The sequence below is a fragment of the Natrinema longum genome, assembly GCF_017352095.1.
Lineage (GTDB): Archaea > Halobacteriota > Halobacteria > Halobacteriales > Natrialbaceae > Natrinema > Natrinema longum.
Genome location: NZ_CP071463.1, coordinates 1,186,786 through 1,241,681, shown reverse-complemented (window position 1 = coordinate 1,241,681; position 54,896 = coordinate 1,186,786). Strand labels below are relative to the sequence as shown.

61 protein-coding genes (1 of these 61 running past the window's edge) are annotated in these 54,896 nt (G+C 63.8%); 30 read left to right on the top strand and 31 right to left on the bottom strand.

Going from position 1 to position 54,896, the window contains the following annotated elements; genetic code table 11:
* The 6 genes in view from J0X27_RS06170 to J0X27_RS06145 are tightly spaced (at most 43 nt apart) and all read right to left on the bottom strand, a layout consistent with a single transcriptional unit that may run on beyond the window.
* On the bottom strand, positions 1–563 hold the beginning of the coding sequence (locus tag J0X27_RS06170) for a hypothetical protein (RefSeq protein ID WP_207271520.1). 613 nt of this gene lie to the left of the window's left edge; the window shows 563 of its 1,176 coding nt (coding positions 1–563); its start codon is at positions 561–563; the stop codon falls past the left edge of the window.
* Positions 556–1,383: a hypothetical protein gene (locus J0X27_RS06165; protein WP_207271519.1), complete on the bottom strand. Its 828-nt coding sequence runs from the start codon at positions 1,381–1,383 to the stop codon at positions 556–558. Before J0X27_RS06165 ends, J0X27_RS06170 begins: the two co-directional genes overlap by 8 nt.
* On the bottom strand, positions 1,380–1,943 hold the full coding sequence (locus tag J0X27_RS06160; RefSeq protein ID WP_224214632.1) for a DUF8063 family protein: 564 nt from the start codon (positions 1,941–1,943) through the stop codon (positions 1,380–1,382). The genes J0X27_RS06165 and J0X27_RS06160 overlap by 4 nt, the downstream gene beginning before the upstream one ends.
* A 2-nt stretch (positions 1,944–1,945) precedes the next feature.
* Positions 1,946–3,568 (bottom strand): Env/VP5 family phage fusion protein, encoded by a 1,623-nt coding sequence (locus tag J0X27_RS06155; protein WP_207271518.1) that lies wholly within the window; start codon positions 3,566–3,568, stop codon positions 1,946–1,948.
* Between the two features lie 43 nt (positions 3,569–3,611).
* Positions 3,612–3,755 carry a hypothetical protein gene (locus tag J0X27_RS06150; RefSeq protein WP_207271517.1) on the bottom strand — a complete coding sequence of 48 codons (144 nt, stop codon included), beginning with the start codon at positions 3,753–3,755 and terminating at the stop codon, positions 3,612–3,614.
* A 5-nt stretch (positions 3,756–3,760) separates the two neighbouring features.
* Positions 3,761–4,153 carry a DUF8023 family protein gene (locus J0X27_RS06145; RefSeq protein ID WP_207271516.1) on the bottom strand — a complete coding sequence of 131 codons (393 nt, stop codon included), beginning with the start codon at positions 4,151–4,153 and terminating at the stop codon, positions 3,761–3,763.
* A 95-nt stretch (positions 4,154–4,248) separates the two neighbouring features.
* On the opposite strand from J0X27_RS06145, the gene J0X27_RS06140 reads away from it, so the two are divergent.
* Entirely contained in the window at positions 4,249–4,434 is a 186-nt protein-coding gene (locus J0X27_RS06140) for a DUF8053 family protein (protein WP_207271515.1), read from the top strand.
* Positions 4,435–4,531: 97 nt separating this feature from the next.
* On the opposite strand, the gene J0X27_RS06135 is transcribed toward J0X27_RS06140, so the two are convergent.
* Entirely contained in the window at positions 4,532–5,050 is a 519-nt protein-coding gene (locus J0X27_RS06135; RefSeq protein ID WP_207271514.1) for a type IV pilin domain-containing protein, read from the bottom strand.
* A 19-nt stretch (positions 5,051–5,069) separates the two neighbouring features.
* Positions 5,070–5,513 carry a type IV pilin domain-containing protein gene (locus J0X27_RS06130; RefSeq protein WP_207271513.1) on the bottom strand — a complete coding sequence of 148 codons (444 nt, stop codon included), beginning with the start codon at positions 5,511–5,513 and terminating at the stop codon, positions 5,070–5,072.
* 323 nt (positions 5,514–5,836) lie between these two features.
* Here J0X27_RS06130 and J0X27_RS06125 point away from each other — a divergent pair, with 323 nt between their 5' ends.
* The 3 genes from J0X27_RS06125 (at position 5,837) to J0X27_RS06115 (ending at position 8,173) form a co-directional block, all read left to right on the top strand.
* On the top strand, positions 5,837–6,625 hold the full coding sequence (locus tag J0X27_RS06125) for a hypothetical protein (RefSeq protein ID WP_207271512.1): 789 nt from the start codon (positions 5,837–5,839) through the stop codon (positions 6,623–6,625).
* A gap of 114 nt (positions 6,626–6,739) precedes the next feature.
* A complete protein-coding gene (locus tag J0X27_RS06120) occupies positions 6,740–7,750 on the top strand; it encodes a Cdc6/Cdc18 family protein (protein WP_207271511.1) in 1,011 nt (336 codons plus the stop codon).
* 141 nt (positions 7,751–7,891) lie between these two features.
* The gene (locus tag J0X27_RS06115) at positions 7,892–8,173 is read left to right on the top strand and encodes a hypothetical protein (protein ID WP_224214633.1); all 282 of its coding nucleotides are present in this window, start codon (positions 7,892–7,894) and stop codon (positions 8,171–8,173) included.
* Between the two features lie 2 nt (positions 8,174–8,175).
* Here the strand turns inward: J0X27_RS06115 and J0X27_RS06110 are convergent, their stop codons facing one another.
* The 3 genes from J0X27_RS06110 to J0X27_RS06100 all read right to left on the bottom strand — a co-directional run bounded on the left by J0X27_RS06110 (position 8,176) and on the right by J0X27_RS06100 (position 9,018).
* Complete coding sequence (locus J0X27_RS06110; RefSeq protein ID WP_207271510.1) at positions 8,176–8,427, bottom strand: type II toxin-antitoxin system HicA family toxin; 252 nt, start codon at positions 8,425–8,427, stop codon at positions 8,176–8,178.
* Positions 8,428–8,685, bottom strand: a complete 258-nt coding sequence (locus J0X27_RS06105; RefSeq protein WP_207271509.1) for a type II toxin-antitoxin system HicB family antitoxin — start codon at positions 8,683–8,685, stop codon at positions 8,428–8,430.
* Between the two features lie 66 nt (positions 8,686–8,751).
* Entirely contained in the window at positions 8,752–9,018 is a 267-nt protein-coding gene (locus tag J0X27_RS06100) for a winged helix-turn-helix domain-containing protein (protein WP_207271508.1), read from the bottom strand.
* Between the two features lie 234 nt (positions 9,019–9,252).
* Here J0X27_RS06100 and J0X27_RS06095 point away from each other — a divergent pair, with 234 nt between their 5' ends.
* From J0X27_RS06095 to J0X27_RS06065, 7 genes are all read left to right on the top strand, one after another.
* Positions 9,253–9,681, top strand: coding sequence for a PadR family transcriptional regulator (locus tag J0X27_RS06095; protein WP_207271507.1), 429 nt, complete (start codon positions 9,253–9,255; stop codon positions 9,679–9,681).
* Positions 9,647–10,009: a hypothetical protein gene (locus J0X27_RS06090; RefSeq protein ID WP_242634237.1), complete on the top strand. Its 363-nt coding sequence runs from the start codon at positions 9,647–9,649 to the stop codon at positions 10,007–10,009. The genes J0X27_RS06095 and J0X27_RS06090 overlap by 35 nt, the downstream gene beginning before the upstream one ends.
* Positions 10,002–11,039, top strand: a complete 1,038-nt coding sequence (locus J0X27_RS06085) for a tyrosine-type recombinase/integrase (RefSeq protein WP_207271506.1) — start codon at positions 10,002–10,004, stop codon at positions 11,037–11,039. Before J0X27_RS06090 ends, J0X27_RS06085 begins: the two co-directional genes overlap by 8 nt.
* A 778-nt stretch (positions 11,040–11,817) precedes the next feature.
* Positions 11,818–12,693, top strand: a complete 876-nt coding sequence (locus J0X27_RS06080) for a DUF6544 family protein (protein ID WP_224214634.1) — start codon at positions 11,818–11,820, stop codon at positions 12,691–12,693.
* A 472-nt stretch (positions 12,694–13,165) separates the two neighbouring features.
* A complete protein-coding gene (locus J0X27_RS06075) occupies positions 13,166–15,100 on the top strand; it encodes a NosD domain-containing protein (protein WP_224214635.1) in 1,935 nt (644 codons plus the stop codon).
* The gene (locus J0X27_RS06070; RefSeq protein WP_207271504.1) at positions 15,093–15,830 is read left to right on the top strand and encodes an ABC transporter ATP-binding protein; all 738 of its coding nucleotides are present in this window, start codon (positions 15,093–15,095) and stop codon (positions 15,828–15,830) included. The genes J0X27_RS06075 and J0X27_RS06070 overlap by 8 nt, the downstream gene beginning before the upstream one ends.
* Positions 15,827–16,723, top strand: a complete 897-nt coding sequence (locus J0X27_RS06065) for an ABC transporter permease (protein WP_207271503.1) — start codon at positions 15,827–15,829, stop codon at positions 16,721–16,723. Before J0X27_RS06070 ends, J0X27_RS06065 begins: the two co-directional genes overlap by 4 nt.
* A gap of 101 nt (positions 16,724–16,824) precedes the next feature.
* Here J0X27_RS06065 and J0X27_RS06060 read toward each other — a convergent pair whose 3' ends face one another.
* Positions 16,825–17,415 (bottom strand): nitrous oxide reductase accessory protein NosL, encoded by a 591-nt coding sequence (locus J0X27_RS06060; protein WP_207271502.1) that lies wholly within the window; start codon positions 17,413–17,415, stop codon positions 16,825–16,827.
* Positions 17,416–17,679: 264 nt separating this feature from the next.
* Positions 17,680–18,117, bottom strand: a complete 438-nt coding sequence (locus tag J0X27_RS06055) for a hypothetical protein (RefSeq protein WP_207271501.1) — start codon at positions 18,115–18,117, stop codon at positions 17,680–17,682.
* Between the two features lie 222 nt (positions 18,118–18,339).
* Between J0X27_RS06055 and J0X27_RS06050 the strand changes: the two genes are divergently transcribed.
* The 3 genes from J0X27_RS06050 to J0X27_RS06040 all read left to right on the top strand — a co-directional run bounded on the left by J0X27_RS06050 (position 18,340) and on the right by J0X27_RS06040 (position 21,885).
* Entirely contained in the window at positions 18,340–19,518 is a 1,179-nt protein-coding gene (locus J0X27_RS06050) for an aspartate kinase (protein ID WP_207271500.1), read from the top strand.
* A 185-nt stretch (positions 19,519–19,703) separates the two neighbouring features.
* Positions 19,704–20,333 (top strand): hypothetical protein, encoded by a 630-nt coding sequence (locus tag J0X27_RS06045; RefSeq protein ID WP_207271499.1) that lies wholly within the window; start codon positions 19,704–19,706, stop codon positions 20,331–20,333.
* Between the two features lie 172 nt (positions 20,334–20,505).
* Positions 20,506–21,885 (top strand): tryptophanase, encoded by a 1,380-nt coding sequence (locus J0X27_RS06040; protein ID WP_207271498.1) that lies wholly within the window; start codon positions 20,506–20,508, stop codon positions 21,883–21,885.
* A 23-nt stretch (positions 21,886–21,908) separates the two neighbouring features.
* Here the strand turns inward: J0X27_RS06040 and J0X27_RS06035 are convergent, their stop codons facing one another.
* From J0X27_RS06035 to J0X27_RS06020, 4 genes are all read right to left on the bottom strand, one after another.
* The gene (locus J0X27_RS06035) at positions 21,909–22,271 is read right to left on the bottom strand and encodes a hypothetical protein (RefSeq protein ID WP_207271497.1); all 363 of its coding nucleotides are present in this window, start codon (positions 22,269–22,271) and stop codon (positions 21,909–21,911) included.
* 72 nt (positions 22,272–22,343) lie between these two features.
* Positions 22,344–22,769 carry a GNAT family N-acetyltransferase gene (locus J0X27_RS06030; protein ID WP_207271496.1) on the bottom strand — a complete coding sequence of 142 codons (426 nt, stop codon included), beginning with the start codon at positions 22,767–22,769 and terminating at the stop codon, positions 22,344–22,346.
* A 99-nt stretch (positions 22,770–22,868) separates the two neighbouring features.
* Positions 22,869–23,120, bottom strand: a complete 252-nt coding sequence (samp2, locus tag J0X27_RS06025) for a ubiquitin-like small modifier protein SAMP2 (protein WP_207271495.1) — start codon at positions 23,118–23,120, stop codon at positions 22,869–22,871.
* Positions 23,121–23,248: 128 nt separating this feature from the next.
* Positions 23,249–24,349 (bottom strand): bactofilin family protein, encoded by a 1,101-nt coding sequence (locus tag J0X27_RS06020; RefSeq protein WP_207271494.1) that lies wholly within the window; start codon positions 24,347–24,349, stop codon positions 23,249–23,251.
* A gap of 163 nt (positions 24,350–24,512) precedes the next feature.
* On the opposite strand from J0X27_RS06020, the gene J0X27_RS06015 reads away from it, so the two are divergent.
* Entirely contained in the window at positions 24,513–25,505 is a 993-nt protein-coding gene (locus J0X27_RS06015; RefSeq protein WP_207271493.1) for a replication factor C small subunit, read from the top strand.
* A gap of 107 nt (positions 25,506–25,612) precedes the next feature.
* On the opposite strand, the gene J0X27_RS06010 is transcribed toward J0X27_RS06015, so the two are convergent.
* Entirely contained in the window at positions 25,613–27,757 is a 2,145-nt protein-coding gene (locus J0X27_RS06010) for a GAF domain-containing protein (RefSeq protein WP_207271492.1), read from the bottom strand.
* A 203-nt stretch (positions 27,758–27,960) separates the two neighbouring features.
* Between J0X27_RS06010 and alaS the strand changes: the two genes are divergently transcribed.
* Complete coding sequence (gene alaS, locus J0X27_RS06005; protein WP_207271491.1) at positions 27,961–30,738, top strand: alanine--tRNA ligase; 2,778 nt, start codon at positions 27,961–27,963, stop codon at positions 30,736–30,738.
* A gap of 72 nt (positions 30,739–30,810) precedes the next feature.
* Here the strand turns inward: alaS and J0X27_RS06000 are convergent, their stop codons facing one another.
* Positions 30,811–32,004, bottom strand: a complete 1,194-nt coding sequence (locus J0X27_RS06000) for an MFS transporter (RefSeq protein WP_207272038.1) — start codon at positions 32,002–32,004, stop codon at positions 30,811–30,813.
* 339 nt (positions 32,005–32,343) lie between these two features.
* On the opposite strand from J0X27_RS06000, the gene J0X27_RS05995 reads away from it, so the two are divergent.
* The 5 genes from J0X27_RS05995 (at position 32,344) to J0X27_RS05975 (ending at position 36,393) form a co-directional block, all read left to right on the top strand.
* Positions 32,344–33,150, top strand: coding sequence for an alpha/beta fold hydrolase (locus tag J0X27_RS05995; protein ID WP_207271490.1), 807 nt, complete (start codon positions 32,344–32,346; stop codon positions 33,148–33,150).
* Between the two features lie 267 nt (positions 33,151–33,417).
* Positions 33,418–34,671 carry a class I adenylate-forming enzyme family protein gene (locus tag J0X27_RS05990; RefSeq protein WP_207271489.1) on the top strand — a complete coding sequence of 418 codons (1,254 nt, stop codon included), beginning with the start codon at positions 33,418–33,420 and terminating at the stop codon, positions 34,669–34,671.
* A gap of 132 nt (positions 34,672–34,803) precedes the next feature.
* On the top strand, positions 34,804–35,541 hold the full coding sequence (locus J0X27_RS05985) for a type 1 glutamine amidotransferase (protein ID WP_207271488.1): 738 nt from the start codon (positions 34,804–34,806) through the stop codon (positions 35,539–35,541).
* A gap of 136 nt (positions 35,542–35,677) precedes the next feature.
* Entirely contained in the window at positions 35,678–35,956 is a 279-nt protein-coding gene (locus J0X27_RS05980) for a hypothetical protein (protein WP_207271487.1), read from the top strand.
* A complete protein-coding gene (locus J0X27_RS05975) occupies positions 35,953–36,393 on the top strand; it encodes a type II toxin-antitoxin system VapC family toxin (protein ID WP_207271486.1) in 441 nt (146 codons plus the stop codon). The genes J0X27_RS05980 and J0X27_RS05975 overlap by 4 nt, the downstream gene beginning before the upstream one ends.
* A 25-nt stretch (positions 36,394–36,418) precedes the next feature.
* Here the strand turns inward: J0X27_RS05975 and J0X27_RS05970 are convergent, their stop codons facing one another.
* Positions 36,419–38,623, bottom strand: coding sequence for a (Fe-S)-binding protein (locus J0X27_RS05970; RefSeq protein WP_207271485.1), 2,205 nt, complete (start codon positions 38,621–38,623; stop codon positions 36,419–36,421).
* Positions 38,624–38,803: 180 nt separating this feature from the next.
* Here J0X27_RS05970 and J0X27_RS05965 point away from each other — a divergent pair, with 180 nt between their 5' ends.
* Positions 38,804–39,394 carry a conditioned medium-induced protein 4 gene (locus tag J0X27_RS05965; protein ID WP_207271484.1) on the top strand — a complete coding sequence of 197 codons (591 nt, stop codon included), beginning with the start codon at positions 38,804–38,806 and terminating at the stop codon, positions 39,392–39,394.
* A gap of 149 nt (positions 39,395–39,543) precedes the next feature.
* Complete coding sequence (locus J0X27_RS05960) at positions 39,544–40,227, top strand: CRISPR-associated protein Cas4 (RefSeq protein WP_207271483.1); 684 nt, start codon at positions 39,544–39,546, stop codon at positions 40,225–40,227.
* Between the two features lie 54 nt (positions 40,228–40,281).
* Here the strand turns inward: J0X27_RS05960 and J0X27_RS05955 are convergent, their stop codons facing one another.
* The 3 genes from J0X27_RS05955 to J0X27_RS05945 are packed head-to-tail and all read right to left on the bottom strand — an operon-like array spanning position 40,282 to position 41,789.
* Positions 40,282–40,914, bottom strand: coding sequence for an L-threonylcarbamoyladenylate synthase (locus J0X27_RS05955; protein WP_207271482.1), 633 nt, complete (start codon positions 40,912–40,914; stop codon positions 40,282–40,284).
* Positions 40,915–40,968: 54 nt separating this feature from the next.
* Positions 40,969–41,484: a redoxin domain-containing protein gene (locus J0X27_RS05950; RefSeq protein WP_207271481.1), complete on the bottom strand. Its 516-nt coding sequence runs from the start codon at positions 41,482–41,484 to the stop codon at positions 40,969–40,971.
* The gene (locus J0X27_RS05945) at positions 41,484–41,789 is read right to left on the bottom strand and encodes a glutaredoxin family protein (RefSeq protein WP_207271480.1); all 306 of its coding nucleotides are present in this window, start codon (positions 41,787–41,789) and stop codon (positions 41,484–41,486) included. Before J0X27_RS05945 ends, J0X27_RS05950 begins: the two co-directional genes overlap by 1 nt.
* Positions 41,790–41,901: 112 nt before the next feature.
* Here J0X27_RS05945 and J0X27_RS05940 point away from each other — a divergent pair, with 112 nt between their 5' ends.
* Entirely contained in the window at positions 41,902–43,302 is a 1,401-nt protein-coding gene (locus J0X27_RS05940) for a hemolysin family protein (RefSeq protein WP_207271479.1), read from the top strand.
* Between the two features lie 87 nt (positions 43,303–43,389).
* On the opposite strand, the gene J0X27_RS05935 is transcribed toward J0X27_RS05940, so the two are convergent.
* The 4 genes from J0X27_RS05935 to J0X27_RS05920 all read right to left on the bottom strand — a co-directional run bounded on the left by J0X27_RS05935 (position 43,390) and on the right by J0X27_RS05920 (position 46,867).
* The gene (locus J0X27_RS05935) at positions 43,390–44,139 is read right to left on the bottom strand and encodes an LptF/LptG permease family protein (protein WP_207271478.1); all 750 of its coding nucleotides are present in this window, start codon (positions 44,137–44,139) and stop codon (positions 43,390–43,392) included.
* 117 nt (positions 44,140–44,256) lie between these two features.
* A complete protein-coding gene (locus tag J0X27_RS05930; RefSeq protein WP_207271477.1) occupies positions 44,257–45,450 on the bottom strand; it encodes an inorganic phosphate transporter in 1,194 nt (397 codons plus the stop codon).
* A 111-nt stretch (positions 45,451–45,561) separates the two neighbouring features.
* The gene (locus tag J0X27_RS05925; RefSeq protein WP_207271476.1) at positions 45,562–45,987 is read right to left on the bottom strand and encodes a hypothetical protein; all 426 of its coding nucleotides are present in this window, start codon (positions 45,985–45,987) and stop codon (positions 45,562–45,564) included.
* A gap of 157 nt (positions 45,988–46,144) precedes the next feature.
* On the bottom strand, positions 46,145–46,867 hold the full coding sequence (locus tag J0X27_RS05920; RefSeq protein WP_207271475.1) for a DUF5828 family protein: 723 nt from the start codon (positions 46,865–46,867) through the stop codon (positions 46,145–46,147).
* Positions 46,868–47,422: 555 nt separating this feature from the next.
* Between J0X27_RS05920 and upp the strand changes: the two genes are divergently transcribed.
* A complete protein-coding gene (upp, locus tag J0X27_RS05915; RefSeq protein ID WP_097378055.1) occupies positions 47,423–48,100 on the top strand; it encodes a uracil phosphoribosyltransferase in 678 nt (225 codons plus the stop codon).
* A 235-nt stretch (positions 48,101–48,335) separates the two neighbouring features.
* Here upp and J0X27_RS05910 read toward each other — a convergent pair whose 3' ends face one another.
* Positions 48,336–48,530: a YgaP family membrane protein gene (locus J0X27_RS05910; protein ID WP_207271474.1), complete on the bottom strand. Its 195-nt coding sequence runs from the start codon at positions 48,528–48,530 to the stop codon at positions 48,336–48,338.
* A gap of 196 nt (positions 48,531–48,726) precedes the next feature.
* Between J0X27_RS05910 and J0X27_RS05905 the strand changes: the two genes are divergently transcribed.
* The gene (locus tag J0X27_RS05905) at positions 48,727–49,608 is read left to right on the top strand and encodes a hypothetical protein (protein ID WP_207271473.1); all 882 of its coding nucleotides are present in this window, start codon (positions 48,727–48,729) and stop codon (positions 49,606–49,608) included.
* Positions 49,609–49,651: 43 nt separating this feature from the next.
* Here the strand turns inward: J0X27_RS05905 and J0X27_RS05900 are convergent, their stop codons facing one another.
* The gene (locus J0X27_RS05900; protein WP_207271472.1) at positions 49,652–50,269 is read right to left on the bottom strand and encodes an IMPACT family protein; all 618 of its coding nucleotides are present in this window, start codon (positions 50,267–50,269) and stop codon (positions 49,652–49,654) included.
* 186 nt (positions 50,270–50,455) lie between these two features.
* Between J0X27_RS05900 and J0X27_RS05895 the strand changes: the two genes are divergently transcribed.
* Positions 50,456–50,869 (top strand): DUF7522 family protein, encoded by a 414-nt coding sequence (locus J0X27_RS05895; RefSeq protein ID WP_207271471.1) that lies wholly within the window; start codon positions 50,456–50,458, stop codon positions 50,867–50,869.
* An 89-nt stretch (positions 50,870–50,958) separates the two neighbouring features.
* Here J0X27_RS05895 and trpY read toward each other — a convergent pair whose 3' ends face one another.
* A complete protein-coding gene (gene trpY / locus J0X27_RS05890) occupies positions 50,959–51,462 on the bottom strand; it encodes a TrpY family transcription regulator (RefSeq protein ID WP_097378059.1) in 504 nt (167 codons plus the stop codon).
* Positions 51,463–51,611: 149 nt separating this feature from the next.
* On the opposite strand from trpY, the gene J0X27_RS05885 reads away from it, so the two are divergent.
* Positions 51,612–52,451: a hypothetical protein gene (locus J0X27_RS05885; RefSeq protein WP_207271470.1), complete on the top strand. Its 840-nt coding sequence runs from the start codon at positions 51,612–51,614 to the stop codon at positions 52,449–52,451.
* A gap of 51 nt (positions 52,452–52,502) precedes the next feature.
* Here J0X27_RS05885 and hisB read toward each other — a convergent pair whose 3' ends face one another.
* Complete coding sequence (gene hisB, locus J0X27_RS05880) at positions 52,503–53,090, bottom strand: imidazoleglycerol-phosphate dehydratase HisB (RefSeq protein WP_207271469.1); 588 nt, start codon at positions 53,088–53,090, stop codon at positions 52,503–52,505.
* A gap of 277 nt (positions 53,091–53,367) precedes the next feature.
* Here hisB and J0X27_RS05875 point away from each other — a divergent pair, with 277 nt between their 5' ends.
* Positions 53,368–53,634 (top strand): DUF8028 family protein, encoded by a 267-nt coding sequence (locus J0X27_RS05875; protein WP_207271468.1) that lies wholly within the window; start codon positions 53,368–53,370, stop codon positions 53,632–53,634.
* A 179-nt stretch (positions 53,635–53,813) separates the two neighbouring features.
* Entirely contained in the window at positions 53,814–54,884 is a 1,071-nt protein-coding gene (locus J0X27_RS05870; RefSeq protein WP_207271467.1) for a quinone-dependent dihydroorotate dehydrogenase, read from the top strand.
* The last annotated feature ends 12 nt before the right edge of the window (positions 54,885–54,896 follow it).

Sequence of the window (54,896 nt, the reverse complement as noted above, 5' to 3'; positions counted from 1 at the left end):
AGGGGATAGTTCGGGATCCAGCCGTCCTCGACGGAACCATCGTCGCGAGTCCAGTCGTCGTTGCGATCCAGCGTTCGGATGTTACTCGCGACGCGGAGATCGCCGTCGACCCAGCGATCCCGCAGCTGTGTGACGAGACACGCGAGGTTCGTTTTGCCAGCTCCCATTTCGCCGAGGATCACGATCACCGGCGCGGGTCCCGCGACGATCTGCCGGAGCCGAGAGATCGCTTTGATACCGGAGAGATCGGCCTCTTGGCTCGGGTCGCCGATGTAGTGTTTCAGCGTCAGCGTGTCGCCGTTGTCGAGCGCTTGGCGGGCCGTCGCGCTTCCCTCTGCTTGCAGGATGTCTCGATTCTTGCCGACCGAGAGATAGTCCGCGGCGGCCTTCCCGTCCCAGCGGTCCGGGTCGTGATGAATCGCCCGCATGGCCATTTGACGGTCGATTTGCTCGTCTCTCACGAACCCGGCGTGGGGAAGCACCTCGTCGGGATCGCGCTTGAGGTTGTTGCCCTGGTACTCGCGAAAGCCGCCGACCGTGTAGTTGTCCTGTTCGTCACTCATCGCGACCACCGTCCGCTCGAGCGGGTGAGTGGATCCCGTCGACGGTATCGTACAGCCGATTCGGACGTGGTCGGGGTGCATGCTCGCCGTGCCTACGGATGTACTCGTCCTCGTAGCCGTCGATGTCTTCGATGTCCTCGGGAGGCTTGTCCTCAACATCGGATTTGGCCGCGTCGAAGCGATCTTTGACCGACGTTTTCGGGTTCATCAATCCCCTCTCGTCGGCTTCCGCTTCTTGATTGATCACGTCGCTCTGGATCTCGAGCCCCATTTTCGAGATACGTCCACGGAGTCGATTCAACTCAAGGAACGCGTCGACGAGGTCGCCGTGAACGTCCTCGAGCATGGCCTTACTCGTGACGAGTTTCGAATCGGCCATCTGACTCATGTAACAGCCGGTCACCCGGAGTTCGTCCATGTCCTCGAGGTGTTCGAACTCACGGACTTCGTAGGCATCGCCGTCGTTGGCGACGTACGGGCTCGGTCCGTCGACGGTCTTCTGTTCCCACAACTCCGGCGCGACGTAGTACTTTTCGCGGGTGTCGGTCACGCCGTTGATGTGGTACACCGTCTCTCTGTGCCGGTTGCGGAGCTTTTCGGCACCGACCGCGAACAGGCCGAACAGCGGCGGCCCGAGTAGCATCAACGCAACGGCGATCCCGACCGCGACCGGCGGCACACCAGGGACCGACGGACGGACCAACAGCAACAGGATGCCGACCGAGATCGCGATCCCGATCACGAGCAACTGTGCCTCTGCAACGATGTACGTGAGTCGGTCTTTCCAACTGCCGAACGTCGTGCTCAGGTTCTCACTCATGCTTTTTCAACCCCCTTCGATTCGGTTTTCACCACATAGAACGCAGCAAGCGCGGCGAGTCCGACCGTCATGAGTACGCCCGTGAACAGTCCGCTCGCACCACCGAACGACTCAAACGGATCGTCGCTTCCCGACATGCCGCTCGAGAGTCGGACGGTGCCGCCGCGAGTCGAGACCGAAACGGCAGAGTCGCCGTTGATCGACGCGACGGACAGCGAGATCTCGTTGCGTCCCTCGCTCAGTTGGTATTCTTTCTCGGGGACTTTCGTCGCCCCGGCCTGTTCGATCCCCGCGAGCGCGTCGCTCACGATCATCGGCTGGGGTTCCTCGCTTTCGATCACTATCTGAGCATCGCCGTTGCCGACATCGAACTCGACAACTCGGGTTTGATCGTCGATCGCGATCTGCTCGAGGGCGGTTTGGTTGCTCTCGTTGCCCGGAGCGCTCTGGTTCTCCCCGTCTTGTGCGCTCACAGGCCCAACGCCCATGCCCATCGCCGCGATCGCGATGACTGCGAACGCCAGCACTACCCGCGTCTTTGAAAACTCAACACGAGACATGGTTAGGGCCCCAGTTCTCCGGCAAGGTTGGTCACTGCCGCTGCAACGATCGCGATGATCGCGATGAGGAATGCAGCCCCGAGCCACATGTCGCCGCTCCCGTTCTCGGGAAGCCAGCCGCCGGCCCCGCCGAGAATACCGTCCCCGCCGTCGCTGGTCTTGCTAACGATCTGTCCACGCCCATCACTCGCGTTCTCGAGCCCGGCGATGTATCCGTCTGCATCATATGTGCCGTACTCTGGACCGCTGTATTCCATCGTGTTGACCTCGCTGCCTGCCGAGTCAGTCATGTTCTGGATGGTGAACTGACCCTCCCAGAATATCACCTCAGTGGTGGTGTTGGACTCACCAGAACTGAGGACCATCGACGGCTGTTTCTCGAAGTCAGAGACGTTGTACGCCACTCCCGTCTTGGCCGATCCATTCGGGAAGCCTCCTGCGTACAGCATGCCCTCGTATGTCTCATTCACGGTGCTGTACTCGTACGAGACGGCTCCGGTCGAACTGTTCACGCTTCGCTGGCGATCCGTCTTCCCGTCGAAGTGGACCGTCATCGTGGACTCGAGATCATCCGGCTGTGGGAGATCGAGCGTGCTTCGAAGCGCGTATTCGAGAGCGTCCCCGGAGGTTTCGTTTCCGGCCATGTACCGGACCATGCCCTCGGCTCCGCGCACTTCGGATGGACTCAATTCGCCCGCATCCATCTTGGCATACAGGTCCTCAGCTACCGTACTGGGATAGTTTGACTGCACGGTCTGAGCCTGCTGTTCGATCCGGTGACTCTGCTTCGCGGTCAGTCGGTAATCGTAGACCGTCGCCGAGTCGAGCGACGCAGCCGGCGCGTTCATCACTTGGATACCACCCGGCCAACTCCAGTCGTTATCAACTCCTGCCGAGACGTTGAAATTGTCCGTTTCAGCGTGGTAGTCGTCGAACAGACTGTCATTATAGATCCCGCCGCCAGTGCTGCCGCCGGATGTTGACCACGATGTTTCGATCTCAAGTTGTTCATGCTGGTATTCACTGCCGTTAACCAGCGTCATCGTCTGTGTGGACGTGTTACCGGTGAATGCGAACGACTCGCTAGATGTCGATCCATCATGATTGGCAGTCCACGCATGAATGAACTCATCTGAGATGTCCGGATCTTGGTGGGTGACGTTCATCAGATACGCTAATTCAGCGGAGTCAGCGCTCACGCGCTCGGCCAGCTGAATTTGGTGGTGTGCATAATAGTCGTTGATTGCTTGCTGCCCAGCCGCTTGCGCCTCGACCGCAGTCTTGTTATTCTCGTAGGCCGTCGCGATCGCGTGCCGCGCCTCGAGCGAGGCCAGTGTCTCGGTGTCTTCGAGGTAATTCTGATAGACCGAGGTGGACTGTTGAGTCCCTTCATAGACACCAACAGCCGAGGTATGTGTGTCAACTTCGATTGCCGAGGACTCCTGTGAGGTATCAATATCTCCGAAAGTCGCCTCGGCAGCATGGCAGGACCGCGGGAAAGCGAACTTCGCGATCGTTCCGCAGTCCTCGTTGATCTCGATCGAGTCGCCACTGGTCTGAGCCGCGACCGTCCCCGTCGCCGCGATCGGAGCGAGCAGCGAGCCGACCAGGAGCACTGCGAGCATGACCGCAAACACGCGGTGGGCTATGGGCCGATGGGCCGACATCTTAGAGTCCCCCCGTCGCGACCAGGAGCGCGACCATCGCCAGCTCGTACAGCGCGATCGCGACGATCGCCGCGACCGCGATGGTCAGGGTTGCCGACGCGATTCGATTCACCACCGAGGTACCGGTTTTGATTAATTCCGTCATCTGAATCACTCCGTGTAGGAAATCCAGCCGGCAGCGAACGTGACTAGGACCGTGCCGCCGATCAGGAACCAGTCGTTGCTCGAGAGCAACTGATTGAACGCGGGGACGAACTCGAAGACGACCGGGAACAGCAGCGTCCCGACGATCGTCCATTTCTCCATGTCCGAGTAGTTCGAGCCGTCGAACTCGTTGGTCCAGAGAATCCACAGGACGGATGTGGTCGCCCCGATCAGGGGCACCGAGAAGTCCACACCCCCGGCGCTGTAGAACGCCGAACTGAAGTTGTAGCCACCCAGGACCTCGAGGTTCCACGACCAGACCCCGAAGACCATCGATGCAAATGTGGGGTAGACCCACAGCGCCGCGTAATCGATCTTGTCGATAACGTCTCTTGCCATTGTGCAACGGAAAAGCGGATTACCGCCCTCGCCGAAAACGTCAGCTAAACCTAGGTTCAGCAACCTTTATGCCAAGGCGGGTTGCCGCCCGCTGCATGGCGTTGAACAAACTCAGAAAGTTAGACCAGAACTCGGCGGGCGTCACCCTGCCGAAAGACGACCTCCGCCTTGAGGGATTACTCGACGAAGACGGGGAGATCGACGGTGAACATCACGTCCATATCCGTCACGTCGACGACGGCCAGTGGTCGCTCGAACTCGTCGAGGAGATCGACGCGTAACAGAGTCACGATACCCTCCTTCCTTGCTGATTTAGGTTGATTTGTATCTATTTGAGTGGTGATCGCTACCGAAAAATTTGAAAACCAAATTACAGCGTTAGCTGTAGTCGAAGTCGAATTCTTCGCTTGCAACTTGGGTCTGTGTATCGTCCTCCGAGATGACAGCAATAGCGGTTACGGTTCCGCTAATTTCTGTGTCCGTAGCACCCGACTCAGCAGCAGCGAAGTGGACATCAGCACCATCATCACCATCACCAATAGTGACAGAATCCCCAACTGTTAGCTCTTTCATCTCGTCTACTTGATCACCTTTCGATGTACCGTCTGGGTGTGTTTCTAGGTTGCTTTCAACTGCAGCACCAGATAGATTTACATGGTCTGCGTTCCCAAGCGACGTAATTTCCACTTGGATCTCCTGGGTACTATCATCGACTTCCATCGTCACACCCGCCTGTGCTTCCTGGCCCACACTTCCACCAAGGTCAAGCACGAAGGCAGCAATCACAGCTGCGAGAATGACCGTGATAGCAACCATTAGTATCACTCCGATCACAGGTGATACTGCCCGTTCTTGGTCACCCCCAATCAAACGACTTCTATATTTTTTAAGATCCATATATTACTTCGAGATTATATTAGCTGAAGTCCCACTCTTCGCTGCCAACCTGCGTTTCCGTCTCGCTCTCGTTGATTACGGCAACAGCGGACATTTGTCCGGTTTCATCGATATCGCCACTACCGCCATCGTACGCATAGGTGACAGCATCGCCGACCTTCATATATTCTGCAGAACTTGGCGCAGAACTACCAGACCAGTCACTCGACGTGAGGTTCACGTGGTCTGAATTCCCGAGTGACGTGACTTCGACCTGCACTTCATTAGCAGAACTGTCAACCTCCATCGACACACCTGCCTGAGCTTCTTGCCCGACACTCCCACCAAGGTCGAGCACGAAGGCGGCGATGACTGCAGCAAGAATAACCGTAATCGCCACCATTAGAATAACCCCAATAACAGGTGAGACTGCACGTTCGTCGTCCGATCCGATCAACTTCGGTTTGAGCGCTTTCAAATCCATAGTGTTCTCACGCATCGTGCAAACGGTAAGAAAGCTTATTCGCCTCCTCACCAAACGGCGAGGTGCGGATTTGGGGATTTGGGAACCAACCTTGCGTCCCCGCTTTCTTGGACGTTGCCACCGATGCTAATTCGTGAGAGGTAACCGGATACATATATATTTACCTGATAGTCAGGATTGTTCTAGGAACAATGACTTTCAAAACTGAGAATCAGCCACAACTGGAAAGCACGCAGTGATGGCTTGAAGTGACGTTGTCTGGCGATTTCGATATCATATAACAAATCGGCATGAATTTTTCAGTTCGGCCATATGAACAACTCATGACTGATTCAGATACGCTTGTCACTGAACGAGCCTTTGCGCGCACCTACGACGGTGGCGAATACGACAATACGTGGAGTGCGGTCAAACAGTATCGTCGCGCGGTCACGTTCAGCGTTGATAACCCAGAGACGAGTATTGGCGATATTGCCTCTGCGGCGGATGCACCGACCGAGCGAATCCGGCCATGGATTGACGAGGGGGCAGTACCGCCTGTCATTCAAGGACTGTACAGTTCACATGCCCGTGACTGGATCGGTGTCACGTACGATAATTTGACGCCGCTGAACGTGCTCGTCGCGAACGTCTATTCAGGTGGAACAATTCATACCAATCACACACCGAAGTTTACTCTTAATGACGACGGACACGACGCAACCGTTATTAAAGCCCTTGAACTGGCCGGTACTGGCTACCGGACGGAAGAATCAGGAACGAGTCAGGCAGTTGTCCCCGGCGAGGATGCGATCGCGCTTGGCCGTGTGCTGACTGTTCTCGGCGCACCGATGGGAAGAAAAACAGAGATCGAAGGGCTATCGCTGCCATGGTATCTCGACGACGCTCCGGAATCGGTCCGCAAGCGGTTCGTCGACTCCTATCTCGAAAATCGGGCACTGACTGACCCGACGACCGATTCGATCCAAATCATGGAAGATCGGTCACAGTCTTATCGCGAGGAACTGGCCGAATTGATCGAATCTGTCACCGGAGAAAGGGTGACGGTTGGCGATGAGTCTGTGACGCTGTCCGCCGAAGCGTCGCGGGCGCTTGGCTACGAACGCGCGTAGATTGCTTGATGGATTAGATAAGGAAACAACCAAATCAGATTCTACTGTTTTGATCATCTTTCAAGGTAGATCTCACTCGTCAGAAATTAATAGGTAGTACAGTAACTACCGATCATGATTTCGGACGCTCGAGCCCTCCGCCCTTCTCATATTCCGAGTGACCTCTACCATCGGGATGCGAAAATCGAACAGTTGGCCGACGCACTCCGGCCCATTGCGGACGGAGACACCGGAGAGAACGTGCTCATCTTCGGTCCGAGCGGGACGGGGAAGACGACTCTCGCGAGGTTCGTCGTTCGCGAGCTCGAGCACGAGACGCTCGATTTCCGCTGGGGCTATCATAACTGTATCTCCGGTTCATCAAAAGCCGAAGTTCTCTATGGAGTCATGCGCGACGCGGATTTAGGGGCGGATCTCAAAAAGATCGGATCACCGACGAGCGCATTTATAGATCGACTCCGTGAGAGCGACAAGCGAATCGTCGCGATCGTCGACGAGGTCGACGTAATCGAGGACGATACGACGCTACAGGCACTCATCGATATTCCGAATGTGACGATCGTTGCGATCACGATTGACGAGGACGATCTCTTTGCGCACCTCGACTCTCGCGTTCGCAGTCGACTCCGGAGCGCAGAGACGATCACGTTGGACCGATTCACGCACGCACAGTTGGTTGATATCCTCCAAGCCCGAATTCGGGCCGGACTGCGGCCGGGAACGATTTCGACCGACGCGATCGGCTATATCGCCGATGTTGCCGCCGGTGATGCTCGCGAAGCGATCGGCATCCTTCGAAGCTCCGCACGAGCCGTCTCGAGGGACTGCGATCGATCACAGATCACGATCGATATCGTCGACGAGGTTCGGGCGGCTGCCCTCGAGGAGATCCATCTCGAGCGCGTTGAGGACCTCGGGACGCACAAGCGACTGCTCTACGATATTATTGAGGTGTCGGGAACGATTCCCGGATCGGAACTGCACGATACCTATGAACAGCGGGCACAGAACCCGAAGGCCAAAAGCACCCGGCGTCGGTATCTCTCGAATCTCGAGGAAAAGTACGGGCTGATCGAATCGAACGGAAGCGGGAGAGGAAAAACCTACGCCGTCCCCGACTTTTGAGATTTCCGTTCATTCCAATTATTTTCCGCTCATCGGAATAGAGTCCTCTTGCCGGCCGATATCGAACCCGAGAGACGATTTCGGCGATTTTCCGTTCATCTCCGCTCTGGACTTATCCACATCTGTGGCTTTCACTCGCCCATGTCCGTTCAATCAGGCCGCTCGAGGCCCGACGAACTACGGTTGAGTAGAGAACTCGAGGACGGTCGATCCGTCGACGTCGAGGTCACCGGCTCGCCGGATAACAAGAAGCGGATCGACGTTCGCGTCGAACGTGGGCGGCACTGGGTTTTCGCTGTCCAGGACCAGACAGCCGGGTTGATTCTAACGCTGAACGAAAACGGCCAACGAATCGACGATGAGATCTCCAGCTGGCTCGAGCCGCTGCTTCGACGGATTGGACTCGAGGGGGTCGAGAAATGAGCCTACCGGTTATCGTCGATCCACTCGCACCAGGCGCGGAAGTCCTCCGCACCGCATTGATTGGCGATCGACCGCATCGTTCCGGTCGGGATCTTGTCCTCGGAATGCATCGGGACAGTGACGGTCCGAACGTCGTCGGTTTCGGGATGTTCGTATCGGAGCTTCAGGTGACTACCCGTTCGGTCGACTGGACGGAACCCGTGATCTTGCAGAACCTTCGCGATTTCCCGTCCGGAAAACGTCGTCCGAACCATCTACTGCATGAACTCGGGGAGTTCCTTGTCACCGGTCGCGTCGGGATCGAGCCCCAATTCTTCGAGATCCGCGTCTGTGACCGGCTCACCGCCGCCCTCGTGCAGTTCGAGGGCTTCCGCGAGCATAGACAGTGCTTCGGCCTTGGAGTCGCCGAACGATGCGACACCGGTCTCGAGGTCGACGGCGGTAATTCTCCCGTCGTCTTCGTGGACGAACTCGACGCCCTCGTTTCGGTCACGTCGTGTCGCACTCGCCATATACCGCCACGTAGGAGAAAGACGCTGATAAGCGTTCGCTCCGCACCGACGAGACTCGGACACCGATCACTCGGTATCCGGCTCGAGGTCGTCCGCGTCGAGATTTCCCTCCAGATAAGCTTCACCTTCTGGAGTGATTTGATAGTAACCAGCGTCGTCGACCTTTTCGATGAGCCCGTACTCGACAAGCACGGGAAGGCGTTCCTGAACGGTTGTTCTTGCCTTTCCTATATTGTGTGCGATAGTCGACGGTTTAAGATCCAATCCGGTGGTGAGGGCTTCCAGAATCTGGTTATCAGTTGGAAGTTGCATCCAGCCACCGGGTTGCTTCATCAATTGTCAATCACAGACTGTGCTTTTGAAAGAATCGCATGGCCACTATCTTCAAACTATATAGTTCGAAAAGACGTACTACCTAGTACGAGTTTTTATTGTGCTGGAGTTAAGACTGGTTGGATAACGCGAGTTTCACGTGGACCCGACTGTCCGTTGGGTCCGTACGAAAACTGCGGGCCGGTGCTGGTGACACCGGGTCCGCGCGGCTCGCGTAGATGTGGTACGCAAGCCATGTACGACGACAATTCGCGGGGCCTTGAAAGCCCCGACACGACAGACGCATCGACCGCTTCTGACCAGTACCTCGTGGCCGACGGCGGTACGACGTGGGGCGATCTCTCTGGGTTCCAGCGCGATGCTCTCGAAGCAATCGCCAGGCTCGAGCGCGACGGCGAGACCTGCTACGGACTCGCGATTAAGAATCGGCTCGAGCCCCAGTACGGCGACGTGAATCACGGGCGGCTGTACCCGAACCTCGATACGCTCGTCGAGCGCGGGCTCGTCGAGAAGTCGGCCCTCGACAAGCGCACGAACGAATACGTTCTCACCAGCGATGGGCGTGGGCTGCTACGCCAGCGCCTCGAGCGACTCGCGGACGCGTGCGAACTCGAGATCGCCGCGACCGATGGCTCCGGGGACGGTGATCGCGATGGGGAGTGACGAGTTCCTCGCCCTCGAGGCACAACGCGAGATCCTTGAGCGCCAGGCCGACGCGATGGAACGACAGACCGAGGCCCTCGAGGCGATCGCGACCGAGATGCGCTATCAGAACGCGGTGCTGGTGGAAATGATCGCGTGTCTCGACGATCTATCGGCACGCGTCGACAACCATCACATGCCGGACCACCCGCCGCACGATCGGTCCGGACCCGCGCTGCAGACGTGGCTGCAGGATCGGCTATTCGAGCGCGACGAACTCGAGGACGATCACCCGCGATTCCGCTGGGGCAGTCCCGAGAATTGGACCGGTGGTGATCGGGATGAGTGACAATCTCGAGCCGATCGGTCCCGAGCAGGCCGTCGAGATGTATATCGAGGGCCGTCGGGACGAACTGAGCGATCAGACGCTCCCGTCGCACGTCTACCGTCTCGAAGCGTTCACGCAGTGGTGCGCCGAGGAAGGCATCGACAACCTGAACGAAATCACGGGACGCGATCTCTACGCGTACCGCGTCTGGCGACGGGAGGGGAACGGCGAGGGCCGCGAGGAAGTGACCACGATCACCCTTCGCGGGCAACTCGCTACGTTACGTGCGTTCCTTCGCTTTTGTGCGGACATCGACGCGGTTCCTGAGGATCTTTTCAGCAAGGTTCCGTTGCCGACTGTTTCGGCCAGCGAGGGCGTGAGCGATACGACCCTCGAGCCCGATCGGGCCGTCGAGATCCTCGACTACCTGCAGCGGTACGAATACGCCTCGAGAAAGCACATCACGTTGCTACTGCTTTGGCACACGGGGGCGCGTGCGGGTGGTATCCGAGGGCTCGATCTCCGCGACTGCGAGTTCGAGGGCGACTCTCCCGGCATCCAATTCGTCCACCGACCCGAGACGGATACACCGCTCAAGAAGGGCGAGAAAGGCGAGCGATGGAACAGTATCAGTGGCCACGTTGCCGGGGTCCTTCAGGACTACGTCGACGGACCGCGAGACGACGTGACCGACGACCACGGTCGTTCGCCGTTGCTGACGACGACTTCAGGCCGACCGTGCGTCTCGACGATTCGAGACACGATGTACGGACTGACCCGTCCGTGCTGGCGCGGTGCGGAGTGTCCACACGACCGGGAGCCCGAGGACTGCGAAGCGACGTACTACTCGAAAGCGAGCACGTGCCCGTCATCGAGATCTCCCCACGACGTTCGGAGCGGCCGGGTGACGGCCTACCGTCGTGAAGATGTCCCGCGCCGGGTCGTTGGTGATCGTCTCGACGCGAGCGACGACATCCTTGACCGCCACTACGACCGGAGAAACGCCCGCGAGAAGGCCGAACAGCGCCGCGACTACCTTCCTGACCTGTAACCATGATTCACGAGATTACGAACGTAGCAGTACCTGTGGGGTCCAGTCCCGTCAGGGCCCATGGAGCGAGCCGAGCAGTTCGCGAGGCTCGAGGAATTGATCGCTGACGATTCGAACTAGACGATGGCGAGCGAAGCGAGCCGTCGGCGTAGTTACGAATCCGTCAGGGCCCATCCGCAAAAGACCCGAAGCGTGGCCGAATCGAATTCGGCTACGAAATCCCGTCTAAACGGTCCGAAACGGTTATTCTATACTTCGGACGCACCGACCTCTGAACTGGAACCGAACCAGCGACTGGTTCCGGGCCCAGAGACATCACCCGGTCGTCACGGAGGTGAAGCCGATGCGTAACGGGTTCGTCCCGGCGAGTCGGCTGTACGACGTCGAGAAACGGAACGAACCCGAAGTCAGTGACACCCGCGAGAAGGGAGGGATGAGTTACGTACGACAACGTTTGACAACACTCGAAAAAGGGCATCGCTTCCACTGGAGAACGGCGATCACAGAGCGAACCCGTTCGACGAGAACGGTGGGTCGCGACGAGTCGCCTCGTCGAACCGACGAGTGCGAGCGGTGTGGCGATCGCCCCGATTCCGATGTCGTTGCGGGTAACGGTCGTCGGGTCGAATCTCGTCCCATAGCCTGTGATCGCGGTCGGTTGGTGGCTGTGCGCCGGTGATTCACTCTCGAGAAAGTAGCCCACAACTCGTAGCGTCGTTCTCGCCGATTCGCGACCGGCAGTAGAATCCTCTTTATTGCCGGCCGTTGACCTGTGGCTATGCATCACGTCCGTGTTCTCAAACGTCTTCTCAGTGCAGGCGTCGCCCTCCTCGTCGTCGGTCTCGTCGGCACCGTCTGGCGGCAGCGTGAGACGGCCCGGCGCGTGGACGAACTCCGTCAGCCTGCGAACGTCGGGCGCGAAGCGGCGTTCACCGAAGACGATTTAGCGGGAGTCCCCGACCCCGTCCGCGCGTACCTGGCCAACGCACTTCGTGAGGGGCAACCCTACGTCGACTCGGTCCGCCTCGAGCAGAGCGGCAAACTGCGCCTGGGTGATGCGTCGTCGCCGTGGAAATCGTTCACTGCGACACAGCACGTCACCGTAGACCCGCCAGGGTTCTATTGGGACGCGTCGATCAAACTCGCCCCGCTTCTCTCGTTGCGTGTCCGTGACCTGTTCCGTGACTGGGAGGGCACTGCGAGCGTGTCCCTGTTCGGTGTCATCCCGCTCGACAGGGCCACTTCGAGTCCGGAGTTAGAAGAAGCAGAATTGATGCGCTATCTCGCCGAGGCCGTCTGGTATCCGACCGCGCTCCTTCCCACAGCGGGCGTCGAGTGGGAGTCGATCGACGACAGTACGGCGAACGCGACCGTCGAAGACGGAGACGTATCCGCCACCCTCACGTTCTCGTTCAACGAGGACGACGAGGTAGCCAGGGTCCACGCCGATCGGTATCGACGCGTGGACGACGGGTACGAGCAGACGCCCTGGTCCGGCTACTGGCGGAACTACGAGACGCGGAACGGCGTGCGTGTGCCGACGGCGGGGGAGGTCGTCTGGCATCTTCCAGACGGCGACGTACACGCGTGGCAGGGACGGGTCACGGACATCCAGTACGACGAACGTCTCTCCGGTCGTGGACGTGAACGATGACGCTGACTGCCTTCGTCTCGGCTGAATCCGAGACCGTCCAACGACCACGTCCTCGTCCACCGACACTGCACGGGGTGTCGACGGGACCACCCGTTCCCTCGAGGAGCTGGATGCGGTTACCATCGCCTGGACCGTACTCGAGTTCGTGACGACGTGCGTCGAGGGGCATCTACAGGGCCTGTGCTGGGGCGAGGGGATCGAAGTCGTCTGGCATGGCTCTTTCATCGAAAATCCGGGACATCGATTCGGAACCGTTCGGACGAGCGTTTCTTGGGACGACTAACAGCTGTCTGATGACCCCGCGCGTTTTGGCTGTTCTCCGTCAGCGCCGAGCAAGAGTTTGCACGCTTCCGAACCAACGGCGTGGCGGGAGCGGTCGTCGATTCCCCACGCCCCAAGTGTGATCGAATACACATGTTCGTTCGAGATGAGAACCAGATGGTATATTTCTCGCAGAGACCAACCGTCGAACGTGCCCGTCCGATCTCGTAATACGATATTTCTGGGGCTTCTCGTCGTCGTCGTGCTGGCCAGCGTCGGGCTGTTCGCCGTCGACGTCGGGTCGACGACGCCCGATCCCGTCGCGTTCGACGAGACGGTGCCGGTCGGCCTCACGCTCGAGGCCGAGTACGCGCTCGGCGACGACGTCTCGCTCCCCCGCGCACAGGTGTTCTACTCGCAGTACCAGTACGTCGTCGGCTACTACGGCGTCGAAACGTTCGTCGAAGACCGGCGCGGACCGGACCACGAACAGCGGTTCGGCCACTCGCTGGCGGTGTACGTCAGCGATTACGGCGGGACGGGGATCGAGTTGACCGAGGAGGGGTATCCGGTCACGGATCGATCGCCCGGCTGGATCGAGGCCGAAGAGGCGTGGTACGTCGTCGACAGCGACGCACGAACGCCCGCCGGGGACACCGTCGTCTCGTTCGCCGATCGCGACGAAGCGGCAGCGTTCGCCCGAACTCACGGCGGCACGGTCCACGCGTGGGACTCGCTGCTCGAGGTCCCCTTCGAGAGCGACGACGCGAGCATCGCCCGCGAACGCGTCGACGATCGGCGCGACCTGGCCGACGAGCGGGTCGAAGCGGCCGCGGGAGCCACGGAACGGCCGACATCGGTCGTCGTCGGTGACGACGCGGACACGATCCAGGCGGCGATCGACGACGCGCCGGCGAACACCACCGTCGTCGTCCCGGAGGGGACCTACGCGGAGACGATCGAGATCGATCGTCCGATCACGCTCGCCGGCGAGGGGAACGCGACGATCCGTGGCGACGGCAACAGCACCGTCATCACCGTCACGACCGATCGGGCCGCGATCCGGGGACTCGATATCGAGGGCGTCGGAAACAAGACGAGAGACGCCGAGGAACTCCCCGTCGAGATGGACGACGAGGCCTGGGACGCCACCTTCACGAAGTACTACGCCGGCACCGACGCCGGAATCGGGGCCTATACCGCCGAGGGTCTCCTGGTCGAGGACGTCCGAATCGATACCCCGGCGAGCGGGATCATCACGTACGACAGCACGGACGCCGTCATCCGGAACGTCACGGTAACGGGGACCGACGACCCGACCGAGGGACTCGCCGGCATGCTGCTGTACCACTCGCCGGTCGTCGTCGAGAACTCGACGGTCCTAGGCAGCAGGAACGGCATCTACCTGTATCGGTCCCCGACCGCAGTCGTTCGCTCGAACGAGATCGAGGGGAACAAGCTCGGCGTCCACGTGATGCACACGAACGACGCCCTGATCGCGGACAACGAGCTTCGTGGTCAGGAGCACACCGGGATCTATATCATGACCGGGCCCGTTCGAAACGCGGTCGTCGGGAACACGGTCCGGGACACGGGGTACGCCCTCACGACTGGCGGGAGCGATACCTACATCGCATCGAACCTCCTCACGGATTCCGACATCGGGCTTCTCGTCGGCTCGACCGCGTCGATCTACGAGGACAACGTGATCGCCGGCAACGACCTGGGGACGGAGGTCTTCTCCATGCTCCCGACGAACCGCGTCGTCGGAAACGACTTCGTCGGGAACGACGCACACGCCGACGTGCGGTCGGGGCCGCTCCGGGTCTGGAGCGACGGCGACACAGGCAACTACTGGCAGGGCAGTGCCACCGTCGCCGACGGCGACCGGGCCGACCTGTCGTATGCCCCCACGGACGCCGTCGACGGGCACTTGCACCGGACGGACGGTGCACCGACGCTCGTCCGGGCACCCGCGCTCAGGGCCCTCGGCGGACTCGAGGGTTCGGTCCCCGGGATGCGAACCGGCAGTATCGTCGATCAGGCACCGACCTGCGAGCCGAACAACCCGGACCTGCTCGAGCGCACCGAGTGGGCCGACGATGCCTGGACATGCTACGAGACGACACGGACGACCCATGACTGATACACCACCGATACTCGAGGCGATCGACATCGATCACGACTACGGCGCGGTCTCCGTCCTCCAGGACGTCTCCGCGACCCTCCATCGCGGAACCGTGACCGCGCTGATCGGCCCGAACGGCTCCGGCAAGACGACGTTGATTCGATCGCTCGCCGGGCTCCACGAGCCGACCGCGGGCGAGATCGCGTACCACGGACCAGACACAGCACGACGGATCGGCTACTTGCCCCAACACCCCGCGTTCCGTCCCGGGTTCACGACGCTCGAGACGCTGCAGTTCTACGCGTCGCTCGTCGGTGCCGACGAAACCGCTGCGATGACCCACCTGGATCGGGTCGGCCTCGCTGACGCGGCCGATCGACCGGTCGAAGCCCTCTCCGGCGGTATGACGCGGTTACTCGGCATCGCGCAGGCGACGATCGGCGACCCTCCGGTGGTCGTCCTCGACGAACCCGGCAGCGGGCTGGACCCGGGGATGAGCATGCACGTCTTCGACGTCGCGGCGGACCTCGCCGACGACGGGATCGCGGTCCTGTTGAGTTCCCACGACCTGGAACTCGTCGAACGGGCCGCCGATCGGGTGCTGGTGCTCTCCAACGGACGGATCGTGCGGCAGGGCGTGATCGCGGACCTGCAAGACGAGTTCGACGTCGACTCGCTGTGGTCGGTCTACGAGACCGCCATCGGCGGCGACCTCGACACCGTCCGGGTCCAGGGTGAGCGCGCATGAGCGGCGAGCTAGGGACCTCGGAACCCGAATCGGCCGTCCGCGAGGAGGTGAGCGAGACCGATCGCTCGCGGCCGACGGCACCCGACTCGAAACACCTCCTCGCGACGATCGTCGCTCGAGAGCTCCGGACGATCCGTCGGAACCGGACGTTCCTCGTGCTCGGGATCGCGTTCACTGCCGTCCTGCTGGGGATCGCCTGGGTCGGTGGGAGCGTGCGGGCCGGCTACGTCCCGACCCTGGTCGACCTGCTCACGCCACTGGAGTTGCTCGTTCCAGTGGTCGCCGTCGCGTTCGGGTATCGCGCCATCCTCGGCGACGAGCAACGCGGCGAACTCGACGTGCTGGAGACCTATCCCGTCTCGAACCGCGAGATCGTCCTCGGCGTCTACGTCGGGCGGGCGATCGGCCTCCTCGTCACCGTCGTCGTCCCGCTGGCGGTCGTCGCCGCCGCGGTGGCTCGCTCCGAGAGCGACGCGCTGTCGATGTACGCGTCACACTCGGGCGCTGACTCCCCGATCCTGTTTGCTCGCTTCATCGTCCTGACGCTGCTGTTCGCGCTGGCGGTGCTCGCCGTCGCGATCGCGATCTCCGCGGCAGTCAGCGGGACGCGAAGCGCGCTCGCGCTGGCGGTCGTCGCGCTCGTCGTCCTGTTGGTCGGGTTCGACCTGGCGATCGCGTTCGGGGTGTCGGCCGGCGCGATCGGCGACGCGGAACTCGTCTACTCGCTCGCGGTCAGCCCGCTCAGCGCGTACCGAGGTCTCGTCTTCGACAGTGCGATCGTCGTCGCGGCGGGGACTGGGCCGGCGGTCGCCTCGCCGATCGCGAGCCTGGCGAGTCTCGCCGGCTGGACGATCGGTTCGCTCGGGTTCGCGGCGTGGGTACTGAACCGATGACGTCCTGAAAACGGTCGGTCGTTTCGAGCTTTGATTCCGGTCGGTGACACCATCTCGTCCCCGACAGCTTCGCTCGCGCTCCTGGCGTGGGTGGTGGCGCGTTACATCATCGACATGACGAGTTCCTGCGTGATCTCGTCGTGATCGTAGCTGTCGCCGCCGTGTTCCTCCTGGAACGCCGCGGCGTCGTCGCCGTCGCTGAACGGAACGAGCGAGTCTCCCATCGCACCGCCCACGTCGCTGCCGGCGATCAGGGTGAGCCCCGATCGGTCCCCGAACCCGTCGGCGTCGAGGTGGCGGGAGATCACGGGACCGTCGTCGCCCTCCTCGATGTCGTACTCGAGCGTCGAGTAGTCCGTGAGGTAGCTGACCGTCGGATCGACGTCCTGCTTGAAGGTGAACGCGTACGTACACAGCGAGCTACAGAACTGGGCCGGTCGATCCTCCTCGAGCACTGCCGTCGGATCCTCGTAGTGTGCCTGTCCGGCCGGACCGGGGTAGTTCCCGATGATCATCGTGCAGTTGTCACACCCCCGATCGTCGGCGATACTGATCGGCGCTGGAACGTCTGCCGTCTCGTCCCCACCGAGGCAGCCGGCGATCGATCCGAGCGCGCCACCTCCGACGGCACCCAGCACGGTTCGACGAGTCGGTTTTCGATCGGTAGCGAACGACGAAGTCGGTTCGTCCATATTCGCTCTTGGAAGTACCCGAGTAAACCTGATTTGGTCCGATTCCCGAAACGGCGGGCGATTCGTCCTCCGAAGGGCGAACCACCCGCGGACCGGCTCGGGTGGCGGCCGGCTCCGTACGGACCGGATCACGGGCGGCCGATCCGGAGCACAGCGCGAGTCAGACACTCGAACAGTCCGGATGCGGCCCGTCAGCCCGAAAAACCGAAGCGTGGCCTCCACATCGGCCGGCGGCCCGTCCGGGATTGGGGTCCGAAGACCGTCCTATGGCTCGAGTCGAAATCGAACCGTCGGGGAGCCGTCGAACTGTGGGCCGCGCCCGCGTCGCTCGAAGCCCAGCTCTCGGGCAGCGTTCTCGATGGGGGTGGCGTCCTGCGACGCCAGTAGTTCGACGGCCATCGACTCCCGTTCGGCGAACCGGACGGGTTCGGCCAGCAACCGTTTGCAGGCCTCGCTCGTTCCGTCGAGTTGGGTGACGTGGACGGTGTCCTCGCGAGCGTCGAAGCTAATGAATCCGAGGAGGTCCTCCGGATCGGAGCCGTCGTATTGCGAGTCCGATACGTCCGCGTTCGGGTCGTGCGTCCCGTCCTCGGCGACGCGTACCGTCCGGTCGTGGACGAGATTTCGCATCACGTCCGTCGGGGAGTCCGCGATCGACGCGAGGGCGTTGGCATCGGCCTCGAGTGCGTCCCGTACGTTCATCGACGTATGGTAATGGCGCGCACAATAATAAACCCCGGTCGCGGATCGCTGGCTAGATCCGGTCGGCCCGAACCGACGGGGCGCTTGCATTCGAGTCACGGAAGCGACGGATCAAGCGAGCACTAAAAACGCGACCGATGGGACACAGTTATCTGCACGCTCTGGTAACTGACCGAGTATGAGTCACACCACCGTCACGCACGCGGTCAGTGAGGTGTCAGCATGCGTGTCGTAGCCAAGTTCGGCGGAACAAGCCTCGGAAGCGGCGACCGGATCAACCGTGCCGCGGATTCGATCGCTGCGGCCGTCGAGGACGGCCACGAGATCGCCGTCGTCGCGAGCGCGATGGGATCGACGACCGACGACCTCCTCGAGGAGATCAGCTTCGAGACCGACGAAGCCGACCGCGCCCAGATCGTCAGCATGGGCGAACGGACGTCGGTTCGGATGCTCAAGGCCGCGCTGTCGGCTCGGGGCATCGACGCGATGTTCCTCGAGCCCGGAAGCGATCGGTGGCCCGTCGTCACCGACGAGTACGGCGAGGTCAACGTCGAGGAGACCCAGAAACGCGCACAGGAGGTCGCCGCGGAACTCGACGAGACGGTGCCGGTCATCACTGGCTTTCTAGCGGAGGGGCCGGACGGCTCGATCACGACGCTGGGTCGGGGCGGCAGCGACACGACGGCGGTCATGATGGGCAAGTACATGGACGCCGACGAGGTCGTCATCGTGACCGACGTCGAGGGCGTCATGACCGGCGACCCCCACGTCGTCGAAGGTGCCCGCAACGTCGGCGAGATTTCCGTCGACGAACTCCGAAACCTCTCGTTCCGGGGCGCTGAGGTCGTCGCACCCTCTGCACTGTCGTACAAGGACGGGAAACTCGACGTTCGTGTCGTCCACTACCAGCACGGCGATCTGCTGTCGGGCGGGACGAGCATCGAAGGCGAGTTCAGAAACCTCGTCGACCTCCGCGAGCGGCCACTGGCCTGTCTGACCGTCGCCGGTCGAGCCATTCGAAATCAGCCCGGGATCTTCAATCACCTCTCGGAAGCACTCGCCGAAAGCGACATCAACGTCGACGCCGTCGCCAGCGGAATGGACACGGTCACGTTCTACATCGACGAGGAAGAAGCCGAACGTGCCGAGAACATCCTCCACCGCGAGGTCATCGCCCGCGACGAACTCTCGAGCGTCACCGTCGACTCGCCGATCGCCGTCATCCGGGTGACCGGCGGGGAACTCCCAAACCAGCCGGGAATCATCAGCGAGATCGTCAACCCCCTCGCCGAGGCCCGCATTCATCTCCAGGACATCATCACGAGCGCGACCAGCGTCGCCCTCTTCGTCGACTGGGACGACCGCGAGGAGACCCTCGAACTAACCCAGAACCTGTTCTAGCTCGAGCGATCCTGCTGGGTTCGTCTCACGCACCCGCGCGGAAATCGCCCTCCAGTTTCGGCCCGGCGAATTCGGCGTGGGGCCGCCTCTAACAACCGATTACTGTCATAGCCACCGGAGTATTCGATCGTTAATACACTGGTAGCAAAACCGTAACGAAGGGGGTGAACGGTGCAGACGGGAGCATGAGTACCGACCCGACAGTAACAAACGTTTTCGAGGACGTCGATCCCGATCCCGACGCCGTCCTCGCCGAGTTCGGCGTCGACTCGACCGACGACCTCCTCGAGGACGATGCCGGCGCTCACGATCCGATCCCGGACGACGCGGTCGACGACACGACGGCGACCGAACTGTTCGCCGACCTCGCAACCGTCGAGACGGCGGAGTCGACCGATCCGGACGGTGCGACGCCGGCGTCGAACGTCACGGACACCGATTCCAACGGGATGGGGGAACTCAACGAGGCCGGCGGCGGTACCCCGACGTACGCGGACCTCGAGTTCGAGTTCGTCGGCGACGCCGACGTGACCGTCCGGGCCGACGGCGAGGTGATCGACGCTACTGCGGCCGAACTCGGTGCGCTCACTGCGACCGACTCGAGCGAACCCGTCCCCGTCGACTCGAGCGAACCCGACGACCGCGTCGAACCGCTCGTCTCTCCCGACGCCGGCCCGACCCACGGCACTGCGTCGACCAGGACACTCACCATCCGCGACGAGCGTCTCGAGGCCCTGGAACTGGTCGGCCCCGAGCCGACGAAGGAGCGGATCGCCGACGATACCTTCGGCGGCGTCGGGATCGACACGCGCTGAGGTGGCGGACGTGAGCGACCCTGCCCGTACTGTGCCACCGTCAGACCCATCGGCGAGCGACCCACCGATTCCGTCCATCGATGCGCCGATCCGTCCGGCGGGGGCCGTCTCGAGTCATCGACGCTCACAACCTCTCAGCTAGACTGAACACGCTGGACGGCATCGATCGGGTATGGTCGCCTACAAGTCGAAAGTCGTCGAACGGATCCACCTGCCATCGAAAGAACGGCGAACGAAGGCGCTCGAGGAGGCCGGATACAACGCGTTCAATCTCCCCGCGGACGACGTTTTCATAGATCTTTTGACGGATAGTGGGACGGGAGCGATGAGCGACGACCAGTGGGCCGCACTGCTCCAGGGTGACGAGGCCTACGCCGGTTCGGCGAGCTTCGACCGCCTCGAGTCCGCGGTCGCGGACGTGATGGGATTCGACCGTGTGGTGCCGGCCCACCAGGGTCGCGGTGCCGAGAACGTTCTCTACGGCAGCCTGCTCTCCGAGGGCGACGTCGCGCTCAACAACACCCACTTCGATACGACGCGAGCGCACGTCTCGAATCAAGGTGCCGATCCGGTCGACTGTCCGGTTGCGGGGGCCCACGATCCGGCGACGAACGAGCCGTTCAAGGGTGACTTCTCGCTCGAGCGGGCCCGCGCGGTCGTCGACGAGGTCGGGGCGGAACGCGTCCCGCTGGTGATCCTGACGATCACGAACAACTCGACGGCGGGCCAGCCGGTCAGCGTCGCGAACACCCGTCGGGTCCGGGCGTTCGCCGACGAGATCGACGCCACGTTCGTGATCGACGCCTGCCGGTTCGCGGAGAACGCCTACTTCGTGACGCGACGCGAGGACGAGTTCGCCGACGCGAGGGTCCCCGAGGTGGCACGCGAGCAACTCGGGCTCGCGGACGCGCTCGTCATGAGCGGGAAGAAAGACGGGTTGGCGAACGTCGGCGGCTTCGTCGCGACCGACGACGAGGCCCTCTTCGAGCGGTGTAAACAGCGTGCGATCCTCTACGAGGGGTTCCCCACGTACGGCGGCATGGCCGGTCGAGACGTCGCCGCGATGGCGGTCGGTCTGCGCGAAGCCGTCGAGGAGGCGTACATCGAGGATCGGGTCGAACAGGTCCGCGAACTCGGCGCGATGCTCGAGGAGGCCGGAGTCCCAGTGTACACGCCGACCGGCGGGCACGCGGTCTACCTCGACGCGGGGGCGACCTTTCCGGACATCCCGGCCGAGCAGTTCCCGGGACAGGCGCTGGTCTGTGAACTGTATCGGGAAGGTGGCGTCAGGGGCGTCGAACTCGGGAGTTTCGCGTTCCCCGAGACCGACCGGCCGGAACTGGTCCGACTCGCGGTTCCGCGCCGGACCTACCACCGGGAGCACTTCGAGCACGTCGTCGAGACGGCCGAAGCCGTCCTCGAGAACCGCCAGGAGGTGTCCGGACTCGAGATCGTCTCGAACCCCGCGGTCCCGGAACTCCGTCACTTTTCGGCGGCGCTCGAGCCGCTTTCGACCGATGCCCCACCCGCCGTCGACGCGGAATCAGACTGAGAAAGGGGCGTGACGACGGCGAGTTACCGGCTCGAGAGCACGCTGCGTGCTCGCTCTCGAACCGTCTTCGGTTCGGGTTCGGACTGCCCGAGTCGTCGCTTCGCGAGCGTTTGCAGCCCCTTCGAGGTCGCTTCGGAGGTTATGAGGTCGGCCGCCCAGTCGGGGACCTGGGACTCGAGTTCCTGCCGTTTTTGTGCCTTCATCTTGCTGAACCGGCGGAGCGCGACCCCGACGCCGAGGAACAGCCCGGCGTCGACCAACTCGCGTCGGAACCGCTCCCGGTCGTTGCGGACCGCGATCGCTTTCACCAGCGAGAGAACGCCGATCGCCAGATAGACCTTCGAACTCTTCGACGGACCGCCGCTGAGCATCCGTTGGAGCGCCATGCGACGACACGTACCACGTTCAGGTCGGATAAAACTGCGCTGGCAGGCGACGGGTCCCCATGAGTGGGGCCGTCAGACGCTTCCGGCCGTCACCGCCACGCCGCGGTGGCGCTGCTCGTCGATCGGTTCGATCGAAAACCCCAGCCGCTCGTAGAACGGCCTGACGCCGTCGTCGAATCGCGCCGTGAGGCGTCCCTCCCGTTCGAGCGCCCGTTCGATCAGCGCCGAGCCGATCCCACGCCCCCGATGTCGACGACGGACGCCGATCGCCCCGACGTGCGCCCCCCGCTCGTTCTCGAGGGGTTCGAGGACGGCGGTCCCGAGGATTCGTTCGCTCCCGTCGGTGTCCGCACTCGCCGCCGTCCCGCGCCGATCGCCCGCGAGGAAGACGTCGCCGTCGTCGATCCGCCGTTCGACGTCGCCGGACTCGAGCATCGCTCCGTCGAGGATGCGCCGGACCTCGAGGGCGTCGTCGGGAGTCGCCGTGCGGACGAACATTCACACCGACGTTGGGCGGCGTGGCTCAACAACGCGTCGGTCCCGCCCGATCGCAACGGTGTGGGATCGGCGTTCGGGGACGGCGAGACGACGGTCGGCTCACTTCCAGGAGCCACCCTTGATGAGGCGCAACACCGTCACGTGGTCGCTCTCGACGGGCTGATCTTCGGGAACTGGACGGCCGTCGACGAGGACGCTCACCTCGTGGGGGCTCAACTCGACCTCGCGGAGGAGGTCCGCGTAGGTCGGCGTCGTGGCGGCTCCGCCGCCGTCGCGGTCGGCACTGCCGGCCACCGCCTCGAGGTCGAGTTCGTAGGTAGCTTCGCCCTTGATATCGACGGTGACGCGCATAGGTCACGGTAACGAGACGACGGTCTTGAGGGCATCGCTCCCGGCTAGTGGCGGCCCAAGCCTACACTGCCGAGCGAAATCATGCGGTGTGTTCCGATTTCGCTCAGCAGTCGACGCTTGGGACGGTACTAGTCCGCGGTCGGTTCGTCCCTGTCGGGTCCGGCTGGGCGTTGCTGGTCCCGGTTTCGAGCGCTGCGCCAGTTGCCCACCAGCCCGCGAACGAGCGCGCCCAGTCCCAACAACAGGACGACCAGATTGATCGCCTCGCCGACGACGGGGATCGGAAGCCGAGAGAGGAGGGCACCGGCGACCAGTCCGAGGACGAGCGCGAGCCAGCGGTTCCCGACGCCGAGCAGCGAGAGGAGCACGGCGGCGACGGCGAACCGGCCGTAGATCGTCCCGATCCACAACAGCAGTCCGAACACGAAGCCGCCGATCAGCGACAGCGGGATGCCGACGACCGTGATCGCGAGCGCGATCAGAATCACGGGAACGCCAACGAACACGCCCAGCCCGACCAGGCCGGAGCGCAGGGGGCCGGCTGCGACGCGGTCGGCGACGCCGTCGGAGAACCGCGGAAACAGTGCGAGCAACACGGCCCCGAGCAGCAGGTTCACCGCCAGGACGTAGGCCGCGAACAGCCACGACGCAAACGGGTGGATCGTCGGCGCGACGTCGACCCCGAGCGAGGCGTCCTCCTGAATCTCGCCCGCGACCGCGTCGGTGTTCCCCTGGAGATCGCCGTCGTAACGCAGATCGCCGGCGATTGCGGCGGTTTCGCCCAGTCGAATCGTCTCGGCCCCGATCTCGGCGTCGCTCTCGAGCGTCCCGTCGATCGTCGCGCTTCCGACGCCGGCCATGAGGGTGCCGCCGACGGTGCCGCTCTCGGTGACCGTGAGGCTCCCTGCGCCGACCTCGACGTCGCCGCCGACGGTCCCGGCGATCGTGACGCTCCCGCCAGCGGCCTCGAGGTTGCCCCCGACCTCGCCGGTTCGTTCGATCCGTACGTCGCCCCCGACGGCACTCACGTCGCCGGTGACGGTCCCACGGACGACGACGCTCCCGCCGAAGGCCTCGAGGGTGTCGACCGTTTCACCCTCCTCGACGACGACCGTGCCGCCGGTCTGACCGTTCGTTTGGGCGACAGCCGTCGCCGGGACGGTACCGCAGACGACGAGGGCGACCAGTACGCCGACGACGACTCGTACTAGCACATCATGCTCGAGCATCACGGGTCGTACTTCCTCGAGCAGGGTGTAAAACCTGTCACCACGGTTTCAAGGCCGGAAACTGTCACGCTTCGTGAATCGTTCGTCACCGGCGGGGCCGCCGGTGACTCGGTCCGACGCCGACCTTCGGTCGTTTTATCTTGCGGCCCCACCTTCGACCGGTATGAGCGAGGCCGACGCCGAGGCGGCGGAGCCCACACCCGGCAAGACCGAGGTCTGGATCGAGAAGTATCGCCCGGAGCGGCTCGACGACATCAAGGGCCACGAGGACATCGTTCCGCGACTCGAAAATTACGTCGAGCAGGACGACCTCCCCCACCTCATGTTCGCGGGTCCGGCGGGCACGGGGAAGACGACAGCCGCGAAGAGCATCGCTCGAGAGGTCTACGACGACGACTGGCGCGAGAACTTCCTCGAGCTCAACGCCTCCGACCAGCGCGGGATCGACGTCGTCCGCGAGCGGATCAAGGACTTCGCACGCTCGAGTTTCGGCGGCTACTCCCACCGCATCATCTTTCTTGACGAAGCCGACGCCCTGACCTCCGACGCCCAGTCGGCGTTGCGCCGGACGATGGAGCAGTTCTCGAACAACACGCGCTTTATCCTCTCGTGTAACTACTCGAGCCAGATCATCGATCCGATCCAGTCGCGGTGTGCGGTCTTCCGGTTTACGGAACTCTCCGCGGACGCCATCGAGGCGCAGGTTCGCGAGATCGCAGCCACCGAGGATATCGCGGTGACCGACGACGGCGTCGACGCCTTAGTCTACGCGGCCGACGGCGACATGCGCAAGGCGATCAACGCCTTACAGGCCGCCGCCGTGATGGGCGAGACCGTCGACGAGGAGACCGTCTTCGCGATCACCGCCACCGCCCGCCCCGAGGAGGTCGAGGCCATGGTCGAACACGCCATCGACGGCGACTTCACCGCCGCCCGCGCCGCCCTCGAGGACCTCCTGACCGAGCGCGGCCTCGCCGGCGGCGACGTCATCGATCAACTCCACCGTTCGGCCTGGGAGTTCGACCTCCCCGAACAGGCCACCGTTCGACTGCTCGAGCGACTCGGCGAGGTCGACTACCGGATCACTGAGGGCGCGAACGAGCGCCTGCAACTCGAGGCGATGCTGGCCTCGCTGGCGCTCGACGAAACGGCGTGAGAGCTTCGCGGCCGCGACGGCAGTAGATCGTAGCACGAGTTCTGTATCACCGTCTCCGAGGTGGAGTCCCGACCTCGAGGAGCGGTAAGCGGGTAGGGCGGGATCGTTTACGTTTCGTCGACCGATTCGACTCCGCGGAACGCGAACGCGATCCGATCGTCGTCCTCGGCGACGCCGACGTTCCAGCCGTGGGCGTCGGCGATGCGTTCGACGGTGCCCAGTTCGAAACCGGTCCCGTCGCCCGCTGCCAATCGGCCGGGGACCGGGTCCGTCTCGAGTCCCTCGTCGACGACCCGCCTGTCGGCGTCGGGGTTGTGTCGGGCGACGTAGAAGCCGTCGTCGGTCGCGCCCACCGTCACCACTTGCGTCGCGGGGTCCGTACGCTCGCCCTCCCCGTCTTGGGCTCCGTCGTCCGCCTCGGGAGCAGCCGTGCCGGCCGAATCGACCACGGTCCCCAGCACGTGTTCGAACAGTTCTCGCAGCCGCGCTTTGTCCGCCTCGAGCACGCGGTCCGTCGTCGTCTGGGTGACGAGTCGCGCGTCGCCGGTCTCGACGGCGACCCAGGCCCGTCGCGCGACGTCGTGGATGGCGACGGGCTCGGTCTCGACGATCACGTCGTCCTGGCGAGCGATCGCGACGAGCTGATCGACGAGTTCCCGTAGCTGCTCCTGTGCGTCCTCGACCGCCCTGAAGTGCTCTTCGTCCCCGGTTTCTGCCGCGAGCTCGAGGTAGCCACGCGCGACGTTCAGCGGCGACCGAACGTCCTCGTCGACCAGGTCCGCGATCGTCTCGAGGCGGTGGTGGGCGGCTGCCAGCTCCCGTTCGTGGCGGTTCGCGTCCGTCACGTCGCTGTAGACGATCAGTCCCGCCGGGTTGTCCTCACCGTCGCTGTTCCCGCCGTCGGCGTTCCGGCCGCTCGCACCCGCTTCGGCCGGGACCAGCGTGAGCAGGAACTCCCGGACGCCGTCGACGGTTTCCCGACGACTGACCAGTTGGCGACACTCCCCTGCCCGGAGCGACTCGAGCAACGTCGTTCGTCTGGACTCGAGGCCCGGCGGGACGATGGCCTCGTCGACCGGCTCGTCGACGATCGTCTCGGGTGCCGTCCCGAAGACGTCGACGAACGTGTCGTTGACGTCCCGGACGATCGGTTTCCCGTCGTCGATCTCGTATCTGACTGCCGGCTCAGGGACGTTCGCGAACAGTGCCTGAAACCGATCGTTCTGGGCTGCGAGCCGTTCGTTCTCGGTCGCGATCCGATCGCGCTCGAGCGCCAGCTCGTCGCGTTCGTCGGCGAGCCGGTCCCGCTCCGTCCGCAGTTGATCCCGTTCTCGGCGCAGCTGCTCGCGTTCCGTACTGTGGCTGGCTTCGGCGTCGATTCGCTCGAGGATCGCGGCGACGAATCGACACCACGCCGCCAGCCGGTCGCAGTCGCGCTCGTCGAACGCACCCGCGTTCTCGGCGGCGACCTGTAGCACGCCGGCGTCACCGACGGGGAGACAGCACAGCGATGTGACCCCCTCGAGGGGGACCGCCAGCCGGTCGTCAGCCGCGAGGTCGTCGATACGGATCGGCTCACCCGTTCGGAGCGCCTCCTCGAGGGGACCCTCGCGTGCGACCGGCTCGAGATCGTCCGCCGAGAGCCCCGATGCAGTCGCTCGCGGTGTGAAATCGCCGAAGTGGACCGTCGAGAGCCAGCAGTAGTCGCGATCGAGTACGTCGCTCGCGGTTTCGACCAACAGGTCGAAAAGGCGGTCGCGATCGTCACAGGCGGCCGCTTCGGGAACGGATTCGAGCAGCCGGTCGACCGGTTGGTCGTTTGTCGCTTCCCCGTCGTCGGTCGAACCGCTGGACTCGTCGTCACCCCGGCACACCCACTCGATTTCGTCCGCGAGGTGAACGACCGCGTCGTCGGTGTCGCGGCGGACGTAGCCGTCGATTCCGTCGGTCGATCGTGCGGCCGGCGGCGCGTACGACGGGTCGGAAAAGAGCACTAACGGCGTCGACCCACAGGCCTCGACGACCTCGAGGAGATTGGACCCCGCGGCGGTCGTCGGCGTCTCGGCGAAGACGACGCAGTCGACTGCCGGGGCCCAGTTGCGGACGCGCTCGACCGTCGTCGCCGGTCGGATAGAGCGCTCCGGCCCCGTCTCGACGGTCTCGAGCGCGGTCGCACCGTCGCTGGCCGCCGCCTCGGTCGCGGCGACGTAGAGGATCGTTCGCGGTCGCGTTGTCGCGGGCGGATGCGTCATTGGTCGATGGCGAAGACGATCTATATGTGGTGACGGTAATCCAGGCTAATGTGTCTACTGGACGCATCGCCCGAGACGTACCGCTCTCGACAGGTGGCGTCCGAGCGCCCGGTTTGGGGAGCCGATCCCGTTCGTATCGGCCAATCGGTTCTCGACGACGGTTGCGGAACTGTTTTACGCGCTGCAGGGGCAATTTACCCGTAATGAGCGAACTAGAGGAGGAGTACCGCCTCGAGTACTTCGAGGAGGAAGGGTTCGAGCGCAAGGAGTGCCCGGAGTGTGGCGCTCACTTCTGGACGCGCGATCACGATCGGGTAACCTGTGGTGAGCCGCCCTGCGAGGAGTACGGTTTCATCGACAACTCGGGATTCGACGAGTCCTACGACTTGGCGGAGATGCGCGAGGCCTTTCTCTCTTACTTCGAGGCCAACGATCACGAGCGAATCGATCCCTATCCCGTCGCGGCGAACCGCTGGCGCGACGACGTCTTGCTGACCCAGGCGTCGATCTACGACTTCCAGCCGCTGGTCACCAGCGGCGAGACGCCGCCGCCGGCGAACCCGCTGACGGTCTCCCAGCCCTGCATCCGGATGCAGGACATCGACAACGTCGGCAAGACCGGGCGACACACGATGGCCTTCGAGATGATGGCCCATCACGCGTTCAACACGCGCGAGGATGTCGCGGAAGACGAGTACGCCTACCACGGCGAGGTCTACTGGAAGGACCGCACCGTCGAACTCTGTGACGGCTTCTTCGAGTCGATGGGCGTCGATCTCGAGGAAGTCATCTACATCGAGGACCCGTGGGTCGGCGGCGGCAACGCCGGCCCCGCCATCGAGGTCATCTACCGCGGCGTCGAACTCGCGACGCTCGTCTTCATGTCGATGGAGCAAGACCCCGACGGCGAGTACGAGATGAAAGACGGGAACCGCTACAGCCCGATGGACACCTACATCGTCGACACCGGCTACGGGCTCGAGCGGTGGACCTGGGTCTCACAGGGGACCCCGACCGTCTACGAGGCGGTCTATCCCGACATGATCGCCTTCCTGAAGGACAACGCTGGACTCGATCACACCGACGAGCAGGAGGCCCTCATTCATCGGACCGCCAAGCTCGCGGGCCACATGGACATCGACGAGGCCGAGGACATGGAGACCGCCCGCAGCGAGATCGCGGCCGAACTCGACGTCGACGCCGCGGAACTCGAGGACCTGATGGAACCCCTCGAGGACATCTACGCCATCGCCGACCACTGCCGCACGCTGGCGTACATGCTCGGCGACGGCATCGTCCCCTCGAACGTCGGCACCGGCTACCTCGCGCGGATGGTCCTCCGACGCACGAAGCGGCTCTGTGACACGGTCGGCGTCGACGCGCCCCTGGACGAACTCGTCGACATGCAGGCCGAGCGTCTGGCGTACGAGAACCGCGACACGATCCGGGACATCGTCCGCACCGAGGTCGAGAAGTACCGCGAGACGCTCGAGCGCGGCGGCCGCCGGGTCGAAACCTTAGCCGAGGAGTACGCCGAGAAGGGCGAGCCGATCCCGACCGAGGAACTGATCGAACTCTACGACTCCCACGGCATCCAGCCCGATATGGTCGCGGAGATCGCCGAGGAATCGGGCGCGGACGTCGAGGTCCCCGACGACTTCTACAGCCTCGTCGCGAAGCGCCACGACACGCCCGAGGCCGTCGCAGAGGCCGAAGACGAGGAGGACGAACGCTTCGCGGACCTCCCCGAGACCGAGAAGCTCTACTACGACGATCAGGGACGGACGCAGTTCGAGGCGGTCGTGCTGGACGTCTTCGAGCGCGAGGACGGCTACGACGTCGTCCTCGATCAGACGATGTTCTACCCCGAGGGCGGCGGCCAGCCCGCCGACACTGGGACGCTCTCGACCGACGACACCTCCGTCGAGGTCACGGACGTCCAGATCGAGGACGGCGTGATCCTCCACCGGACCGACGAGAGCCCCGGCAAGGGCGAGTTCGTCAACGGGCAGGTCGACGGCGGCCGCCGTCGGCAACTCATGCGCCACCACACGGCGACTCACATCGTCATCCACGCCGCCCGACAGGTGCTTGGCGACCACATCCGTCAGGCCGGCGCACAGAAGGGCGTCGACTCCTCGCGGATCGACGTCCGCCACTACGACCGGATCTCCCGCGCGGACGTCAAGGAGATCGAGTCCCTGGCCAACGAGATCGTCATGGACAACACGCAGGTCTCTCAGGAGTGGCCCGACCGCCACGACGCCGAGTCCGAATACGGCTTCGACCTCTACCAGGGCGGAATCCCGCCGGGCGAGCAGATCCGGCTGGTTCACGTCGACGAGGACACCCAGGCCTGCGGTGGCACTCACGTCGCCCGCACCGGCGACATCGGGACGATCAAAGTCCTGAACACCGAGCGCGTTCAAGACGGGGTCGAGCGGATCACCTTCGCGGCCGGCGAGGCCGCCATCGAGGCGACCCAGGTCAAAGAGGACGCGCTCTACGAGGCCGCCGAGGTCCTCGACGTCTCCCCCGAAGACGTCCCCGAGACCGCCCAGCGGTTCTTCGAGGAGTGGAAAGCGCGAGGCAAGGAGATCGAGGACCTGACGGAACAGCTCGCGGAGGCCCGTGCCGGGGGCGCTGGCGGCGGCGAGGAAGTCGCGGTCGGCGACGCCACGGCCGTCGTCGACAGGATCGACGCCGACGTGGACGAACTGCGGGCGACTGCGAACGCCCTCGTCGAAGCGGGCAAGATCGCCGTCCTCGGCAGCGGAGAGGGCAGTGCCCAGTTCGTCGTCGCCGTGCCCGACGACGTCGGCGTCAACGCGGGGGAGGTCGTCGGCGAACTCGCCTCGAGAGTCGGCGGCGGCGGCGGCGGCCCGCCGGACTTCGCACAGGGCGGGGGCCCCAACGTCGATGACCTCGACGATGCGCTCGAGGACGCCCCAGACGTGTTGCGGCAGGTACTGAACGCCTGAGCGTTCAGCGTTCGTGCTTTCGAACTTCGCTTCTTCAACCACCCGTCGTGTGGCTGTCCGGAGGGACGCCGGTTACGCGACCTCTGATACTGTGAGAAAGCCAAACGCAGCGACACCGAGTGCGAAGGCGATGAAACCGGCGATGAGGAGTGTATTGGCGTAGCCGACGCTCGAGGCGACAGCAACGAACACTGGCGGGCCGACAGTCGTCCCGAACTGAAGAACGCTCGTTCGGATACTCATAATGCCGCCACGGAACGCATCGGGCGCGAGTGTATTCAGTGCTGTATCAGTAATTGGTTCCGCAAACCCCTGGCCAATGCCAAACAGGAACAGTGCGCCGGCGAGGACCACGACCGAGTGAGCGAGTGCGGCGAACGTCATCCCGATACCGTAGGTCACGAAACCGAGCGTGATGAGCCGTGGAGGCGAGAGATGATGAATGAGACGGGATGACTGTGAGGACGTCACACCCATCGTCACTGCCGGGAGTCCGAGCAACAGTCCGATCGTTCCGGACGAGAACCCATAGGATTCGTCGAGAATGAACGGGATGACCGTGAGCTGTGCACCATAGAGAATAAGAAAAATGCCGAAAACAGCTGCATACAGTCCGAGAGCCCTCCATATCGGGACTGCTCGTACCGCGTTCGCGACGTAGGAGAGTCCGGACGAGGTTTCGTTACTCTCGGGTTCAGTAAGGACCGCGGAGCCGGCAACAGCGACGACGATACCGAGTCCGAAGCAGACGAACGGAGCGGCCCACGAGAGTAGTGCAAGGCTCCCACCCAGTAAGGGGTAGCCAGCCGCGCCGATGGCGAGGATCGCCGCGTTCAGTCCGATGAGGCGGCTCCGTTGGGCTCCCGAAAACAGGTCACCGAGCAACGTCACGGTGAGGCTCATAATGGCGCTGCCGGCGATTCCCTGGACGACGCGGAGGCCGAGAATCGTCGTGAAGCCGCCGACAAACACGACTGCAATGCCACTTACGCCGAACAAGAACAGCGATGGAACGAGTACGCGCTTGCGACCAACGCGGTCGGCGATGAGCCCGATGAACGGCGTGAGAACGACACCGGGCAAGGTAAACGCCGAGATGAGAAGGCTCGCTTGACTCGCCGAAATGTCCCACGCCGTCTGAATCGTCGGCAGTACTGGGCTGATGAGGGAGACCCCCATTACACTCACGAGCGTACTCGCGAATATGATGCCGACCGTCCGTGATTGCTGTGTGTTCGTCAGTGGAGTAGATAGATGTGTTCGCATAGACGACATTGATTGCCACCTGGTCGCGAAAAATGCATCGAACAGCGACTTCCAGGCGGGCCGTACGCGTACGCGTTGGCTACGTACAGCCGTAGAGAGTCGTCTCACGAACTCGTCTTTCGATGGCGACCGCACACCTTCGATTGCTATCGGAGCCACCGTCCGTCACTGCACACCCGATCGCCCGACAGCTGTGCGATCAACGCGTGAATCGGTGTCGTTGTTGCTCCGAAACCCAACTCCTCGATGTCGCTATCGGTCAGGTCGCTGAGTGCGCGGTGTCTCCGGGTATCGACTGGAACCGAAACCATCGCCTTGCTCCGCCTGGTCAGTCTTTGTATGCCCACCGCTTCGAACGGATCGGTCTCGCTGTACTACGACTGCGCCGGCGAGGGTGAGCCCGTCGTCTTCGTCCCCGAAGCCGGCCTCGGCGGCTGGCTGTGGGGCTGGCAACACGCCGCCGTCGCCGGTCCCCACGAGGCCGTCGTCTGGGACCTCCGGGGGACGGGCCGCTCCGACGCACCACCGGGCCCCTACGCCCTCGAGACGCTCGTTGCCGATCTCGAAGCGGTCCTCGCCGACTGTGACGTCCGCACGGCCCACCTCGTGGGCTGTGGACTCGGCGGCGCGATCGCGCTCGCGGCGGCCCGGACCTCGAGTCGCGTCGGGACGCTGTCGCTGTTCGGAACGGCGGCTCGGGGCTCCGAGTTCGCCCTCGAGTCGCTGTTCGCGCCGCCGGACGACCGGAACGCGCTCCGCGAGTCGCTTTCTGCGGGCCTATCCGATGCGTTCCTCGAGGCCCAACCCGACGTCCGCGATGGGATCGTCGACTGGCGGGCGGACGGGGACGCGGATCGCGAGGGCTGGGACGCGCAGATCGCGGCCCTCGAGGGGTTCGACGCGACCGATTGGGTCGTCGAGGTGACCCAGCCGACGCGGGTGATTCACGGCGGGGCGGACGAACTGGTTTCGCCTGCGGCCGGACGGGACCTCGCGCGAGGACTGCCTCGCGGGGAGTTTCTCGAACTCGAGGGGGCGGGTCATCTCGCGTTCGTCGAGCGCTCGCGGGCGGTCAACGATCGGCTGCTGGGCTTTCTCGAGGAGCAAACCACGCGGACGACGCGTAACACGTCCGGAAGGCGGTGAGAATCGTGTGATCGCCGGCTCCGACCGGTATCGACGGAACCGCGACACCGGCGAGACCCACTCCCTCCCCAACCGATTCGTTCGCGTTCCGAGGCGTTCACTCCGTTCTCGCCTCGCACCGCTCACTCATCCCTCGCGGTTCGAGCAGCGATTCGCTGCTCGCTCATCGCTGCCCAGTGCGCCGTCTCGGTAGTCGGCGGGGCTTCGGTTCCGTGCTTGCGACTGCCCCCCGATCTACTACGTACCCGAGCGTGGGGAGACCTCGTCGTGACCCTCTCGCTGGCTCGACGGGCCGACCACTTCCCGGACCGGACGGCAGTCGTCGACATCTCTGAACAGCGGCTGTCCGCCCCGGCGGAGACGGTCCACCAGGATCGGATCTCCTACGAGGAGCTGTCGACCATCGCGACGCGGACCGCAGGACGGCTCTCGGCGCGGGGTATCGGCCCCGGGGACACCGTCTGTCTCGTCACGCGAAACCGGGTCGCCGTGCTCGCGGCGTTTTTCGCCTGTCGACGGTTGGGTGCGACGTTCGCGCCGATCTCGCATCTGCTGACGCCGGCGTCCGTCGAGCGTCCGTTCGACGTCCTCGAGCCCGATCTGGTCGTCGCCGAGGCGGCGCAGCGCGATCTGGTGCGGTCGATCCCCTTCGACCGGTCGGTGACGCTCGAGGAACTGTCCGAGAGCGATCCCGACGATGTCGATTTCGACGAGCAACGCCCGAGTGAGGGCCCGCTCCTCGCGATCCACGGCGAGGCGGGGCGTCCGGTCGCCGACTACTCGGCCGCGACCGTCGAACGCAACTGCATCACGGGCGTCGTCGCCTGGGGGCTCGCCGCGAACGACGTGGTTTCGCTGCCGATCCCGTTATCTGCCGTCGACGGGCTCGTCCGCGTCGCGCTGTCGGTGCTGTACGTCGGTGGGACGCTCCTGCTCGATCGGGCGTTCGATCCCGGCGACGCCGTGACCGCGATCGTCGCGGAGGCGGCGACGCTGCTGCCCGGCCGGGAGCCGACCCTTCGCGACATCGCGGCCGAATCAGGTTTCGACGCCGCCGCGGAATCACTCGAGCGGGCGATCTGTGACGCTCCGGTCAGCGACGACGTGCGTACGGTCTACCGGGATCGTGGCGTCCCGGTCGCGCAGGTCTACGGCCGCCTCGAGTGTCCGACCGCACTGAGCCAGGGGTTCGAAACCGAGGCTGATTCGACGGCATCGGACACCGACCATACTGGTGTCGGTCGCCCCGTTCCGGACTGTCGTGTCCGGCTGCTCGACGAGGAAGGGGCAGTCCTCGAGGGCGATAGCGAGGGCGTTGGACGGCTCCAGCTCTCGGGGCCAGTTGTCGCCGACGGCTACCGAACCGCGACCACCACCGAGGCGAAACACGGGGCCGAGCCAGCCGCCCTCGAGAGTCCCGTGGACGACGAGCGGGGCGACCCCGGTCGGTTCGTCGACGGCTGGTTCGACACCGGTGAGCGCTTCCGCAGAGATTCCGACGGGAACTACTTCCGCCAGTAACTGCCACAACGCCTGATCTGGTGTCTATCAGATGCCCTCCTCGAGAGTCGACTCCGAACCCGCTGTCGTCGGTTTCGGCACCGTCGGCGCTGGGCGGAAGGTCTATTTTCGTCGAGTCGCCACTATGGTGCAATGAGTCACCCCCGTATTGCCGTCCTGAACGCGGCGCATCGGGACGAGAACACGACGCGGAACTTCCGACGGGAACTCGACGCCTCGCTGGCGGAGTTCGACGCCACCGGCGGGACGGTCCCGGATGACTTCGAGTACGACGGTGCCGTCGTCACCGGCTCCCGGTCGTCGGTCTACTGGGACGACGAGTGGATGGAACCGGTCGCGGAGTGGGTCGGCGAGGCGATCGAACGCGGCATTCCCTTCCTCGGGGTCTGTTGGGGCCACCAGCTGCTCGCCGATGTCCTCGGCGGTACCGTCGAAGATATGGGCGTCTACGAAGTCGGATACAGCGAGATCGAGCACACCGGCGAGTCGCGGCTGTTCGACGGCATCGACGAGACGTTTCGCTCCTTTACCAGCCACTCCGATGCCGTTACCGACCTCCCGCCCGGAGCCGACCCCCTCGCTGAGAACGATTACTCCAATCACGGCTTCCGCAAGGATCGCGTCTTCGGCGTCCAGTTCCACCCCGAGTACGACAGCAAAACCGCCCGGGAACTCGTCCACCGCAAGGAACTCTCCGACGAGCGCCGCGAGTCAGTACTCGAGGAGATCACCGAGGAGAACTACCGGCGGGCCTGCGAGGCGAAGTTAGTGTTCGATAATTTCCTCGAGTTCGTTCGTGAAGTTCGGGCGGACGGGGTCGATGCCGGGGCCGAGAAGCGGACTGCGACTCGTGTCGGTCGTTCCGACTGACTGGCCAATCTCACCTCCGATTTCTATCTGCTCGAATGTCATCCGATAGCGGCCGTTGCGTTCTGAATTCGTCCGTCGGGAGACATTGCCGGTAGCGGGAGAACAGTTTTCTCAGTGGAGTCCGCTACTAGCGCATATGAGCACCTCGATCAAGGTCACGGATATCACGAAATCATACCTCGAGGAGCTTCAAGCAGAGATTCGCCTCGAGACGGGCACGAACGTGACTCAACAGGACCTTCTCGAACGGATCGTTACGAACACATACGAATCGAAAGACGAGATAATCGACTCGTATCGGGACGATTTCGAGCCACTGTCCGAGCGAGAGATCGATCAGTGGCTGTCCGGAACCGTCGACTCGGGTATCGAAACGACAGAAGAAGACATCGATGAGGTTCTGTACGGCGAATGAGCGTATTTATCGACACTGGCGTTTTCTTCGCGCAGCATGATAGTGCCGCAGCGAGACACGAAGCGGCAGGCAATGCGATGCGTACAGTCCTCGCAGGCGGTCTCGGCCGTCCATACACGAGCGACTACGTGATCGACGAAGCGATCACACTTACCCGGAAACGAACGGGTAGCTACGACGCCGCGTTGACTATCGGACAGCGAATCCTGGGCCGTAGTGGATACCCGGATCGGATCGAACTACAACAAACGACGCCGGAGCTGTTCGAGGAGACGCTCGAAACGTTCGAGAAGTATCGGGATCATTCGCTCAGCTTCACGGACGCGAACACGATCGCGATCGTCGAACGGGACGGTATCGATTCCGTTCTCAGCTTCGATGACGACTTCGACGGACTCGTGGATCGAATCGATCCGACGACGGTACAGAACGGTTAGTTCGAAGAAAACACGAGCGAACTGATCAGTCTGCCGCGACTTCGACCTTCGCTTCGTCTTCCTTGCCGATGGCCTCGACGATGAGTTCGGCCACGTCGACGATCTCGATCTCGTCCTCGAAGTCGCCGGTCTTGCGGCCGTCCTCGTACATCGTCATGCACATCGGACAGGCGACGACGAACTTCTCGATCCCGCTGCCCGCGTCGGTGTCCTCGAGTGCCTCTCGGATCCGTTCTTCGCTGGGTTTGGGCTCCTCCTCGAAGTCCATCCAGAGGCCGCCACCGCCGCCGCCACAGCAGAAGGAGTTGCTGCGGTTGCGGGGCATCTCGTCGAGGGTACAGCCCGTCGCTTTGATGAGTTCGCGTGGGGCTTCGTACTCGTCGTTGTATCGGCCGAGGTGACACGGGTCGTGGTAGGTGACCGTGTAGTCGAGTTCGGTGCCGTCGAGGTCGAGTTTGCCGTCGTCGACGAGCTCTTCGACTGCCTGCGTCCAGTGGAGCACGTCGACCTCGCCGTCCTCGTTCCACTGCTCCTCGTACTCGAAGGGCATCATCGGGTCGTCGGCGAACTCGTCGAAGTTGACCTCCGGGTACTCGTTTTTGAAGGTGTTGTAGGAGTGGGGGTCCGTACAGACGATCTTGTCGAACTCGCAGTCCTCCCACGTCTCGACGTGGTGGCCGGCCAGTTCGACGTAGAGCAGTTCCTCGCCGACCCGACGGATGTCGTTGCCGTCGAACTTCTCGTCGTCGAAGAGGATGCCGAAGCTGACATCGGCCTCCTGCAGAATGGTCGCCAGCGAGCGAGCGACCTGCTTGTTGCGTTCGTCGTAGCTCGGGAAGTCGCCGACGTACCAGAGGTAGTCGACCTCCTCTTCTCGGGCGTCGGTGACGTCGAACTCGAGTTCCTCGGCCCAGTCGCCACGATTGCGCGGCGAGTCGCCGAACGTGTTGCCGTTCTGCATGACGTTCTGGAAGACGTCTTGCATGCTCGGGGAGACGTCACCCTGGTCGGTCAGCTGGCGGTTGAGCCGGGTAAAGCTCTTGAGGTGCTCGATCTCGACGGGGCAGGCGTCCATGCAGGCCATACAGGCCATGCAGGACTCCATCGTCTCCGAATCGATGACGCTCGTGCCGCCGTCGGCGACGATGGGTTGCTCCTCGCCGCCGGCGTCGAGGTCCTCGCGGTAGGATTTCAGGTCGAGGATGACGTTCCGCGGATCGAGCGGTCGGTCGGAGGCCTTGGCGGGACAGACGGAGGAACAACGGCCACACTTGGTACAGGCGTCCTGGTCGAGGATCTCCTTCCAGGTGAAGTCGTCGATGGATTCGGCGTTGGTTGCGTCCAGATCCGACGGGACGTTGGGCAGGCGTTTGCCCGCTTTCTCGTCGCGCGTGACGACGTTCGCGAACGAGGAGATCATGTGGAAGGGCTTGGCGTAGGGGATCCACGCGATGAAGAAGAAGGCGATCAGGGAGTGGGACCACCACGTGAGCCAGTGGAGCGTCTCGGCGTTGGCTCCGAGATTGGCGGACGCACTGTACTCGGGGCCGGCGGCCACTGCGGCTTCGGTGGTCGGGAGGCCGATTCCATCGAACATCGTTGCGAGTCCGTAGCCGACGAAGCTCACGATTTCGTGGTCCGGAATCCCGGCGATGTAGATCCGGAGTCCCTCGAGGAGGAAGCCGCCGATGCCGAGCGCGAACAGCGTCCAGATGAAGAGATCGTCCTCGTTGGAGGTGTGTCGGCCCCAGAGACGGTGGTTGCGCACCCAGTAGCGTCGGTACATCGCCATCCCGATGCCGACGACGAACAGCAGTCCCAACGCGTCGACCATGAACTGGTAGGCGAGATAGAAGTCACCGTCCCAGAACGACATATGCAGGATCTTCTGGCCGACATAGAGGTCTGTCCCGAGAATCAGTGTCGCGATAAACAGCGTCAGGAATCCCCAGAGGATAAACGAGTGCATCAGCCCGCCGTAGAGATCCCTGTTGAACTGTTTCTCGTTCGAGAGAACGATCTTGGTTGCGCTCACGATGCGGTTTTGCAGGTCGTCGATCCGTGGGAAGGAGTCGTCGTCCCCCTTGGCGTAGCGGGCGAACCGCTGGTACGCGCCGTAGGTGAAGACGAGGACGGCAGTAAACGCGAGGAGGTAAAACACCGCGTATTCGGTGCTGGATATTCCCCAGTACGTTTCCCTCGCCACGTCTGACTGTGCTAAGGCGTCCATGTCCAATGACGGGGAGGGCTATAACTTAATTCTTGCCACACCGCCCGGGAGACAACCCCGACGCCGTCTTGCGAAAATTCCCACCTTATTTCTAGTTTATAATTGTTTTCCATGTGCGTTTACTCGCCCAACGTGATCTGGCAACAGGCTTAAATAGACTCCCGTCTGGAGTGTCCACTCATGAACGAAAAGACCGAGGAACTCCGAGATATCTTCACCGACGTCACCGACGGCGAGGAAACCATCACCGAATCACAGGAGGATACCCGGGGCTCCCTCGAGCGAGACGAACGATCGGACGCCGAGCGCCTCGAGAGCGTCGTCCAGCAGATGCGCGAGCGATACGCCTTCGAGACGCCCCTCTCCGACGAGGAGTTGATCGCGGTCGCGCGGGGGTTCTACGACGACCGGAGCGACGAGGCGCTCGCCGACGAACTCGGCGTCGACGCCGAGGACGTCTTCGAGGCCCGACTCGCCTTGCATCTGGTGGGGGACGACGACGCCGACGAAGTCGATCTTGCGGCGATCCGCGACCGCGAGGAAGACGACGCGACGCTCGCCGCGGAGTACGACGTCAGCGAGGCCCGGATCCGTCGATACCGTCGCGTCGCGGCGGCGGAAGACCAGTCCAGGACGGCCAACGACCGGTACCGCGACGAGTTCGACAGCATTCTCGCGGACGCCGACATCACCGAGCGCATGACGACCGACGTTCGCGAGGACGGCCTCGAGGACGCGACCGAGGGGATGGAGACCGAGGTGGACTTCTAAGACCGAACTTTTTACGCGGGGTCCTCGCTCGAACCCCGCGCAAAAACTTCGATGAAAAAGGCCGAGCGCGCCCACGGCGCGCTCGGTACGACTGCTTGCACCGCCGTTCCGAGCGCGACTTCTTATACGAAGCCGCGGCCAGACGGGTCGTGACCCAGACTCCCGTCTCGTTTAGCGATCTACGGACCGCCGCCTACTGCCCCCGGAAGTGTTACTACCAGCAGCGACTGCCGGCCGAGGAGCGCGAGCCGCCACCCGAGGTCGACTCGATCCGTGCGCTCGAGCCCCGGTACGAATCGCTGCTCGAGGCTCCACCGGGCGACCTCGACGCCGAACCGATCGCCGTTCCGTCGGTCCGGTACCGCGACCGGCTGACGGCGACCAGAGACCGACTCGAGGCCGACGGGGAGTGGGACCGTCTCCGGAACCCCCGCGAACGGGACGTCTTCGCGACCGGCCGGCATTGTCGCGGGATCGTCCACAAGGTGCTCGCCGACCCGCTCGAGCCGGCGCTGCTCTCGGCGGGCGAACCCCCCGAAAACGGCGTCTGGGGATCGCAGACGGTACAGGCGGTCGCGGCCGCGAAGGCGCTGGCCTGGGAACACAAGGAGCCGGTCGAGCGGGCCTGGCTCGAGTATCCGGCCTCCGGCGTGATCCGTTCGATAGAGCTAACGACGCGCCGGAAGGCCCAGTATCGGAGCGCGTTGCGGGCAGTTCGCGAGATAGATGGCCCACCGGCGCGGACGAGCAACCGCTCGAAGTGTGACTCCTGTGAGTTCGCCGCGGAGTGTGGGGTCAAGACGCGGACGTTGCGATCGCTGCTGGGGTTTTAGCCCGGGCTACAGCGCCAGCGCGTATTTCAGGACTGCGGTCGCGACCGTGGCGATTCAGTGGCGCTCGAGCCAGACCTCGATCTCGTCGGCCTTCGCGCCGCGGCGGTGGATCATCTCGCTCGAGACGTCGACGACGGTACTCTCGGTCCCGCCGTCGGTTTCGTCGTTGTCAGACCCCGTCTGACGGGCCGACGAGTCTCGCTCGTCGACGTCCTCGAGGACGACGGCCGCAGCCTCGCGGATCTCGGGATCGAGGTCGGCGGGCCGGCGCGCGCTCTCCCGGCCGCTGACGTTCGCGCTGGTCGCGGTGATCGGCGTGCCGGCCCGCTCACAGAGTCGCAACGCGATCGCGTGGTCCGGAACTCGGACCCCGACGCGGTCTTGCCCCGCCGTGAGTTCGTCCGGGACGGTCCCGCGTCGCCGACAGAGGACCGTCACCGGACCGGGCAGAAAGGTACCCATGAACTGTCGCTCCCGCTCGGTCGCACGGACGTACTGTAGCGCCGACGGGACCGAGGGTACCGCCATGGAGATCGGCTTCGATCGGTCTCGACCTTTCACCTCGAAGACCCGCTCGACGGCGGCGGGCGCGAGGGCGTCCGCGGCGAGGCCGTAGACCGTCTCCGTCGGGTAGACGACGAGTCCGCCGTCCTCGATCGCTTCGGCCGCGCGGTCGAACTCGCTCATTCGATTCGAACTCGGCTCATGTCGGCCAAAAAGCTATCGTTCGGTCTCGAGACCTCACTCGAGGCCCAGTTCCGCTTCGAGCGCGTCGTAGTCGGGGAAGTCGGGCCAGTCGGTGGCGACCCACGCGCCCGTGATCGTGCGGTCGTCCTCGAGCGCAAAGAAGGCGACGCGGGGTTCGCTGATGCCGGTCATACCGTCGAGTTCGTGCTCGATTCCGTACGACGCTGCGATCTCGTTGCTCGGATCGGAAAAGAACGTGAAAGGATAGTCGTTGTCGTCGAGGAGCCGTTTCACGCCGTAGGGGGTCGAGGCCGTGACGCCGACGACCCGGCCCGCGCGGTCGTCCCAGTTTCGCTCCGTGAGTTCGTCCCAGACGTACTTCGCGAGGAACGACCCTGTCATCGGGGTGAACACGAGGATCGTCTGACCCTCGGTCTCCGCGACGAGTTCCGACAGCGTCCGGTCCTCCCAGAACTCGTCGGTGACCAGCGGCCGGGTGAACTCGGGGGCGGTGTCGCCGGGTTCGGGGTGGTCGGTCGGTCCGAGTTCGACGACCTCGAAATCGGGCATCAGTCGTCACCTCCCGCGTCCGCCGCGGCCGCGTCGGGACGGTCGCCCTCGCCGTAGGTCGACTCGAGGTAGCTCACGATGTTGGCGCTTTCTGCCATCGTGACGCCGGTGTTTTCGTCGACGATGACGGGAACGGTTCGGACCCCGGCCACGCGTTTGACGGCGTTGCGCTCGGAGTGCATCGGTTCGACGAACCGCGATCGGTAGGAGAGGTCGTACTCGTTCAACAGCCGGGTAACCCGCTCGCAGAACGGACAGCCCTGGAGCCGGTAGAACGTGATCGGTGGGGTGGCACCCTCGCTCATGGGCGGACGTAGGGGAAACGGCCGGGTAAACGTGTCGTCGCCGGCGTCGATGACCGCGATCCGTTGTAAAATGGGAAACGGTTAACCGATCCGGCTATAACGCTGTATATCAATGGCGTTGTCTCCGCTGTTTGCGGTCCCGCTGGCCGCCTATGAGGTCCCGGTCGTGGGTGTCGGGTTCGATCAGTCGACAGTAACGGTTCTCGGCGTGGTCGCTATCGCCGCCCTCATCGCACTCTCCGCTTTCTTCTCCTCGTCGGAGATCGCGATGTTCAACCTGCCGAAACACCGCCTCGAGGGGATGATCGAGGACGATATTCCGGGCGCGGACCTGGTCAAAGGCCTCAAGGACGACCCCCATCGGCTGCTCGTGACCATCCTGGTCGGCAACAACATCGTCAACATCGCGATGTCTTCGATCGCGACGGCGATCCTGTCGATCTACTTCGGGGGGCTGGTCGGCGTCTTGCTGGCGACGTTCGGGATCACTGCCCTCGTCCTCCTGTTCGGGGAGAGCGTTCCCAAGTCCTATGCCGTCGAGAACACGGAATCGTGGTCGATTCGAATCGCGAGACCGCTGAAGGCCACGGAGTATCTCCTCTTTCCGCTGATCGTTCTCTTCGATTACCTCACTCGACAGATCAACAAGCTTATCGGGTCGACGGGCGCGATCGAGTCGCCGTACGTCACCCGCGACGAGATCCAGGAGATGATCGAGTCCGGCGAGCGCGAGGGCGTCTTAGAGGAGGAGGAACACGAGATGCTCACGCGCATCTTCCGTTTCAACAACACGATCGTCAAGGAAGTGATGACGCCGCGGCTCGACATGACGGCGGTTCCGAAAGACGCCGACATCGACGAGGCGATCGAGACCTGTATCCAGAGCGGCCACGCCCGCATCCCGGTCTACGAGGGCAGCCTCGACAACGTACAAGGCGTCGTCCACATCCGGGATCTCGTCCGTGACCTCAACTACGGGGAGACCGAAACCCTGGAACTCGGAGACCTCATCCAGCCGACGCTGCACGTCCCCGAGTCGAAAAACGTCGACGAACTGTTGACCGAGATGCGGGAAAACCGGATGCACATGGCGATCGTCATCGACGAGTTCGGGACCACCGAGGGGCTGGTGACGATGGAGGACATGATCGAGGAGATCATCGGCGAGATCCTCGAGGGCGGCGAGGAACAACCGATCGAGGAGATCGACGAGGACACCGTTCTCGTCCGGGGCGAGGTCAACATCGAAGACGTCAACGAATCGCTCGATATCGATCTCCCGGAGGGCCAGGAGTTCGAGACGATCGCCGGCTTCATCTTCAACCGCGCCGGCCGACTCGTCGAAGAGGGCGAGGAGATCACCTACGACGGCGTTCGTATCACCGTCGAGACCGTCGAAAACACGCGCATTCTGAAAGCGCGCCTCAAGAAACTCGAGGTGCCCGACGAGAACGGCGACACGGAGACGGAAACCGAGACCACGCCGCTCGAGATCGACGAGAACGACGAGTGACGAATGAGACGGTCCGTTGTACCGATTTTCCGGCACAACCCCGAACCGCCGTGGAGTAGCGCCGACACTGACTGACAGGAGTCCGTGTCAGGGCTCCGCTCCGACGAGCGCAGCGACGTCGCGCGCGACTGCCGGCGGCACGACGATCCGACGGGGTCCCTGGACGTACTGGCCGTCCGGCTGGGCGTAGCTGAGCCTGAGGATGGTGACGTCCCCGAACTGTCGAATCGAGACGCGCTCGATGAGCGTGAGGTCGATCGCCCGTTCCGGTTCGTAGAGGTAGATCGTCCGTTCCTCGCGGTCGAGTGCGCCGACCGACTGCAGGAACGAGGCGAGGACGAGCGCGATGAGCGCGCCCGGAACGAGCAGTGCTGCCAGTCCGGTAAACGGGCCGGCACCGACGCTCAGGAGTTCGTTCCGCGAGACGTAGCGACCGATTCCCATCAGGACGCCGATGACTGCTCCCATGACGACCGTTCCGACGGCAGCGTCCATCGCCCGATGGAGTCTCACTCCCGACGGAGCGTCGATCGGGAGCCGCCGCGTCAGCCGCTCGAGGTGGCGTTCGGTCCGGCTCGAGCCGGCTATCGCGAGCGTCGTCGCGGCCAGCGAGACGATGAGGGCGATGACGACGGTTCGGCCAGTTCCCCCGGCGGCTTCGCCGGCGAGCCTGTACAGTCGCCAGCAGACGACGGTGCCGATCGCGGCGAAGAAGGTACCGACGCCGAACGCCCACAGGAGGCGTACGGTACGTGAGGTGCTGGCGTCCCGTCGCCACTGGATCGTCTCGTCGTCCCCGCCGCTCCCAGCGGTCCCGTCGACGGCGTCCTCTTCCATACCCGAACTCACGACCCGTCGTGTAAAGACCGTTCGATGTCACACGGCTCGTTCTGCCGGCCGAACCGGTTCACGCACCGTTCGCGCTCGAGCCAGCATCGGGTCCGACGGACAGCGTCAGAGCAGGACTGCGCCCACAGCGGTGTAGCCGACGTAGGAAACGATAATCGCGCCGGCCAGCGAGCCGATCCACGCGAGGACGGTAAAGCCCATTTTGCGGGGGCTGACGCCACCGCCGGCACCCGCAGCGGCGTAGCCGCTCCCGATGATCGCGCTGACGATGATCTCGTTGAACGAGACCGGAATGCCATAGAAGACGGCGGCCTGTGCGATGATAAAGGACGGGATGAGTGCTGCGATCGATCGCCGTGGTCCAAGCGAGGAATAGTCCTGTGAGATCGCTTTGATCATTCGGGGTGCGCCGGTCCACGAGCCGAGCAAGAGCCCGAACCCGCCGCCGACGAGCATCGCCAGCAGTGGGAGCTCGAGTTCGCCCGACAGGGGAATCAGCGGTCCGATCGCCAGCCCGACCTGACTGCCGCCGGCCGAGAAGGCGACGAGGCCGCCGAGGACGAGCAGGAAGTGACGCTCACCCTGTTCCGTTCCGCTTCGGAGGTCGAACGCGATCACGCCCGCCCAGACGACCGCGATCGCGAGCGTCGCGACGGCGGTACCGGCGATCGCCGGCCCGGGAATCCAGCCGCTCGAGGCCTGTGCGATCGATTCCCCGCCGGAACCGGAGCCGAGGATCGCGAACTCGATGTTGGCGACGATCGCGCCGACGAGCGCCGCGAGGACGACGACGAGGTACTCTTCGGAGAGTGCGTCGGCGCGAAGCGCCCGGGCGACCGCGTACGCGATTCCGCCGCCGACGAACGGCGTCAACACCCACAGGGTAGCGATCTCGGTATACTTCGGCCACGCGGGATCGCCGCCCATAGCGAGCCCGACGCCGATGACCGCCCCCGTGACGGTAAACGCCGTCGCTATCGGATACCCCGTGAAGATGCCGATCGCCACCAGTCCGGCCGCGATGAGCAGGGCAATCGTGGCGGCCAGCGACGAGAGCGTGACGTCGCCGGCGATCAGTTCGGTCCCCACCGCTTCGGAGACGTTCGCACCCTGCAGAACCGCGCCGCTGAAGCCCAGCAGCCCCACGAGAAAGCCCGCCCGCATTACCGAAATCGCGTTCGCGCCGACCGCCGGGGCGAAGGGTGTCGAACCGCTCGAGCCGGCACCGATCGCCCATGCCATGAAGAGACTCGCGAGTGCGGCCACGGCGAAGGTCCCGAGCGTGGCGATTTCGACCATCTATCCGGTTCATATTGGCGGCCCCTACAAGTGTGTGCCGACCTGCGGTCGCCAGTGGCGGCTGTGAGCCGGTCTGTCACGGCGACTGGCTGCTGTCCGAGCCGCAACTCGTCAGTCGTCGCAATCAGGTGCGGCGTGCTCGAGAAAGAACGCTCTGTGTCTGTACAGGAACCACAGTCCGACCAGCCAGAGTGTCGTGGCAGTCATGATTCCGAGTAGTAGATCGACATCATCTTCGACAGTACCTGAGTTGAGAACCCGAAAAAACCCCACTGTAATGTGGAAACTCCAGGCGAGGAATCCACCGGCGAGGCCGATCGGTCGACCAGTGATGATCGTCCATCCGATAGCGACTGTACAGCCACCGAAGACGATCGCTGGCCACATCCCGAGAGTGGTCTCCCCGCTAATGCCGTGAATACCGATTCGGAGCCCGTCGATGAGGACGATCCATCCCAGTATGCCAACGCTGAGGGGTGCCTCGTTTGCGTTCGGTTCGAGACCCCATCTGCCAGTCGTGGGAATAGTACGACTCATAATAAAACCGATCTGGTGATGGAAGTCTGACGTTTATTAAAACATAAATTTGTCTACTCGAGGCTGTATTCAAATTCGCGGATCGAGACCCTGTGACCTCTCTTGCTCTCACGAGGACTCCCCGTCGTGTACTCAGCAACCGACTCGGTTCGGGTGTTCAGTTCGTCGTCGATTTCGAGTTGTCGTCTGGTTCGGGCGGTGGCTCCGCACCTTCGATCGCTTCGGCCGCGTCGGTGTTTTTCTCCACTTCGACGTGCCAGCGGTCGATCTCGTCCTCGTACTCTGCGAGACGGTCGGAGACTTCCCCTTTCAGCTCGTCGTCGTTGACGTTGACCTCGAAGACGAACTGTTCGCCGTTGTCGCCGTTTCGCGTCGACTGCTGGACGTTGGCACTGACGAGTTCGTTGTCGAAGTAGTAGGGCGCGAGCTGGGTCATCACGTTCTGGTAGACCGTGTCCTCGACGCGGCGCAGGGCCTTCCGACTCGCGGAGTCGGCCGCGCGCGCGACGTAATCGACCGACTCCTTCCAGTTGTCCATCGCGGCCCCCGCATCGTCGTCCTCGAGTCGCTCGTAGGACTCCGAGAGTTTCTCGCCGGCGGTTTTGATGTCTTCGTCGGGTTTTTTGCCCGCTTTCTCGCCTTTGCCCTCCTCGACGCTGGCCTGATCGGCGGTCTTTTCGCTGACGTCGGACTCGAGCGTTTCGTGGGCCTTGGGTCGCCACTCGTCCCACTCCTCGAAGGCGCGTGCGAAGTCCGCGCCGCCGTCCTCGTCAGGATCGTGAACGTCCACGTCTCGAAGGGCGCGCGTGATGCGCTCGCCGTGTTCGACGATATCGCCCCAGTCACCGCGAACTTTGAACCCCGAGATGCTCTCTTCCATTCGGCTGGGCGAGTCATAGCGTGCGGATCGGTATAAACTTCTCTGCCGTGACCTGCTTGGCCGGGAAATCGTCGGCCGTGGTGAGCTACCGGAGCCACTGCAACGATTTCCACACTACTCGCGACGCTGTCGGGCGATTAGGTGTGCAGTGGCTTTCAGTGAGTGCGATACCGCTGCCCACCCGTTCCCCGCCCGCCACCGTCCCCCGCGTATCCGTTCCCCACTCACGCATCATCCCCGGATCGCTGCCCATCCATCCGCTGTCCACCGCTCGTTTCGTGGCCACCGACCAACTCGAGGGGCGTCGTTCTGGAATCGATCGGCCGCTCGATCACCCCGATCGTCTCGGCGACGCGGGGATGGTACTGATCCTGCCGGTGTTCGGGGCGGCTCTCGGTGGCGATCGGACGACCGTGTCGGCGATCTCGGGCCCGAATACGGCGTCTCGGGCGATCAACTGGTCGGTAACTCCGGTCGGTTCCACGAGACGACACGCCGGGTCGCCGGTCGCTGCTGATCGATACTGTGAACTACCCGGCGAGTGGCCATACGGGTATGACGATCGAAGACCGGGATAACGCCTATCTCATCACGCACGCACTGGCGAAGGACACCCTCTCGCGCCTGCGAGACGTCGAGACCGAACAGGTTAGCTTTCGCAAAGGGCTGGTCAAACTCGGCCGAATCTGTGGCTACGAGATCATCGACGGCCGAATGGAGACCGAGTACGTCGAGATCGAGACGCCACTGGAGCAGACGATGGGCGAGCGGGTCCGCGGCCTCGACGACGTCGTCATCATCAACGTCTTGCGCGCTGCGACGCCCTTCGTCGAAGGGCTGTTGAAAGCGTTCCCACGCGCACGACAGGGTGTCATCAGCGCGAGTCGCGACGAAGAAGCCGGCCGGGCCGAGGACGGTTCCTTCCCGATCACGGTCGACTACGTGAAGCTACCCGAAATTCACGAGGAGGACACGGTCATCATCGCTGACCCGATGCTCGCGACGGGGAGTACGATGTGTACCGTCCTCGAGCACGTCGTCGAGAACGCGACCCAGCCGGAGAACCTGATCGTCCTCTCGGCGCTGTCGGCACCCGAGGGACTGCTTCGGGTCAACGAAGCGTTCGACGAAGCCGACCTGTTGACGGTGTCGATCGACGACCGACTCGACGAGGACGGCTTTATCGTCCCCGGCCTCGGCGACGCCGGCGATCGCGCGTTCCGGACGACGTAATTCGCTCGCTCCGGGCCGCCTGTCGGGGTGGAACCGGGTGCCGACGGACTGTTGTGACTCCCCGCGAGTGGAACGTCTGTGGAGTACAGCGTCGTCGATCCGGACGACGCCGAGGGATCGGCCTCGGTCGTCGCGATCGGCGCACCGTCGGTCGACGATGTCGCGCCCTACGACCCCGCCGAGTAAGCGGTCGATCGTTCTCCGGGACTGTGCGATGCTCGCGGTACGATCGACTCTATTCGCAGGTGTCGATTCCCAGCACCGCGTTCACCGGACATCGCTGGATAACCGCAGTAGCGAAGAGGTCGCTCCCGGCGATGAACAGGAGCGTTCCAGCCGTCCGATTTCGGTTTCGGTACCCGACCACCAGTAACACCGCCGCGAGGACGAACCGGCCGAGCCGGTCGTATCCGCCGACGTTTTTGTCCATACCGAAGCGAACGTTCGAGAGCGGTATAGAGTTTCTCACCGACCCCTCGCTTTCGGTCGCACCACCGTTCAGCCGGCTCTCCCGTCAGCGGTTCGAGCCGGCGAGCCGATCACTCGAGCGCGGGGCTTCCGTCCTCGAGTCATCGACAGTCCTCATTCCCATTACTATTTTAACACTACTGGCCGTCCCTTCGGTCGTGACTGATCGTGACTCGAGTCGCTCGCTCGAGGGCGGCGAGGTGCCCACGGCGAGCTCGGACGCGGTGTTTCGACTCGTGTTCGGGGGGTACGTCGGCGTTCTCCTCGCGGGCATCGTGGCGAGTGTCCTGGCCCTGACGGACCGCCCGTCGATCGTCGGTCTCGGAGCGGCGGTCACCGCTCTCCTGAGCGGGTGGCTCGTCGCGATCGCCTTCGCGGGACGCGTCGACGGGCTGGCGGTGTGGCTCGGCAGAACCCGCGCTCGGCGATCGGCGATCGTTCTCCCGGCCGGTCCGTTCGGAATGGCGACCACCGCCTCGCTGGTCACTGCGTTCCCCTCACGATTCACCATCGTGACACTCGGAGCGGGAATCGTCGTCGCCATCGTCGGGGCCGTCCTCGGATGGATGGCACAGAGCCGCGCCGTGAACGCGATGACGGAGGACGAACCTGGGGCGACGTGGCGGTGGAAGCCCCCGAGCAGCCCCAAACTGGACGCCGTTTTGCTCGCCACCTGGCTCCTCTTGGGGGCGACCGCCGCCGCCAGTGGCAACTGGGCGGAGTCGGTGCTGTGGACTGGACTGGCGGCGTTCTGGGTGTGTAGCAGTCTCGTCGAAGGCCGTTGGCGGGTGGGTTCGGTGGGAGAAACACCCGCAATCCGCGTTCATGATGCCGGTCTCGTCAAACAACGGCCGTACACCCGATCGATCGTCTCGTGGCGCGACGTTTCGCACGTTCGAGTTCGGGAGGACGAACTCGTTCTGGATCGCGGCCTGTTCGACGTTCGCTTCGATCGTGACGAACTCGCGGATCTCGAGGCCGTACGTGCGGAGATCGAACATCACTTGCCTGACGGTGTTCCGAGCGCAGTCGCGGAGTGATCGGGTCGAGCCAGCACCGCAGGTATCCGTCGCGGTCCCTCCGTCACTCGAGGTCGGCTCGCCCGCTCGTCGCGCTCCGAACGCGATCCCGGAACGCCTCGCCCTCCGCGAGCGGGACGCGAACGTCGAAGCTGACCGCGGCCTCGTAGTCGGCCTCGAACTCGTATCCCTCGCTCTCCAGAATCGACCGGACGGTTCCGGAGTCGTCGTACTCGACGGTGATCGCGACCCGTTCGTGGGGTCGCTCCTCGACGATGCCGGCCGCCTTGACTGCCTCTTTCACCGCGCGGGAGTACGCCCGGACGAGCCCGCCGACGCCGAGATTCGTCCCACCGTAGTAGCGGGTTACGACGACCGCGCAGTTCTCGAGGTCCTGCTGTGCGAGGACGTTCAGCGCCGGCTTCCCGGCCGAGCCGGAGGGCTCGCCGTCGTCGCTCGAGTACTCCCGGAGGAAGTAGCCGTCCGTCTCCTCGTCGCCGGTCCGGACTCGATAGGCTGGCACGTTGTGGGTCGCGTCGGCGTACTCCTCGCGGACCGCGTCGACGAAGGCCTCGGCGGCGTCGACCGATTCGACGGGCCGGACGTGGCCGAGGAACTCCGAGCCCTGGACGACGAACTCGGCGGTAGCCGGCTCCGCGACGGTACGGTATGCCCGACTCACGGCCGTTCACACTCCACGTCTCCCCGCAGGTGTCGCAACTCGAGACCGGCCATAGGCGACGATACCGCCGCCGGCGAAAAGAGCCCGTCGGTCCCGCTCTTCGGCCGCTTCGGGAACTGGTTCGGCTCGCGGGTCCGTTTCGCTGGGACCCGTAGGCTATTATTACTGCGTGCGCTTTGTGCACACATGGACGGGGAAACTATCGCGTCGGAACTCGCAGATGAAATACACAGTGTCTGTCGGACGACGGTCGGCGACGAACTCCGTAGTATCACCTACTTCACCGAGGACGAGGTCGAACAGCTGTACCTCCGATCCGACCTCGAGCAGACCGCAGACCTGATCGGCTTCGCCGAACACGAACGGCTGGGCTTTCGCTCGCAATCGGCCTACCGGAACACGCAACTCGGCGAGTATCAGGCGACGATTCGCATGTTCGAAAACGGCTACCTCTCGCGGGTCATTCGCGGCCCACACGGCGTCTGGGTGACGACCGACGACATGTCGATGGAGCGATTCGAGGAACTCACCAGCGCGCTCGCGTCGGTGCTCGACGAGTACGCGGACACCGTCGACGTCGAGGGCGAACGCGACGACTGAGACGGTTTGCTGTCCCGATGTCCCGACGCATCCGCAGGCGGGTCGCGGCGGGGTGGCACTGACCGACGGGAGTCCGTCCGAGCAGTCGGTTACTGAATTTCGATCTTTCGGACGAACTCGAGGTCGCGCAACGCGGTGATCACCTCGCCCGGCAGCTCCTCGTCGGTGATCAGGTAGAGCCGGGGTTCGTCGGTGAACTCGGGATCCTCGCTGATCGTCTGGCGAATCGAGATGCCGTGTTCGGCCAGGGTTCCCGTGACCGTGGCGACGAGTCCCTTCTGCTCGGCGTCGATCACTTCGATCGAGAGGACCGTCAGATCGAGCACGGGTGCCAGGTCCATCAGACTCGGTACCTGCGAGATGTTCTGGAAGATCCGGCGCAGCTCGGGATCGTCGAGGATGACGTCGGTCGTCGAGTCGACGACCCGCCGATCGACACCGATTTCGCGGGCGATTCCCGTGTTCGGAATCTCGATTCCACCGGAAACGACCCGGCCATCGTCGTTGACGGAGAAGCCACGCTCGAGGAGCAGCCGGATGACGGCCTGCTGACTCGGCGATCCCTCGAACTTCTCCATGATCTCGTCGAACATTCGTTGCCGGGTGTACGCACGCGCCGGTATAATGCCCGGTGGTCGGCTCCGTAGCGACGGGTCCGGTGGTGCGGGACCCGCCGACAATCCGTCACCCCGGGTGACCGTCCGACGAATGCCTTTTTACTGTCTCCGTGACAGTCGACAGTATGCGCCAACTCCGGAGCTGTGACTTCTGTGAGGCCGACGCCGTCGGTACGTTCGAGATCGTTCCCCCGGAACTCGAGCCGACCGACGCCGAGCAGCGCCGCGTCGTCTGCTGTTCGAACTGCAAGGACCGACTCGAGACCCTGCTGGAGCCCTTGCTCGCCCGTGCCGGGGCCGACGCTGTCGACGGTGACCGCGACGCGACTGCCGATCGCGACCGGCCGGGCGCGGGGACTCCCGTCGCCACCGACGACGAATCGACGGCGAGCCGATCCCGGACGTCGGCTCCTCACGCGACCGTCTCCGAGCCGACTGAGGCGTCCGACGATCGAGCCGCTTCCCCGGCGAGCGAGGACGAACCGGACCCCGAATCAAAACGCGAGCCCGGATCGCAGTCCGAATCGGTACTCGAGGCGGGGATCACCTTCGAGCGCGACGGGCAGGCGGGCAACAGTGACGAGCACCCGGACGACGATGGCGTCGACGAGGTGACCGACTCGAGCGACCCGTCGGGTCCGGCGGTCGACTCGCCGACAGATACGGTGCCGGACTCGTCGAAATCGGACTCGACGACCGACGCGGAATCCGACTCCGACGCCGACGCGTCCGATTCTCAGACGGCCGTGACCGAGCGGACGGACTCGTCGAGCCGGCCACCGGCGGCGTACAACAAGGTCATCCGGCTCCTCCGAAACCGCGAGTTCCCGATGAAACGCAGCGCCGTCGAAACGTTGGCCGCTGGGGCCTACGACCTCGAGAGTCACGAGGTCGAGGCGATCGTCGATCACGCGATCGAGGACGGTGAGTTCGTCGAAAAGCGAGGGAAACTCCGCCGGACGTAGCCGGTCGCGGGTGTTCGACGGGGGCCGGGCTTCGAAGCAGTGCGTGACCTGCTACAGCGTTCCTTTCGTACTCGGCGTCCCATCTCGGCGCTCGTCGAGTCGCGTCGCATCGTCGAGAGCCCGCGTCAGGGCCTTGAACAGCGCCTCGACCTCGTGGTGGGCGTTCTCGCCCGTGACCTCGAGATGGAGCGTCAGGCCGGCGTTCATCGCCAGCGATTCCCCGAAGTGACGCGCCATGTCGCTCGTGAACCCGCCGATCGATTCCTGGGAGAAGCTCCCGTCGAAATAGAACCGCGGCCGTCCGCTCACGTCGACGACTGCGCCGGCGACGGCCTCGTCCAGCGGGACCCGACGATCCGCGTACCGGACGATCCCAGATCGATCGCCGAGGGCCTCGTCCAGCGCCGTTCCGAGTGCGATCGCGACGTCTTCGACCGTGTGGTGATCGTCGATCTCGAGGTCGCCGTCACAGGTCACCTCGAGATCGAACAAGCCGTGGTTGGCAAACGCCGTCAGCATGTGATCGAAGAACCCGATGCCGGTGTCGACTGTGGCCGTTCCGGTGCCGTCGATCTCGAGCGCGCACTCGATCGACGTCTCGGCCGTTTCGCGCGTGACAGTTGCCGCTCGCTCGCTCATGAGAGAGTGATGCTGCCCCCGGTACAAGGGGGTTCCGCTCGTTGCGGTCTACGCATCGCTGACCGACGCTCGATAGTCGGCTCGAACGCCGATCGACGCTACTTCAGCAAAACACTCTCAGATCGGATTATGAAATGTCTAAAAGGATCTGAGGGAGTATAAAAAGATGGTTTGGAACCGATCTCGAGAGTGAAACGGATCGAAATGACGACAATATTCAACCCGTTATATGATCGTCTGGCTGAATGTGTTATTCGAGAAGAGGTGTCCCGACCCCATGTCAAACCCCTCCACCGTGTCGAACGAATCGATCGCCCCGTCGGACCCTGAGACGGAACTCCTCAGGGAGTACGCCGACCGAATCCGCCGCTCGCTCAAAGGCCCCGCGCAGTTCCTGTCGTTCTGGATCGCCATCGCCTTACCCTTCATCCACCTCCCGCTCCTCTCACAGGGGCTCGGCGATCCGACCGTCACGCTGACGTTCGTCGTCTTGCTCGCCGTCAACGTCCTCGCTCTCTACGCCGGTCACGGCTACAACAACTGAGCCGCTCCGTCGACGGTCGGCTCGGCTTCCCCGCTCGATTCGGTCCCGCACTTGGTTCGCGTCTTCCGAACTGTTCTTCCGTTACGCTGTGCACATGCGGCTAGTCGGTACCGGCTCGCGTCGGTTAGCCCTCGAGCCCTTCGAGACGTTTACCTGTGGCCCGGCCCGACGTGGGAGCAATGACGCTGTACTCGCGGCTCCGCCCCCTCGCGTTCAAACTCCCGGCCGAGACGGCCCACGAACTCGGCAAACGGACGCTCCGGGCGGCCCAGTCGACGTGGCCGACGCGAACGGCGCTCTCGTATGCGTATCGGTACGACGATCCCGTTCTCGAGGTCGACCTGTTCGACACCACGTTTCCGAACCCGGTCGGCGTCGCCGCCGGCTTCGACAAGAACGCCGAAGTGACCCACGCGCTCGCGGCCTTGGGCTTTGGCTTCGTCGAAATCGGGACCGTCACGCCCTACCCGCAGGCGGGCAACGATCGGCCTCGACTCTTCCGTCTGCGCGAGGACGAGGCGATGGTCAACCGGATGGGCTTTAACGGCCAGGGGATGGAACGCGTCAAGTCCCGACTCGAGGCCGACGGCACGCCCGACGTCCCCCTGGGGGTCAACGTCGGCAAGATGAACACCTCGAGCGAGCGGGAGGCCATCGAGGACTACCGGCGCGTCTTCGATCGGCTCTCGCCGTTTGCCGACTACGTCGTGGTGAACGTCTCCTGTCCGAACACGCCCGACGAGTTCGACGAAGGGTCGCCCGAGCATCTGCGGACGATCTTCGAGACGCTCGAGGCCGAAAACGATCGGGACGTGCCGATCCTGGTCAAGATCGGCCCCGACGAGCCCGAGGAATCCGTCTTCGACCTCGTGGACATCGTCCGGGCGTTCGACCTCGACGGCATCGTCGCGACCAACACCTCCACGAGCCGCGAGGGGCTCACGTCGCCCCGACGGAAGGAGTGGGGCGGGCTCAGCGGGAAGCCCCTCGAGGATCGCTCGACGGCTCTCATCCGCTCGCTGGCGGACTATACCGACGGCGACCTGCCGATCGTCGGCGTCGGCGGCGTCGATTCGGCCGAAAGCGCCTACGAAAAGATCCGCGCCGGTGCATCGCTTGTTCAACTCTACACCGGATTCGTCTACGAAGGACCCTCGACCGCCACCCGGATCAATCGCGGGCTCTCGGTCCTGCTCGAGCGCGACGGCTTCTCGTCGGTCGAGGACGCCGTCGGCGCGGACCTCGAGTGAGGGGCCCCGCCG

Bases quoted from the DNA above. Each gene is read 5' to 3' on its own strand.
- J0X27_RS06165 (WP_207271519.1), bottom strand. From the start codon at position 1,383: ATGAGTGAGAACCTGAGCACGACGTTCGGCAGTTGGAAAGACCGACTC.
- J0X27_RS06160 (WP_224214632.1), bottom strand. From the start codon at position 1,943: ATGTCTCGTGTTGAGTTTTCAAAGACGCGGGTAGTGCTGGCGTTCGCA.
- J0X27_RS06155 (WP_207271518.1), bottom strand. From the start codon at position 3,568: ATGCTCGCAGTGCTCCTGGTCGGCTCGCTGCTCGCTCCGATCGCGGCG.
- J0X27_RS06150 (WP_207271517.1), bottom strand. From the start codon at position 3,755: ATGACGGAATTAATCAAAACCGGTACCTCGGTGGTGAATCGAATCGCG.
- J0X27_RS06145 (WP_207271516.1), bottom strand. From the start codon at position 4,153: ATGGCAAGAGACGTTATCGACAAGATCGATTACGCGGCGCTGTGGGTC.
- J0X27_RS06140 (WP_207271515.1), top strand. From the start codon at position 4,249: ATGGCGTTGAACAAACTCAGAAAGTTAGACCAGAACTCGGCGGGCGTC.
- J0X27_RS06135 (WP_207271514.1), bottom strand. From the start codon at position 5,050: ATGGATCTTAAAAAATATAGAAGTCGTTTGATTGGGGGTGACCAAGAA.
- J0X27_RS06130 (WP_207271513.1), bottom strand. From the start codon at position 5,513: ATGGATTTGAAAGCGCTCAAACCGAAGTTGATCGGATCGGACGACGAA.
- J0X27_RS06125 (WP_207271512.1), top strand. From the start codon at position 5,837: ATGACTGATTCAGATACGCTTGTCACTGAACGAGCCTTTGCGCGCACC.
- J0X27_RS06120 (WP_207271511.1), top strand. From the start codon at position 6,740: ATGATTTCGGACGCTCGAGCCCTCCGCCCTTCTCATATTCCGAGTGAC.
- J0X27_RS06115 (WP_224214633.1), top strand. From the start codon at position 7,892: ATGTCCGTTCAATCAGGCCGCTCGAGGCCCGACGAACTACGGTTGAGT.
- J0X27_RS06110 (WP_207271510.1), bottom strand. From the start codon at position 8,427: ATGGTTCGGACGACGTTTTCCGGACGGGAAATCGCGAAGGTTCTGCAA.
- J0X27_RS06105 (WP_207271509.1), bottom strand. From the start codon at position 8,685: ATGGCGAGTGCGACACGACGTGACCGAAACGAGGGCGTCGAGTTCGTC.
- J0X27_RS06100 (WP_207271508.1), bottom strand. From the start codon at position 9,018: ATGAAGCAACCCGGTGGCTGGATGCAACTTCCAACTGATAACCAGATT.
- J0X27_RS06095 (WP_207271507.1), top strand. From the start codon at position 9,253: ATGTACGACGACAATTCGCGGGGCCTTGAAAGCCCCGACACGACAGAC.
- J0X27_RS06090 (WP_242634237.1), top strand. From the start codon at position 9,647: ATGGCTCCGGGGACGGTGATCGCGATGGGGAGTGACGAGTTCCTCGCC.
- J0X27_RS06085 (WP_207271506.1), top strand. From the start codon at position 10,002: ATGAGTGACAATCTCGAGCCGATCGGTCCCGAGCAGGCCGTCGAGATG.
- J0X27_RS06080 (WP_224214634.1), top strand. From the start codon at position 11,818: ATGCATCACGTCCGTGTTCTCAAACGTCTTCTCAGTGCAGGCGTCGCC.
- J0X27_RS06070 (WP_207271504.1), top strand. From the start codon at position 15,093: ATGACTGATACACCACCGATACTCGAGGCGATCGACATCGATCACGAC.
- J0X27_RS06065 (WP_207271503.1), top strand. From the start codon at position 15,827: ATGAGCGGCGAGCTAGGGACCTCGGAACCCGAATCGGCCGTCCGCGAG.
- J0X27_RS06060 (WP_207271502.1), bottom strand. From the start codon at position 17,415: ATGGACGAACCGACTTCGTCGTTCGCTACCGATCGAAAACCGACTCGT.
- J0X27_RS06055 (WP_207271501.1), bottom strand. From the start codon at position 18,117: ATGAACGTACGGGACGCACTCGAGGCCGATGCCAACGCCCTCGCGTCG.
- J0X27_RS06050 (WP_207271500.1), top strand. From the start codon at position 18,340: ATGCGTGTCGTAGCCAAGTTCGGCGGAACAAGCCTCGGAAGCGGCGAC.
- J0X27_RS06045 (WP_207271499.1), top strand. From the start codon at position 19,704: ATGAGTACCGACCCGACAGTAACAAACGTTTTCGAGGACGTCGATCCC.
- J0X27_RS06040 (WP_207271498.1), top strand. From the start codon at position 20,506: ATGGTCGCCTACAAGTCGAAAGTCGTCGAACGGATCCACCTGCCATCG.
- J0X27_RS06035 (WP_207271497.1), bottom strand. From the start codon at position 22,271: ATGGCGCTCCAACGGATGCTCAGCGGCGGTCCGTCGAAGAGTTCGAAG.
- J0X27_RS06030 (WP_207271496.1), bottom strand. From the start codon at position 22,769: ATGTTCGTCCGCACGGCGACTCCCGACGACGCCCTCGAGGTCCGGCGC.
- samp2 (WP_207271495.1), bottom strand. From the start codon at position 23,120: ATGCGCGTCACCGTCGATATCAAGGGCGAAGCTACCTACGAACTCGAC.
- J0X27_RS06020 (WP_207271494.1), bottom strand. From the start codon at position 24,349: ATGCTCGAGCATGATGTGCTAGTACGAGTCGTCGTCGGCGTACTGGTC.
- J0X27_RS06015 (WP_207271493.1), top strand. From the start codon at position 24,513: ATGAGCGAGGCCGACGCCGAGGCGGCGGAGCCCACACCCGGCAAGACC.
- J0X27_RS06010 (WP_207271492.1), bottom strand. From the start codon at position 27,757: ATGACGCATCCGCCCGCGACAACGCGACCGCGAACGATCCTCTACGTC.
- alaS (WP_207271491.1), top strand. From the start codon at position 27,961: ATGAGCGAACTAGAGGAGGAGTACCGCCTCGAGTACTTCGAGGAGGAA.
- J0X27_RS06000 (WP_207272038.1), bottom strand. From the start codon at position 32,004: ATGCGAACACATCTATCTACTCCACTGACGAACACACAGCAATCACGG.
- J0X27_RS05995 (WP_207271490.1), top strand. From the start codon at position 32,344: ATGCCCACCGCTTCGAACGGATCGGTCTCGCTGTACTACGACTGCGCC.
- J0X27_RS05985 (WP_207271488.1), top strand. From the start codon at position 34,804: ATGAGTCACCCCCGTATTGCCGTCCTGAACGCGGCGCATCGGGACGAG.
- J0X27_RS05980 (WP_207271487.1), top strand. From the start codon at position 35,678: ATGAGCACCTCGATCAAGGTCACGGATATCACGAAATCATACCTCGAG.
- J0X27_RS05975 (WP_207271486.1), top strand. From the start codon at position 35,953: ATGAGCGTATTTATCGACACTGGCGTTTTCTTCGCGCAGCATGATAGT.
- J0X27_RS05970 (WP_207271485.1), bottom strand. From the start codon at position 38,623: ATGGACGCCTTAGCACAGTCAGACGTGGCGAGGGAAACGTACTGGGGA.
- J0X27_RS05965 (WP_207271484.1), top strand. From the start codon at position 38,804: ATGAACGAAAAGACCGAGGAACTCCGAGATATCTTCACCGACGTCACC.
- J0X27_RS05955 (WP_207271482.1), bottom strand. From the start codon at position 40,914: ATGAGCGAGTTCGACCGCGCGGCCGAAGCGATCGAGGACGGCGGACTC.
- J0X27_RS05950 (WP_207271481.1), bottom strand. From the start codon at position 41,484: ATGCCCGATTTCGAGGTCGTCGAACTCGGACCGACCGACCACCCCGAA.
- J0X27_RS05945 (WP_207271480.1), bottom strand. From the start codon at position 41,789: ATGAGCGAGGGTGCCACCCCACCGATCACGTTCTACCGGCTCCAGGGC.
- J0X27_RS05940 (WP_207271479.1), top strand. From the start codon at position 41,902: ATGGCGTTGTCTCCGCTGTTTGCGGTCCCGCTGGCCGCCTATGAGGTC.
- J0X27_RS05935 (WP_207271478.1), bottom strand. From the start codon at position 44,139: ATGGAAGAGGACGCCGTCGACGGGACCGCTGGGAGCGGCGGGGACGAC.
- J0X27_RS05930 (WP_207271477.1), bottom strand. From the start codon at position 45,450: ATGGTCGAAATCGCCACGCTCGGGACCTTCGCCGTGGCCGCACTCGCG.
- J0X27_RS05925 (WP_207271476.1), bottom strand. From the start codon at position 45,987: ATGAGTCGTACTATTCCCACGACTGGCAGATGGGGTCTCGAACCGAAC.
- J0X27_RS05920 (WP_207271475.1), bottom strand. From the start codon at position 46,867: ATGGAAGAGAGCATCTCGGGGTTCAAAGTTCGCGGTGACTGGGGCGAT.
- upp (WP_097378055.1), top strand. From the start codon at position 47,423: ATGACGATCGAAGACCGGGATAACGCCTATCTCATCACGCACGCACTG.
- J0X27_RS05910 (WP_207271474.1), bottom strand. From the start codon at position 48,530: ATGGACAAAAACGTCGGCGGATACGACCGGCTCGGCCGGTTCGTCCTC.
- J0X27_RS05895 (WP_207271471.1), top strand. From the start codon at position 50,456: ATGGACGGGGAAACTATCGCGTCGGAACTCGCAGATGAAATACACAGT.
- trpY (WP_097378059.1), bottom strand. From the start codon at position 51,462: ATGTTCGACGAGATCATGGAGAAGTTCGAGGGATCGCCGAGTCAGCAG.
- J0X27_RS05885 (WP_207271470.1), top strand. From the start codon at position 51,612: ATGCGCCAACTCCGGAGCTGTGACTTCTGTGAGGCCGACGCCGTCGGT.
- hisB (WP_207271469.1), bottom strand. From the start codon at position 53,090: ATGAGCGAGCGAGCGGCAACTGTCACGCGCGAAACGGCCGAGACGTCG.
- J0X27_RS05875 (WP_207271468.1), top strand. From the start codon at position 53,368: ATGTCAAACCCCTCCACCGTGTCGAACGAATCGATCGCCCCGTCGGAC.
- J0X27_RS05870 (WP_207271467.1), top strand. From the start codon at position 53,814: ATGACGCTGTACTCGCGGCTCCGCCCCCTCGCGTTCAAACTCCCGGCC.